This window comes from Lysinibacillus antri (assembly GCF_003977595.1).
Classification (GTDB): Bacteria; Bacillota; Bacilli; order Bacillales_A; family Planococcaceae; genus Ureibacillus; species Ureibacillus antri.
In genome coordinates this window covers 1-57671 of sequence record NZ_RYYR01000024.1, presented here as the reverse complement: position 1 = coordinate 57671, position 57671 = coordinate 1, and the positions used below count along the sequence as shown (strand labels likewise).

Annotated in this window: 55 protein-coding genes, 2 pseudogenes and 1 riboswitch (1 of these 58 running past the window's edge); of the genes and pseudogenes, 17 read left to right on the top strand and 40 right to left on the bottom strand. The window is 35.8% G+C overall.

Annotation, left to right across the window (positions count from 1 at the left end; all coding sequences use genetic code 11):
* The 3 genes from EK386_RS15095 to EK386_RS15085 form a co-directional block, all read right to left on the bottom strand.
* Nucleotides 1–126 carry the 5' portion of an NADPH-dependent FMN reductase gene (locus tag EK386_RS15095; protein ID WP_126660015.1) on the bottom strand. Its footprint begins 468 nt before the window's first position, so 126 of the gene's 594 nt are visible here — the first part of the coding sequence; the start codon lies at nucleotides 124–126; its stop codon lies off the left edge, out of view.
* Nucleotides 127–248: 122 nt separating this feature from the next.
* A complete protein-coding gene (locus tag EK386_RS15090) occupies nucleotides 249–776 on the bottom strand; it encodes a YceI family protein (protein ID WP_126660014.1) in 528 nt (175 codons plus the stop codon).
* A gap of 224 nt (nucleotides 777–1000) precedes the next feature.
* Nucleotides 1001–2005: a M23 family metallopeptidase gene (locus EK386_RS15085; RefSeq protein WP_370512000.1), complete on the bottom strand. Its 1005-nt coding sequence runs from the start codon at nucleotides 2003–2005 to the stop codon at nucleotides 1001–1003.
* A 166-nt stretch (nucleotides 2006–2171) separates the two neighbouring features.
* On the opposite strand from EK386_RS15085, the gene EK386_RS15080 reads away from it, so the two are divergent.
* From EK386_RS15080 to EK386_RS15070, 3 genes are all read left to right on the top strand, one after another.
* On the top strand, nucleotides 2172–2486 hold the full coding sequence (locus EK386_RS15080) for a thioredoxin family protein (protein ID WP_126660013.1): 315 nt from the start codon (nucleotides 2172–2174) through the stop codon (nucleotides 2484–2486).
* 249 nt (nucleotides 2487–2735) lie between these two features.
* Complete coding sequence (locus EK386_RS15075) at nucleotides 2736–3845, top strand: helix-turn-helix domain-containing protein (RefSeq protein ID WP_158674446.1); 1110 nt, start codon at nucleotides 2736–2738, stop codon at nucleotides 3843–3845.
* 13 nt (nucleotides 3846–3858) lie between these two features.
* Nucleotides 3859–5142, top strand: coding sequence for an alpha/beta hydrolase (locus EK386_RS15070; protein WP_126660011.1), 1284 nt, complete (start codon nucleotides 3859–3861; stop codon nucleotides 5140–5142).
* Between the two features lie 295 nt (nucleotides 5143–5437).
* Here the strand turns inward: EK386_RS15070 and EK386_RS15065 are convergent, their stop codons facing one another.
* From EK386_RS15065 to EK386_RS15055, 3 genes are all read right to left on the bottom strand, one after another.
* The gene (locus tag EK386_RS15065) at nucleotides 5438–6448 is read right to left on the bottom strand and encodes a hypothetical protein (RefSeq protein WP_126660010.1); all 1011 of its coding nucleotides are present in this window, start codon (nucleotides 6446–6448) and stop codon (nucleotides 5438–5440) included.
* Nucleotides 6449–6650: 202 nt separating this feature from the next.
* On the bottom strand, nucleotides 6651–6995 hold the full coding sequence (locus EK386_RS15060; protein ID WP_126660009.1) for a GIY-YIG nuclease family protein: 345 nt from the start codon (nucleotides 6993–6995) through the stop codon (nucleotides 6651–6653).
* A 17-nt stretch (nucleotides 6996–7012) separates the two neighbouring features.
* Nucleotides 7013–7768 (bottom strand): DUF2087 domain-containing protein, encoded by a 756-nt coding sequence (locus tag EK386_RS15055; RefSeq protein ID WP_126660008.1) that lies wholly within the window; start codon nucleotides 7766–7768, stop codon nucleotides 7013–7015.
* Nucleotides 7769–8017: 249 nt separating this feature from the next.
* Here EK386_RS15055 and EK386_RS15050 point away from each other — a divergent pair, with 249 nt between their 5' ends.
* Complete coding sequence (locus EK386_RS15050; RefSeq protein WP_246027689.1) at nucleotides 8018–8635, top strand: DUF1643 domain-containing protein; 618 nt, start codon at nucleotides 8018–8020, stop codon at nucleotides 8633–8635.
* A 254-nt stretch (nucleotides 8636–8889) separates the two neighbouring features.
* Here the strand turns inward: EK386_RS15050 and EK386_RS15045 are convergent, their stop codons facing one another.
* The 5 genes from EK386_RS15045 to EK386_RS15025 all read right to left on the bottom strand — a co-directional run bounded on the left by EK386_RS15045 (nucleotide 8890) and on the right by EK386_RS15025 (nucleotide 14491).
* Nucleotides 8890–9897, bottom strand: coding sequence for an NAD(P)/FAD-dependent oxidoreductase (locus tag EK386_RS15045; RefSeq protein WP_158674445.1), 1008 nt, complete (start codon nucleotides 9895–9897; stop codon nucleotides 8890–8892).
* 12 nt (nucleotides 9898–9909) lie between these two features.
* Nucleotides 9910–11391, bottom strand: a complete 1482-nt coding sequence (locus tag EK386_RS15040) for a phytoene desaturase family protein (RefSeq protein WP_126660005.1) — start codon at nucleotides 11389–11391, stop codon at nucleotides 9910–9912.
* 102 nt (nucleotides 11392–11493) lie between these two features.
* Complete coding sequence (locus EK386_RS15035; protein WP_126660004.1) at nucleotides 11494–12792, bottom strand: sensor domain-containing diguanylate cyclase; 1299 nt, start codon at nucleotides 12790–12792, stop codon at nucleotides 11494–11496.
* A gap of 264 nt (nucleotides 12793–13056) precedes the next feature.
* Complete coding sequence (locus EK386_RS15030; protein WP_126660003.1) at nucleotides 13057–13590, bottom strand: DUF2179 domain-containing protein; 534 nt, start codon at nucleotides 13588–13590, stop codon at nucleotides 13057–13059.
* A gap of 169 nt (nucleotides 13591–13759) precedes the next feature.
* Nucleotides 13760–14491: a hypothetical protein gene (locus EK386_RS15025; protein ID WP_143965250.1), complete on the bottom strand. Its 732-nt coding sequence runs from the start codon at nucleotides 14489–14491 to the stop codon at nucleotides 13760–13762.
* Between the two features lie 143 nt (nucleotides 14492–14634).
* On the opposite strand from EK386_RS15025, the gene EK386_RS15020 reads away from it, so the two are divergent.
* Nucleotides 14635–15045, top strand: coding sequence for a pyrimidine dimer DNA glycosylase/endonuclease V (locus EK386_RS15020; protein ID WP_126660001.1), 411 nt, complete (start codon nucleotides 14635–14637; stop codon nucleotides 15043–15045).
* A gap of 37 nt (nucleotides 15046–15082) precedes the next feature.
* Here the strand turns inward: EK386_RS15020 and EK386_RS15015 are convergent, their stop codons facing one another.
* Both EK386_RS15015 and EK386_RS15010 read right to left on the bottom strand, forming a co-directional pair.
* On the bottom strand, nucleotides 15083–15568 hold the full coding sequence (locus tag EK386_RS15015) for a DinB family protein (RefSeq protein ID WP_126660000.1): 486 nt from the start codon (nucleotides 15566–15568) through the stop codon (nucleotides 15083–15085).
* A gap of 143 nt (nucleotides 15569–15711) precedes the next feature.
* Nucleotides 15712–16146 (bottom strand): hypothetical protein, encoded by a 435-nt coding sequence (locus EK386_RS15010; RefSeq protein ID WP_126659999.1) that lies wholly within the window; start codon nucleotides 16144–16146, stop codon nucleotides 15712–15714.
* Nucleotides 16147–16510: 364 nt separating this feature from the next.
* On the opposite strand from EK386_RS15010, the gene EK386_RS15005 reads away from it, so the two are divergent.
* From EK386_RS15005 to EK386_RS14990, 4 genes are all read left to right on the top strand, one after another.
* Complete coding sequence (locus EK386_RS15005) at nucleotides 16511–17212, top strand: hypothetical protein (RefSeq protein WP_126659998.1); 702 nt, start codon at nucleotides 16511–16513, stop codon at nucleotides 17210–17212.
* A 264-nt stretch (nucleotides 17213–17476) separates the two neighbouring features.
* Nucleotides 17477–17659 (top strand): hypothetical protein, encoded by a 183-nt coding sequence (locus EK386_RS15000; RefSeq protein ID WP_126659997.1) that lies wholly within the window; start codon nucleotides 17477–17479, stop codon nucleotides 17657–17659.
* 237 nt (nucleotides 17660–17896) lie between these two features.
* Entirely contained in the window at nucleotides 17897–18199 is a 303-nt protein-coding gene (locus EK386_RS14995; RefSeq protein ID WP_126659996.1) for a DUF4212 domain-containing protein, read from the top strand.
* A gap of 36 nt (nucleotides 18200–18235) precedes the next feature.
* Complete coding sequence (locus tag EK386_RS14990; protein WP_126659995.1) at nucleotides 18236–19888, top strand: sodium:solute symporter family protein; 1653 nt, start codon at nucleotides 18236–18238, stop codon at nucleotides 19886–19888.
* Nucleotides 19889–20051: 163 nt separating this feature from the next.
* On the opposite strand, the gene EK386_RS14985 is transcribed toward EK386_RS14990, so the two are convergent.
* On the bottom strand, nucleotides 20052–21689 hold the full coding sequence (locus tag EK386_RS14985) for an S-layer homology domain-containing protein (protein WP_158674444.1): 1638 nt from the start codon (nucleotides 21687–21689) through the stop codon (nucleotides 20052–20054).
* 412 nt (nucleotides 21690–22101) lie between these two features.
* On the opposite strand from EK386_RS14985, the gene EK386_RS14975 reads away from it, so the two are divergent.
* Together EK386_RS14975 and EK386_RS14970 are read left to right on the top strand one after the other, a co-directional pair.
* Entirely contained in the window at nucleotides 22102–22890 is a 789-nt protein-coding gene (locus EK386_RS14975) for a serine/threonine-protein kinase (protein WP_126659992.1), read from the top strand.
* A gap of 91 nt (nucleotides 22891–22981) precedes the next feature.
* On the top strand, nucleotides 22982–23395 hold the full coding sequence (locus EK386_RS14970; RefSeq protein ID WP_126659991.1) for a YugN family protein: 414 nt from the start codon (nucleotides 22982–22984) through the stop codon (nucleotides 23393–23395).
* A 55-nt stretch (nucleotides 23396–23450) separates the two neighbouring features.
* On the opposite strand, the gene EK386_RS14965 is transcribed toward EK386_RS14970, so the two are convergent.
* The 4 genes and pseudogenes from EK386_RS14965 to EK386_RS14950 all read right to left on the bottom strand — a co-directional run bounded on the left by EK386_RS14965 (nucleotide 23451) and on the right by EK386_RS14950 (nucleotide 29377).
* A complete protein-coding gene (locus EK386_RS14965) occupies nucleotides 23451–25763 on the bottom strand; it encodes an EAL domain-containing protein (RefSeq protein ID WP_158674443.1) in 2313 nt (770 codons plus the stop codon).
* A 230-nt stretch (nucleotides 25764–25993) separates the two neighbouring features.
* Nucleotides 25994–26197: pseudogene (locus EK386_RS14960) on the bottom strand (multidrug ABC transporter permease); the annotation flags it as partial.
* A gap of 190 nt (nucleotides 26198–26387) precedes the next feature.
* Nucleotides 26388–28100 (bottom strand): ABC transporter ATP-binding protein, encoded by a 1713-nt coding sequence (locus EK386_RS14955; protein ID WP_126659989.1) that lies wholly within the window; start codon nucleotides 28098–28100, stop codon nucleotides 26388–26390.
* A gap of 167 nt (nucleotides 28101–28267) precedes the next feature.
* Complete coding sequence (locus EK386_RS14950; protein ID WP_158674442.1) at nucleotides 28268–29377, bottom strand: iron-containing alcohol dehydrogenase; 1110 nt, start codon at nucleotides 29375–29377, stop codon at nucleotides 28268–28270.
* Between the two features lie 129 nt (nucleotides 29378–29506).
* Nucleotides 29507–29622, top strand: a riboswitch (TPP riboswitch).
* A gap of 166 nt (nucleotides 29623–29788) precedes the next feature.
* On the opposite strand from EK386_RS14950, the gene thiC reads away from it, so the two are divergent.
* On the top strand, nucleotides 29789–31534 hold the full coding sequence (gene thiC, locus EK386_RS14945; RefSeq protein WP_439331240.1) for a phosphomethylpyrimidine synthase ThiC: 1746 nt from the start codon (nucleotides 29789–29791) through the stop codon (nucleotides 31532–31534).
* Nucleotides 31535–31573: 39 nt separating this feature from the next.
* On the opposite strand, the gene EK386_RS14940 is transcribed toward thiC, so the two are convergent.
* The 11 genes from EK386_RS14940 to EK386_RS14890 form a co-directional block, all read right to left on the bottom strand.
* Nucleotides 31574–32512: a type II secretion system F family protein gene (locus EK386_RS14940; RefSeq protein WP_126659986.1), complete on the bottom strand. Its 939-nt coding sequence runs from the start codon at nucleotides 32510–32512 to the stop codon at nucleotides 31574–31576.
* Nucleotides 32513–32514: 2 nt separating this feature from the next.
* Nucleotides 32515–33486 carry a type II secretion system F family protein gene (locus EK386_RS14935; protein ID WP_126659985.1) on the bottom strand — a complete coding sequence of 324 codons (972 nt, stop codon included), beginning with the start codon at nucleotides 33484–33486 and terminating at the stop codon, nucleotides 32515–32517.
* A gap of 5 nt (nucleotides 33487–33491) precedes the next feature.
* Nucleotides 33492–34820: a TadA family conjugal transfer-associated ATPase gene (locus EK386_RS14930; protein WP_439331239.1), complete on the bottom strand. Its 1329-nt coding sequence runs from the start codon at nucleotides 34818–34820 to the stop codon at nucleotides 33492–33494.
* Nucleotides 34821–34844: 24 nt separating this feature from the next.
* Nucleotides 34845–35990 carry a CpaE/TadZ family protein gene (locus EK386_RS14925; RefSeq protein ID WP_126659983.1) on the bottom strand — a complete coding sequence of 382 codons (1146 nt, stop codon included), beginning with the start codon at nucleotides 35988–35990 and terminating at the stop codon, nucleotides 34845–34847.
* A complete protein-coding gene (gene cpaB / locus EK386_RS14920; protein WP_158674441.1) occupies nucleotides 35987–36562 on the bottom strand; it encodes a Flp pilus assembly protein CpaB in 576 nt (191 codons plus the stop codon). The genes EK386_RS14925 and cpaB overlap by 4 nt, the downstream gene beginning before the upstream one ends.
* A 24-nt stretch (nucleotides 36563–36586) precedes the next feature.
* Complete coding sequence (locus EK386_RS14915) at nucleotides 36587–37570, bottom strand: pilus assembly protein TadG-related protein (protein WP_126659981.1); 984 nt, start codon at nucleotides 37568–37570, stop codon at nucleotides 36587–36589.
* A complete protein-coding gene (locus tag EK386_RS14910; RefSeq protein WP_218939074.1) occupies nucleotides 37571–37945 on the bottom strand; it encodes a TadE/TadG family type IV pilus assembly protein in 375 nt (124 codons plus the stop codon).
* Nucleotide 37946: 1 nt separating this feature from the next.
* Nucleotides 37947–38453 (bottom strand): A24 family peptidase, encoded by a 507-nt coding sequence (locus tag EK386_RS14905; protein WP_126659980.1) that lies wholly within the window; start codon nucleotides 38451–38453, stop codon nucleotides 37947–37949.
* A 59-nt stretch (nucleotides 38454–38512) separates the two neighbouring features.
* Nucleotides 38513–38677 (bottom strand): Flp family type IVb pilin, encoded by a 165-nt coding sequence (locus EK386_RS14900; protein WP_126659979.1) that lies wholly within the window; start codon nucleotides 38675–38677, stop codon nucleotides 38513–38515.
* Nucleotides 38678–38769: 92 nt separating this feature from the next.
* Entirely contained in the window at nucleotides 38770–38934 is a 165-nt protein-coding gene (locus EK386_RS14895) for a Flp family type IVb pilin (protein WP_126659978.1), read from the bottom strand.
* A gap of 340 nt (nucleotides 38935–39274) precedes the next feature.
* Nucleotides 39275–39829 carry a recombinase family protein gene (locus tag EK386_RS14890; protein WP_126659977.1) on the bottom strand — a complete coding sequence of 185 codons (555 nt, stop codon included), beginning with the start codon at nucleotides 39827–39829 and terminating at the stop codon, nucleotides 39275–39277.
* Nucleotides 39830–39950: 121 nt separating this feature from the next.
* Here EK386_RS14890 and EK386_RS14885 point away from each other — a divergent pair, with 121 nt between their 5' ends.
* Together EK386_RS14885 and EK386_RS14880 are read left to right on the top strand one after the other, a co-directional pair.
* Nucleotides 39951–41384, top strand: a complete 1434-nt coding sequence (locus tag EK386_RS14885; RefSeq protein WP_126659976.1) for a SulP family inorganic anion transporter — start codon at nucleotides 39951–39953, stop codon at nucleotides 41382–41384.
* A 12-nt stretch (nucleotides 41385–41396) separates the two neighbouring features.
* Nucleotides 41397–41816 (top strand): universal stress protein, encoded by a 420-nt coding sequence (locus tag EK386_RS14880; RefSeq protein WP_126659975.1) that lies wholly within the window; start codon nucleotides 41397–41399, stop codon nucleotides 41814–41816.
* A gap of 46 nt (nucleotides 41817–41862) precedes the next feature.
* On the opposite strand, the gene EK386_RS14875 is transcribed toward EK386_RS14880, so the two are convergent.
* The 6 genes and pseudogenes from EK386_RS14875 to EK386_RS14850 form a co-directional block, all read right to left on the bottom strand.
* Entirely contained in the window at nucleotides 41863–42879 is a 1017-nt protein-coding gene (locus tag EK386_RS14875; protein WP_126659974.1) for a S66 family peptidase, read from the bottom strand.
* A gap of 159 nt (nucleotides 42880–43038) precedes the next feature.
* Nucleotides 43039–43431: a hypothetical protein gene (locus EK386_RS14870; RefSeq protein WP_126659973.1), complete on the bottom strand. Its 393-nt coding sequence runs from the start codon at nucleotides 43429–43431 to the stop codon at nucleotides 43039–43041.
* A gap of 67 nt (nucleotides 43432–43498) precedes the next feature.
* Nucleotides 43499–44221: a YybI family spore inner coat protein gene (locus tag EK386_RS14865; RefSeq protein ID WP_126659972.1), complete on the bottom strand. Its 723-nt coding sequence runs from the start codon at nucleotides 44219–44221 to the stop codon at nucleotides 43499–43501.
* 109 nt (nucleotides 44222–44330) lie between these two features.
* Nucleotides 44331–45371, bottom strand: coding sequence for a YkvI family membrane protein (locus EK386_RS14860; RefSeq protein ID WP_126659971.1), 1041 nt, complete (start codon nucleotides 45369–45371; stop codon nucleotides 44331–44333).
* Nucleotides 45372–46013: 642 nt separating this feature from the next.
* Nucleotides 46014–47120 carry an o-succinylbenzoate synthase gene (gene menC, locus EK386_RS14855; RefSeq protein WP_126659970.1) on the bottom strand — a complete coding sequence of 369 codons (1107 nt, stop codon included), beginning with the start codon at nucleotides 47118–47120 and terminating at the stop codon, nucleotides 46014–46016.
* A 205-nt stretch (nucleotides 47121–47325) separates the two neighbouring features.
* A pseudogene (locus EK386_RS14850) lies at nucleotides 47326–47526 on the bottom strand (SDR family oxidoreductase); the annotation flags it as partial.
* Between the two features lie 177 nt (nucleotides 47527–47703).
* Between EK386_RS14850 and EK386_RS14845 the strand changes: the two are divergent.
* On the top strand, nucleotides 47704–48906 hold the full coding sequence (locus EK386_RS14845; RefSeq protein ID WP_126659969.1) for a YbfB/YjiJ family MFS transporter: 1203 nt from the start codon (nucleotides 47704–47706) through the stop codon (nucleotides 48904–48906).
* A 137-nt stretch (nucleotides 48907–49043) separates the two neighbouring features.
* On the top strand, nucleotides 49044–50222 hold the full coding sequence (locus EK386_RS14840) for an MFS transporter (RefSeq protein WP_126659968.1): 1179 nt from the start codon (nucleotides 49044–49046) through the stop codon (nucleotides 50220–50222).
* A gap of 47 nt (nucleotides 50223–50269) precedes the next feature.
* Here the strand turns inward: EK386_RS14840 and EK386_RS14835 are convergent, their stop codons facing one another.
* Nucleotides 50270–50815, bottom strand: a complete 546-nt coding sequence (locus EK386_RS14835; protein WP_126659967.1) for a hypothetical protein — start codon at nucleotides 50813–50815, stop codon at nucleotides 50270–50272.
* Between the two features lie 313 nt (nucleotides 50816–51128).
* Between EK386_RS14835 and EK386_RS14830 the strand changes: the two genes are divergently transcribed.
* The gene (locus EK386_RS14830) at nucleotides 51129–52091 is read left to right on the top strand and encodes an aldolase catalytic domain-containing protein (RefSeq protein ID WP_126659966.1); all 963 of its coding nucleotides are present in this window, start codon (nucleotides 51129–51131) and stop codon (nucleotides 52089–52091) included.
* Between the two features lie 58 nt (nucleotides 52092–52149).
* Here the strand turns inward: EK386_RS14830 and EK386_RS14825 are convergent, their stop codons facing one another.
* The 4 genes from EK386_RS14825 to EK386_RS14810 are packed head-to-tail and all read right to left on the bottom strand — an operon-like array spanning nucleotide 52150 to nucleotide 57180.
* Nucleotides 52150–55026: an ATP-binding protein gene (locus tag EK386_RS14825; RefSeq protein ID WP_126659965.1), complete on the bottom strand. Its 2877-nt coding sequence runs from the start codon at nucleotides 55024–55026 to the stop codon at nucleotides 52150–52152.
* A complete protein-coding gene (locus EK386_RS14820; RefSeq protein ID WP_126659964.1) occupies nucleotides 55016–55384 on the bottom strand; it encodes a response regulator transcription factor in 369 nt (122 codons plus the stop codon). Before EK386_RS14820 ends, EK386_RS14825 begins: the two co-directional genes overlap by 11 nt.
* Nucleotides 55381–55560: a hypothetical protein gene (locus tag EK386_RS14815; RefSeq protein WP_126659963.1), complete on the bottom strand. Its 180-nt coding sequence runs from the start codon at nucleotides 55558–55560 to the stop codon at nucleotides 55381–55383. The genes EK386_RS14820 and EK386_RS14815 overlap by 4 nt, the downstream gene beginning before the upstream one ends.
* Nucleotides 55561–57180 (bottom strand): GGDEF domain-containing response regulator, encoded by a 1620-nt coding sequence (locus EK386_RS14810; protein ID WP_246027687.1) that lies wholly within the window; start codon nucleotides 57178–57180, stop codon nucleotides 55561–55563. It abuts the gene before it with no gap.
* Nucleotides 57181–57671 lie beyond the last annotated feature (491 nt).

The window sequence follows — 57671 nt, the reverse complement described above, 5'->3', positions numbered from 1 at the left end:
CCAAGCCCCTACTTGAGGACTTACTCTGCCCTCACGAGTTGATCCTAAAATAATTCCTATATTTAAATTTGTCATTGTTTGTTCCTCCTTTTGAGTTGTTCCAAATAAATTATTTAAAAATCCCATTGAGTACGTTCCTCTCTTATTCGAATTATTTAATTTTCGACGCCCAAATATCTCGAATTCGAGGTATTTAGTAAAAAAATTTGGGGTGATTGTACATATTAAAAATCACCCTCTCCACAACTTTAAGCTTGTGGATTAACTTCTAATTCAACTTTAATTTTGATATCTTTCCCAACTAATACGCCACCTGTTTCAAGTGCTGCGTTCCAAGTTAAGCCAAATTCTTCACGGTTGATTTTTGCTTCTGCTTCAAATCCGTAAACCTCTACACCCCATGGATTTGTTCCTTTACCACCATATTCAACGTCAAACGTTACTGGTTTAGTTACTTCTTTAATTGTTAAGTCGCCCGTTACTTTATAATCGTCGCCTGATTTTGTAATGCTTGTTGATTTGAAAGTAATTACTGGGAATTTCTCTGCATCGAAGAAGTCACCAGATTTTAAGTGATTATCACGATCTGCTGATTTTGTATTAATACTTGCCACATCAAATGAGAAAGCGATTTGTGCTGTTGTTAAATCTGTTAAATCAGCCGCTTCTACCTCTGCAGTATAACTATCAAAATGACCTTTTACCTTTGAAACCATCATGTGTTTTACTTCAAATCCAACGTTTGAATGTGATTGATCTACTGTCCATTTAGCCATATTAAAATTCCTCCTAAGTGTTATTATCTCGAATTTGAGACATTATTTTAAAAAAATTTAGTAGCTTTAACTACCAATTTATTAATTCTTAATTTTGTTTCGAATTAATTTATCTTTAATTCGAGATAAATGTATCATGAATTCAATTCATCGTCAACTCCTTTTTACAAAAAACCCTATCCTCGCGAAAAAAGTTGCTCCTGCTTTGAGGAACAACTTAATCGTTACTTTTTCAATTGTCTTGTGTACTTCTCCCATTGCACTAAAGAAGGATACGGATCAAACGCCCATTCTGTACGACCGTTGAATTTATACATTCCATAATGGAGATGGGGTGGAAATTTACCGGATGTGCCTTCTTTTCCGTAACCTGTACTTCCAACACCACCAAGAAGTGTACCTGGTTCAACGACATCGCCTACTTTTAAGTCTTTATTAAAATAGGCTAAATGCGCGAAGTAATGATAGGTGTTATGGTTATCACGAATGCCAACGCGCCAACCACCGAATTCGTTCCACCCCATTATCTCTACAACACCGTAAGAAGTAGAGACTACTGGTGTACTATAGCCAGCAAAAACATCTGTTCCTTCATGAATACGTCTTCCGCCCCAGCCACGATTGGCACCCCAAGTTCCTCTATAGCTATAGTTATAGCCTCGTACAGGAACTGGGAAAACATGTGTATCTAGATCATTTGTATTAAAATGTTTAAATAGTTTTGATATCGTTAAGATTTGATTAACTACCTTTTCACTTTGGTAGTAGTCCCATAAAGCGATTTTAAAGTCTTCTTCGCTTGGGCCATACTGACTAAGATAACTTGTCATCGTGAAAATAATATCTTCATCATCGTCAGGACTCGCCACGCCATCACCATTGCCATCAAGCCCTACCCCTCCAAAATACTTTATAGAAAAGGGTGATGTATCATCGAGAATTGGATTTGTTGCTCCTGCCCAATATTCTCTAGAGAACTGAATGGCAACGGTGCTGTCACGTTTTGGAATATCTTTACGTACATCCTGTATATTTCGTTCATATTGATCGATTGCCGCTAAATAATGCCAAGGAACCAAATAATCCTGATATTTCATATAGAGAGTCATTCGCTGTTGCATAATTTCTTCTCTAGATGGCTGCTGCTCCTGGTTAGCTCGAACAAAATCAGGTGAGATAGAACTACAAATCATCATTAGAATGAACAGCGGAATCAATTGTCGGACCAAAAATAAACCTCCTTTCAAACAATAGAATGTCCGAAAAATTTTAATCCATGACTTGAAATAATTTGATTCGTTAAAGGGAAATTTATGATTTGTAGAACAATTTCCAAGTTAACTTATTAGGGATTATGGTACTATAAGGGAAATATAATTTTGGAGGTATTTTATAATGGAAAACTTACAATCCATCGAACAATTCGAACAATTAAAAGCTCAAGGTCAAACAATCTTTATGTTTTCAGCAGACTGGTGTGGAGATTGTCGTTTCATTGATCCTGTTATGCCATCAATTGAAGAAAAATATACAAATTATCGTTTTGTAAAAGTAGATCGTGATGAATTCATTGATTTATGTGTGCAACTAGATGTTTTTGGTATTCCAAGTTTTCTTGTATTTAGAGACGGCGAGGAAATCGGTCGTTTTGTAAGCAAAGATCGTAAAACGAAAGAAGAAATTGAAACATTTATTGATGGATTAAAATAACAGACATGAAATAAGGTTTTGCGGGTAATATAAATTTACAATATCTTTTACGATATTAACATTAGCCCAACACCCTCATCTCACACATTCAATAAAAAACAACATCCCCAACGCATTAGGCGAAGGGGATTTTTTGCGTGTTCAAACTAAAATTTACTTATAGTTGAATTAATCAACCATTGTTAACTTACATTCGTTCGTTTTTCTTATGTACTTCCCATATACTGGACATAGAAAGGGATGAGTTACATGACAAGTTTTCAGTTTGCAAGTCGGATTAGTTCACTACGAAAAGAAGCAGGTATTACACAAGAACAGGTCGCTCAATATGTTGGTGTATCAAAAGCAGCTGTTTCAAAATGGGAAACTGGACTTAGTTACCCTGATATAACGCTATTACCGAAGCTTGCGACGTTTTTTAATTTATCAATTGATTCACTTCTGGGTTATGAACCTCAGATGACCGAGGAAAATATACGAAAATTGTATAACCAACTAGCACAAAAATTCAGCACAAGTCCATTCTCTGAAGTACAAGAAGAGATAGAAGATTATGTAAAGGAGTATTATTCCTGTTTTCCATTACTATTAGAAATCGCAGTGCTTTACTTGAACTACCATACTCAATCCGAACAACCGGGAGAACTATTAAATCGCGTCCTTGAATTATGCGAACGAGTAAGAAGCCATGCACAGGATTATAAATATGTCTATAAAGCTGAAGTGGTAGAATCAACCGCGCTCTTAATGATGGGGGAAGCTGAAAAGGTATTAGAGCTACTTGGGGATGATGTGGAAGTACAATTTGGCACAGATAATATCATTGCAACGGCTCATACAATGCTAGCCCGACCTGAAAAAGCACGTGAAACTCTTCAGATTAGTATTTATCAGCATGTCATGGGATTACTCGCCAGCGCTACAGATTCCCTAATGCTAGAAGTAGATAACAGCGAGCATTATGACGAAACGGTAAAACGGATGGAAATTCTGATTAATCACTTTAACATTGAAAAAATAAATGTAAATTGTGCTCTCGTTTTTTATATCAAAGCAGCTTACGGCTATATGATGCAGCAACGACCTGACGATGCGATGCAAATGCTGAAACACTATGGCCGTTTATGTAGTAGCCTGACTTTCCCTATTTATTTAAAGGGTGATTCTTATTTTGATTTACTAGAAAACTGGATGAAGAAAGAGTTGGCAATTGCTGAATTTACTCCTCGAGATGAAGCCTCGATTAAAAAGGATATTTTAGCAGGAGTAATGGATCAACCTTTACTAGCCCCACTTCATGATCGTCCAGATTTTAAAGCATTGATTTTAAATCTTAAACATCAATTGAATTTATCATAAGGAGTTTTTTTGTATGAAAAGATGGTTAGTCATTTGTTTGACGGCAATCGCCTTATTAGCTGGTTGCTCAAGTACACAAGAAAATAATTCTAAAAAACAGGAGGAACAAACAGTGAACACACAATTTTTAGGTGAATGGACTGGTACAATTGAAGTTCCACAATCACCACTAGTAATTAATATTTCCCTTGAAGAAGCAAAAGGAACATTTTCAGTACCAATCCAAGGGCTTAAGAACTTCCCAATCGAAACACTCCGCTATAACGGCGATACTGTTGATATTACGGTGAATGTACAAGGACAAAAAATGGTTATTAAAGGCACATTAGCTGATGGAAAAATCGAGGGGACATTTACACAAAGTGGCGCAACCTTCCCTGTTACATTTATTCCTAACGATGGAAGTGATGCAGAAGAAGTAACATATAAAGAAGTTTCTATTCCAGTTAAGGACGGAGAGTTAAAAGTTGCTCTACAACCTGCTGCAAATGGGGAACCTTCGCCAGTTGCCATTATTATTGCTGGAAGTGGTCCGACTGATAAAAATGGAAATTCAACTTTAGGGTTAAGCAATAATAGTTTAAAAATGTTAGCCGAACAATTAGCAGAAAACAACATTGCCACAATCCGATATGATAAACGCGGTCTAGGTGATAATACGGCATTAGTAAAAAATCCTACTGATGTGACAATCGATACTTTTGCGAATGATGTAGCGAGCATTATTGCATACGTAAAGGCGCAACCATCTTTTACGTCTGTACATGTGATTGGTCATAGTGAAGGTGCATTACTGGGAACATTAGCTGCCCAAGATGAAGCAGTAGATACACTAACATTAATTGCAGGTACTGGCCGCGCAATAGATGAAGTACTAATTGAACAACTAAGTGCTCAAGTATCCCCTGCACTGTTGGAAGAGAGTAAAGAAATTATTAGCAAAATTAAAAATGGTGAAATTGTTGAGGAAATATCGAATGATCTACAAATGATGTTTGCCGTGCCAAATCAGCCTTACCTAGCTTCTTGGATTAAATACAATCCAACTGAAGAACTGAAACAATTAAACAACCCTACGCTTATTATTCAAGGAACAACAGATTTACAAACAAATGAAAAGGATGCAGAAACTCTTGGTACTGCTGCAACAGAACTTGTGTATATCGAAGGCATGAATCACGTACTAAAAGAGGCTCCACAAGACCGTGCAGCGAACTTTGCTACTTATAGTGACCCATCATTACCATTACACGAAGAGCTTTTACCACTAATTGAAAAATTTATTAAAAATAAATAATCAACGACAATAAAATTATATACAAGCAAAAACTCCCCATTGCAATTTGCTGTAGGGAGTTTTATTTTCCAAGAATAATCCATCAAATTTTGAGAATATCCGCAACCGTCCATTATTCTTGCTAGATTTGCGAATATGTTAAAATTACATAGAGAAAATATTTGCAAGGTACTCCCTTCTTTCTTAAACCAAAACACATCCCACAACACCTCATAATTGAAGTGCCACCAATGACCCATCACTTATATCTCAAATTTTGGAGATTTCAACCTGTGGAATCTCCTTTTTTCTATTATTAAAGCTCCACGCTTCTCACTAGCCATGTTGCCATACGAGCGATTATATCCGTTCGCAATTGTACCAGTTCATCATACTGATAAAAAAATTGAAGCTTTTCTTCTACTACCGTGTCACTTGTTGGAGTTTGAGTTAATACAAAATGGGCAAAAGACTCCGAGAAATCTTCTTCAGGAGAAACCTTTGCATAATCCGATACGAAATATTCGTCTAGCTCACCATTGCCCGGTGTATGCCAAAACTGTATATAAAAATCTGTAATATAGGCGTCTTTATAGAAACACCCTGAATCTTGTAAATAGATCCCTTCACACCCTTCTTCATCCGCCCAATAATCTAGTTGCGATTGGTTTAAAGATAAAAAATGGGCGTATTCATGTAAATACGTGACCAATGTTTCCGATGCCAACTCAATATTTTTATTGTTCATTGCAAGCGTCCAACTTTCATCGTGTGCATCATGAAGTGACACGTATGCTAATGTATCGCCACTTTCAAAAACTTCAAATCGATTAATTTCTTTTCGATTTTCTTCTGGTATAAGCCAGCTAAAGCTAAACCACAAATCCGCGTGGTATTCCATTTCTTCTTCTGATATATCATCATTTGTATAGATTACTTCTTCATCCAGATCAACATCATATGTATTCAGTACGGTGATTCCTTCTTCACCTGTTGCAACAGATTCTTCGATTACCAGTGACCCATACTCTCGCTCCAATTCCACTAGAACTTCATTTCCCCATTCAATACAAGAATCGATATCAATACAATCAATCAGCAAAGTACATGTTTCCTCTTCCGCAATAAAAACCTCATTACTATAGCATCCATTATCTAGAAGTTTAATTTCTTCATTTGCAGCTACAATTTCAGGCTCGACATTTACAAGAACAACTTCTTCTGGTGCCACTGTTTCTTCCACTTCAACGGCTATTTCTTCCTCCCATTCCTCACAACCAACCAGTAAAACACATAGAGCAACGAACAGCAAGCGGAGTATTGTCAAAAGGTCGTACACTCCTTCCTACATCTAATGTCTCTATATATTACTAGCCGATTGAATGCATCATGATTGAGATAAAAAATAATTTGTCATTTACTTACGCCCATTTTCCCAAAAGTTTTTTAAAAAAATTGGGAGGGGCTTAGGTCAATTGATATAAGGACAAACACAAAAACGCCTTTGATAAATCAAGGCGCTACGCAAATCAGTTATATCCTCGCTCTCCAAAAGGTTGGAGTTGATCAAGCCATTTTTGTTCTAGGTTTTTTAAGGACTCCTTTTCATTAAAATAAGGATCGCTTTCATCCTTTTTTAACGCCTCTAACACTTCGATCGTAAATGCATCTTTACCAAATTCATTCCACTCAGCCTGCAATTGTTTATTAAAATGCGTATTATTATTGAGAGTAAATTTAACCCCATTAATCGTTTTTAAATTACGTGTACTTTCAACCAATACCTTTCCATTGGTATTGTTTTTAATTTGATAGATTCCTGCAATGACTTCTATTTCTTGATACTGTTGTTTCAACTCTTTTTTTCTATCCATCTTGCAACACTCTCTTTCTATTTTTTTACCCAATAGGCACTTCCATCAGCTTTCCGGTCGAGCAGTCCATATTCAATTAAGTAACGTCTAATTAACACATAGTCTTCATAAATTCCCTTTAATACTTCATTTAGTTCTTTCTCTGTATAATTAACATTTCCCTTGAGTCGTGCTGCAATCGCACGCAACACGACAACGCGTTGTTTTTCTTTTGGTGGGAATTTATTTAATGATCCTGTTAATCCGTCAGTAAAATACTTTTCCAATATTTTTTCCTGCTCTTCCGTTGTCACGGCATAGCGATCATCCACCATTGTCGCATGTTTATGTGGTGCAACAAAAGCTGGCGCATATTGATCTTTTTCCTTTAGTAACTCCATAATGGCAAGCGTTGTTTTCGCCTGTCTCTCCTTCTCTTTTAAAACAAAACGATGATGACGAATCGTTGAGCTACTACCAATTCCCATATCTTCTTGTACTTCTTTATCACTTTTCCCTTCATAAAAATGGCGAAGTAACATTGTTTGATGTTCGGTTAAGCCTGTTAATTTTTTATCTAGACCAAGCAAATAGTCGAATACGGAGCCGTGTGTTTGTTCAATATGTAAACGGATATAACGTTTTGCCTCATAATAAACATCGTCTTTTGGATAAATAACTCCCTTTTCAACATGCTCTCCACATAACAGGCATGTATATTGATTTTTATCCTCTACATAGCCGCGCTTCATTTCATCTAATGATGCATTCCAAAATGATTCTAATTGGTTCATGTGTTGACAACTCCTTATTACAAACAACTTATTTAATCGTTTTAAAATATACAAACATATAATTATTTAGTTTGTTCATTTAACTAACAATTTATCAAAACGTTTATTTTTTGTCAATAAAGCTTAACGCAAATCTCCTTACGACAAAAAAGTTTAAATATATAAAAATACCGAACGACTATTTTCCCTTTGTAAAGAATATTATGAAGAACACTACATTTTACATGGGGGTAAAGCTATTTGGTAAATGTGAAAGCGATTGCAACATTTCAACAAATTGGTAACGAAATTTATCGTACAAATACGTACATTCAGTTTGGAACTTCTAGTCAATCCCTCGGTGCCGCAGTTATGTTGAATCCTGGTTCTGCCGAGTTAAAGGGAGAAGCAAGACGGAAGCTTTTTCAAACTGGAGCACATACAGATGAAGTAAATCTTGATCGCACTATGAAACAGCTTGTGAAATTTATGCAAAGAACACACACTAAACTAAACGGCAGATTTTACATCTACAACTTGTTGTATGTACGGAACACGATTGGAAAAGAAGCGATTGCCTTATTTGAATCATTAAAATCTACAGGTAACTACCCAACGATCACGCGACCTTCTTTAAGTGAAATTCAACGTCATCCTTGGATTTTAATTGGATGGGGCGTAGAACGAGGTAAAAATTCTGGGTATTATGAGTTAGAAAAAAAGAAGTGGTTAGAGTTAATTGAGGAAAGTGGCATACCCTACTTTGGTGTATTATCTAAAGATAATGAATATTATCATCCTAGCCCAAAAGGTCCTACAAACTCAGAACGGATTGAACAGCTAGTACATGCATATCAAACAGAAATTAAATCCAGTATTCAACCATAATTTAATATGGCCATTGCTGTTTTTGAATATATTCGCGGCTTACAGTAGTAGGCCGCGTTTTCTATTTAACTTTCTACGCGAACAATCCGGATGAAACACCATGATCTAGTAGTTCGTGGTCCTCTACACACAAATCATGATGGAACCATACAAATGAACACTTTATAAAACATCCTATCCTTGGCGATATACCAAGTATGTACAAACGTTATACATTATCTGTACAATAAGCGTTTGTTTTTTTTGAAACTACCTTACAAAACGCATTTTTCTTTGGATAAGTAATCAGCAGTATATATACCTGATAAAGCAGCATTTTCAATCTTTGAAGCAACGTCTCCTTTTATACTTGAAAATGCATCGCCACAAATAACAAACGGATGATGCGGATTAACATCTAAGTACGGTGCTTTAATTAAGTTATATGCTTGTGCATAACGCCAACGCTTAACTTGATAAGGAATATCCCACTCTGTTCTATCCGCAAATACTACTTGTAAGTGAGGCATAATTTCTTTCAAAATCTCTGTATCGCTCTTTTCAAAATGTGTTATGGACCATTGGGGATCCAGATGGACAGTAACTGAACTTTCTTGACTAATCCCTTTTTGTCGATTATCTGCAATCCAAGCAATTACACCAGGAACCGGTTCATAAAGATACTCATTTTGTAATGCAAAATCATCTTTCATTGACAATAGCAGTGTGAGGCAATTCGTATAAGAAACGTCTGCTAGCTGTTGGAAGTCCTCCTGATCAATCTCATATTGACTACGCTGAAGAATTTGAAGAACTTGCGGTGTGGGGCAAGTCATTATGATAGATTTCGCTCGGATCGACCGACTTGTATTATTCATTAAATCTCTCATTGTCACAACATAGTCTCCATTTTCTTGAACAGCTACCGTTTCTGCCAAAAGATTGTACTCTACTTTATGAGAGTGAGCTAAATGTTTAGCTAATTGATTCATTCCGTTTACAGAGGCATAACGTGGATGCTCTTTTGAAAACCAAGGAAAGACCCAGCCTTGCTCCACCCATTTTTGAACTTTTTCCTTAAAAATATTACTACGCACCGTAAAAAACTGCGCTCCATGATCAAACTTCCCTTGCTCAATCCTCCTCGTAGCCAATCGACCTCCAGGGCTACGACTTTTATCAATGAGCAATACTGTTTTGTCACTATTTTCTTTTAGTTTTTCCGCTGCCATTAACCCACTTATTCCTGCTCCAACAATTAAAATATCTACCTCTTGCAACATCATCCACTCCCCTTATTTCTTATTATTTATTATGATTCTTGCGGCATGATACCCACTTAATCCTGCAGATAATGTACCTGGACCAGGGAATGATTGTTCTCCTACCAAGTACAGATTTGGGTGTGAGGACCTTACACTTTTAGGCTTTAAAATTGCATTTGTTATAGTTAGAGGAAAACCACCGACCCCTGCTTTTCCAACATAACGTTGATAGGTCAACGGAGTGCCCGCTATTGCATATTGAAGGTATTCCCTCACAGCTACCACTTCTTCAATTTCAGTTAAAATTGCGTTTGTTAATTGCCTCTTTTTTTCTTCATACACATCTTTCGAATAGGAAAGCCATACTTGATTGTGTATATGTACGGAACAAGTCATTGTTATTTCATCTTCAATGATTTCGCCTTTTTGGTTGTTTGTCTGTTGAAACGTAATATAGATTGGGCCATCAATAGCTTGCTTAATCTCTTCCCCGGCAGAATCCGTTGCAATTTGAAATGCAAAAGGGAGGACCATTTCGTTTAATTCCTTTTGCCAAACACTTTTATGTAAAACGGCATCAATTCGAAATGCCCCCCACAAAGATTGGTTGTGATCGGCATGACTTGTACCAGGTCCAAAAGAGACGCCTGTATTATTAATAACGAAATCATAGAAGGAGGAATGCTTTTTACTCGTTATATGCCAGTCCTTGCTATTATTATCGTAACGAAGACTGCTCACAGGTGAGGATAGATAGATTTCACCACCACACTCGCGAATTTTATCAGCTAACACCTGGCTTAGCTGCCCTATACCATTTTTCACATGAAAGCTTCCTCTTCTATAAATTGTTAAGGCAAGACTAGAAGGTAATAATGCCGCCTCCGTTATATCCGTTTGAGCTGCATCTAGCAGTTGTGCATTTAAAAAACTTCTTAATGGAACATAGGAAGCCAACTCATGCTTACGTAGCAAATCTTCTACCGTCCAACTAGCATAGCGCCCTAAACGCAGTAGTGAGAGTGGATGGGTAATTAAGTATTGCGGCATTTTACCAAGATCAGTAAAGTGACGAATTGGCAAGGAGACACCCGACGCAGTTACGCTATGTACGCTTTCACCTAGGAAGGTCAGCTCGTCCCAAAATTGTTGAACTTCTTTACTCTTTTCTGGAAAAGCTAACTGTAATTCCTCATTCCAGCGCTTTGTATCTTGATAAATAGAAATTTTTCGATCCTTTAAAATTACATCCATTGGGTGATCGAGGTTTTCGATTTCTAATTCAATTTGCAATTGTGCTAAAAGGTTTTGTAGCAAACCATGTTCCTCTAATCCAAATGCCAGTGTTGCACCGGTTGGAAAGCGACGTCCTTTTCGATGATACCAGCCAGCAGAACCCCCTACAGTCGTTGCTTTTTCAAATACACTTACTTGATAGCCATTAACAGCTAAAAAAGCTCCTGCCATTAAACCACCAATCCCAGCTCCCAAAATACCCACTGTTTTGCCCACGCTTTTTCCACCCTTCTTTCACATACTTCGTTTTAATAATTTTTAGTTACTTTTCTAGGATGCTAGCAAATTTTAGGTCTCTCTAAACGGAATGATATATTTTCAATCGACTTGGCATTTAACTTTAAATGTGACGATTTGATTGCGCCCATTATTTTTCGCTTCATATAACGCTTGATCCGCATTGGCAATAAGCTCCATCATGTCGGTATTCTTATTTGGTATCATCGTGGCCACACCGCAACTAACAGACACGATATCTTCCACTAGTGAATAAGCATGCGGAATGCCCTTCTGCTTAATGGTAGAGCACATTCTTTTAGCTAGTTCTAGAGCAGCTTGGGCATCGTATTGCGGTAAAATCACAGCAAATTCTTCCCCACCGTAGCGGGCAGTAAGACAAACCTTTTCATTAAAACTTTCTTCAATTATGTGCGCAATTTGTATTAAGCATTGATCTCCTTGCTGATGACCGTAGTAGTCATTATAAGTTTTAAAGTGATCAATATCGATTAGAATTAAGGAAATGGGCTCTTGTATATCTGTCAACATAAACCATTTTTCTTCTAGATACTTATCAAATTTTCGTCGGTTCGCAATCCCTGTCAAAGGATCCTCCATTGACAGCTGAGCTAACTGTTTCTCTCTATTTTTACTTTCTGTAATATCCGTAAAGATCGCTACATAGTTTGTAATTTCTCCATCATCACCATGTACTTCACTAATATTTAAAAACTCAGGGTAGATTTCGCCATTTTTTCGTTTATTCCAAATTTCCCCTTCCCACTGCCCCCACTCCTTTATGTCACGCCAAAGTTTTTGGTAAAATTGGGTGCCCTGTTTGCCGGAACTAAGAATGTTTGGTTTTTTCCCTATTGCTTCCTCAATGGAGTAACCAGTAATTTTGGTAAATGCTGCATTGGCAAGTAGGATATTTGAATTTTGATCGGTGATAATGACTCCCTGAAGTGTATTATTAAATACTTTTTCATATAAAATTCTTGCATCTTGCTCTTTCTTTCGAGCAGTGACATCCTTTTGAATACCGATAAAATACTCTAGCTGATTATTCTCATCAAAAATGGGTGTAATTTGTAGTTCATTCCAAAATAACTCTCCGTTTTTACGATAATTTAATAGTTCAATTTCACATGGTTGTTGCTCACGAATCGCTCTACTAATTAATTCAACATCTTCCGGCTTGGTTCTTTGGCCCTGCAGAAATCGACAATTGTGACCAATAACTTCCTCAGCACAATAACCTGTAATATCTTCAAAGCCTTTATTTACATATATTAGCGGGTTCCCTGGTAAACGTGGATTACTAATCACAACGCCAACTCCGGTCTGATTAATTGCTTTAATTAATAACGATACATCCCTATCTAATTTATTTATCATTTATTATTTCACCCACTAGCATTTTAGTTATAGAGAAATAAATAATTACTTAAAAAAATTACATTTAAATAATGATGGTTTGTTTATTGACGGTGATTCTAAATATTCCACTATACGTTTATATTATCTTTTTTAAAAAGTTTATACAAAGATTATACAAAATTCTAATTAAAAACAATCAAAAGTAGCTATTTGAGCGAACATCGTACAAATTTATACGAAAATAAAAGCTAGGAAGGTTTTTTGTTCCCTCCTAGCTTTAAATTATTTCAACTTATCTCTAGCATGTTTACGCATTCGATCCACCAAAAATCCACCTTTAAAAGACTTTGGTTCATAGGAAATCATAAATGCTTTTGGCTCAATTGATTCTACTAATGCAAATAACTCTTTTTCACGATTACGCTTTGCTAAAATCTCATATTTATAGCGTTCACTATCTCGACCTTCGCCAACATAGGTTGTCACGGCAAAACTGTTTGAACGCAAACTATCAATCAACTCTTGATTTTTGTTCTGTGTATTAATCGTTACGTAAACATAGCCAATCGCCAATTTATTTTCAATTTTTGTTCCAAGAAACATCCCTAGTCCAAATCCCACAGCATATACAATCATAGCAAGCAAACTTTGATCTCCATTAAATACTAAGGATAGCCCAAATACATAAATGAGCATTTCCAATATCCCGAATATCGCAGCAAATAGCGTTAAGTTCTTAACTAAAAAGATTGTTCGTAATGTTAATAATGGAACGTACACTAGCTGAAGTATTAAAATCAATAAAATATTTGTCATACTCTCGCCTCTCATCTTATTGTTGTTATACTATTTTTTACCCTGAAATAGGAAATGTACTCATCATAACTTACATAGAACATGAAAAACAAGTATTTAGAAAAGGGAAGCACGCCCGCTTAGCTCTGAAAACATATAAAAAAGGACATGCACAATACGCACTGTCCCTCTATGCACTCGTAACCCATCGATCCTTTACCGTCATAATCGCTTCATCAATATAACCTTTAATTTCTATAAAATAATGGCTTTCCTTTATTTCAAATAAATCACCCTTGACGATACTCAAAAAGGTTAGCAACTTATGTTCATCCATCTTGGCATGATTGTAGTTATCCATTAAATCCTCTAATAATTCTGTGGAAAGTTTATCTAAAAAGCTTTGTGCCCATAAACGTTTATGTGATAGTATTTTTAAAGCTTCATCCTTCCCAAGAATCGTTGTTAAAACGAAAGCTATACCATAAAGTTTTTGTTTTTTGCCAATTCGCTCTAACAGAAGCTTATCCGTATGTTTGTTCTTCTGAAGATGATCTTTTGCATATTGCAAGTAAATATAAAACACTTCATAGGTTGGTAAACTTTTTGCTTCTCCTTTTCCTACAAAGTACGAAAATGTATTTTTATAACGATACAACGCATGGACTAGCTTCAAATTTCCATAACTAGCCTTTTTCTGAATCTGTTTAATAATCTTATCCGAATTCACTTCAACCATTGCCTTATCACCTACAACATCTTGTGTTTCCGACTCTATAAATAGCAAAACATCATTTACATAAGGTAAAATAAAGTGTTCATGAATTTTTTTATATTGGGTTACTTTTTCTTTACTTATCAAAAAGAAATGCGTCAAAATATATGTAATTAACGTAATGATTAATAGGCTAATAAAAGTCATATTCATATGCATCCATTCCCCACTTTTTTAAAATTTAGTAGACTCATAAATAGTATTTAATTTATATATTCATTTTCTACTTAATTTATAACTAACTTTTCTACAGTACCAAATCTACTATAAAGTTAAGGACGGTTTTTCATTTGAGACTTTGGCATATCGATACCATTCCATTCCTCCCTAGAGGTCAACTACTAGCACAATGGCGAGAATTAAATAGCATTTTTAAAAAAGAGGATCAACATATTTTAATTAATTATATTTATGAATATGAAAAAGTAGATTTACTACTTTATACAAATGAAGTTTTAAACGAGATGAAAAAGCGTGGATTCAAAATTAAAACATTCGACAAGTTACAAGCTTATTTTGAGGGAATTGAATTGCCAGAAAAACCATATAAACCTTTTACTAAGCATCATAATGACGAGTATTTAGAAATTTGTTATTTTAATTTAAAAGAAAAATATATCCGTGGTCAAAAGGATTATGATGACAACCTTTTTCATCAATTGAATCTATTTTATCAAGTGAAAATTCAAAGCAAATCTTAATAGAGCCATTAGTTTTATTTCCTAATGACTCTATTTGCTATTTCAACAACTCTTTGATCTCTTCAATTTGACTAAGGTGTCTTTGTTCATGAAAGCCCACAAATGAAATCCATTGCACTAAAGACAATTCACCAAACACTGGATGATGCATCGCTTTTTTAGCTAATACTTCTTCATTCACTGAATCTAAAAGAGTAAGTAAGGATTTCCTTGATTGAGATAGCTTATTTTTTAATTGTTCAATGGTTTGAAAATTATTTGTTGGAACAAGAGATTGTGGAGCTTGTACTTTAATTGAGCGATCGACTGTACGGTGGATAGGTCTTAATTTTACGATTTTGTCTTCCCCCTCTTTTAACTTCTTTTGGATGCCATCCACAACTAATTGTTCCATTAAATATAGATGTTCTAGAACTTGTACAATCGACCAGACGCCTTCTTCTAGCACCTGATTTAACTGATCATCTGTTAACCCATTCACACTTTCCCAAATGGCTTCACGAATCTTACTATTATTCTCCATCTAGACACCCCTACTGATCATCTATTGTTCTTTTTTTATCCCCATTCTGAATACTATGAAAAAGATTATGAAATTAGAACATAAAAACAAAATCAAATTAAAAAAGAGAGAACTATGACAGCTCCCTCTTGTTCCATCTTCAATTAATAACAGTTGAAGAACAGAATATGGTTACGATTAATGGAATCGTAAACCCAACCTCTTCTTCCTCTCCATCGGAATCCAATAATTTGATTTCCTGTTACAAACATGGGGTAGAACCAAAAGCTATTCCCATTTGTCATCCATATAAATGTATTACGGAACATACAACGTCTAATTCCTCTTACGCCACCTTGACGAGAAAATTCTTGTTGCTGGAATGTAGACATTTGTGGTGTAAAATTCGGTGGGGGAGAAGTTGGTGGTTGCATTTGTCCTCCAAATCCCCCTCCGCCACCTGGAAAACCAGGTACTCCTGATGGTCCACCGCCTGGAAAACCAGGGAATTGCCCCTGCCCTCCTCCAGGGTAACCAGGTCTTTGTCTTCTTCGGCGTGGGGATTCATCGAAAAAATTATCATTATTAAACGGGTTCACTTCATCATCCTCCTTTCAAACTAAACTACCTTCAATTTATGTCAAAAAGGAGTGCCCACGCAGGTTGTTTATCCCTATTAAACTATATATTTATAAAGAGATTAAAATTAAGAATAAAAGTATGGTTAGTATGTCTAGTTCAAAAATGACCTCTATACTTATTAAAGTAGATACTATTCTAAAAACAATCGTTATATAAATTACCACCCATAGACTTTCCAGGTGAATCCCTTCTCATATAGAAAATCCACCTGTAAGACGAATATTATTTTAAATTATGAATATCTTTTAACGACCGTTCATTTTCCCTTGCCAAATTTCATCCCTCCTTGATTGACCTAACAACTTAGAAGGAGCTGAATTCTTGCTTCAATTTGTTATACCGAAAGAAAAATATAGTCTCTGTCTCGTTAATCCTGGTAAAAAAGATGTTCAAGAGGTGTATCTTAAATATGGTGGCCACGCGGTAGATGGTACTATTTTTTACGACTTTGAGCCTATTCAAATGCAACTTGAACTTCTTTATGGTGAAAGTTATGCAATTTTAGAAGATTACCATGCGTGGGATTTAGATACAACTTTCTTTTATGAAGTTCTTTATGTATCCGAAGATGGAATTATTCTAAAAAAATTCTTTCGAAAAAATTTAGATAATGTAAGCGTTGCAGAGTCACACCCTCTATTTACAACCTCTATTTGGGAAGTTGAAGAAACTGCAAGCGAATATATTAATGCAGAAGATATTGTTCAAATTGTGACGAATGATATTTATGCATCAAAAGTACCTACTAAAAATAGTACTTACCGTTACTTACTAAATCGTAGTGATCTTTTTAAACAATTTTTTACTGACTTATATGAAGAAATAGATAGCTTTTATCATGGAGATCATCGCTATTCGAAACTAAAATTAGATTTTCGCTCTTTTTTATACACACAATATGGCCTACAATTAGAGTCTTCAGAGGAATCCGAAATTATCCTTTCTAATTGTGTAGCGATTATGCGAAAACTCCATCTGTCCCAAACTCAAATGGCGGAATATTTTATGGAGTATATTTTATAGGCGAGATTTACACACCTTTTCACATAAGTGGAAAGGCTTTTTATTTTCTCTATACCTTTTCTGTTCCCTATTCCTCATAGGTCTATATAAAAAAAGTCCCATTGCAAAAGAATATGATACGTTTTTTCCTGCAATAGAACGTAAAATACCTATTAATTTTTTCCTGTTCTCTAGAAACTTTTATCGAAAAATCGATAATATTGTGAAGATTTTACTCATAAGTTTTTAAAAAAATAAATAAAATGTCTACAGGTAAAGGAGGTAATGGACATACTCTATATCTTTTTTTTAATCACTGTTAGTTGCTTAATCATTGCATTATGGAAAAAACGTTTTGCTTTATTAATAGTACCCATCATTGTCATCGCCCTTTATATGGTAGTAGAAGTTATTCTCGTTCCAGCTCCACTATTAGATACCGTAAAGTTTATCTTCAGTCTACAATAACCACACCTTCCTACTTTTGATTTACCACTTCTGTAATAGACCTTTGATTTGTGAAATTTTCCAAACGGTTGATGCCATATTTAAAAAGTTACCACGTTTGATATAAATGTTTTCTTTGTCTTGTAATCGAGGCAAAGCAACATATAAAACTTTTTTAAAGGGGGAAATGTACAAGGAACGTTCTTAAACATCCTGTAGATTGGTAGACTGGGGAAATTTTTAAACAGGGGTGATATGGTGAGAAAAATCGAAAAAAGTGTAGCAGATGGTTACTTCCGTGAGAAAACCACTTATATGGTTATTTATTTTATCATCTGGGCGATTGTTTCGTATGGTGTGGTGCTATTTGCCGAGCCACTTAGCGATGTTTATTTTAACGGGTTCCCATTACACTACTTCATGGGCGCACAAGGAGCATTAGCAACCTTTATCATTTTACTTTTTGTCAATGCAATTGTTGGGGACAAAATTGATAAAAAGTATGGAATCGATGAAAAGAGAAACGAAGAAATTGGCAGCAAATCGACTACCGATCATTAAGGGGATCTATTCTGACTTAGAAGAGGGGGATGATTATTGGATTCACAATTTATAGTGTCAATGGCAATCATTTTAGCGACATTTGCCTTGTATATCTTTATCGCTGTTTATAATAAAGCGAAAGAAACTTCAGATTTCTATGTTGCAGGCCGTGGTGTACCAGCGATCTATAACGGGATGGCCATTGGTGCCGACTGGATGAGTGCTGCTTCCTTCATCGGTATGGCCGGAACAATTATGATGCTTGGCTACGATGGGCTAGCATATATCATGGGCTGGACGGGTGGTTATCTACTATTAACCTTCTTACTTGCACCACAATTAAGGAAATCTGGAAGTTATACCGTTCCTGAGTTTATTGGAGATCGCTTCAAAAGTAATACAGCACTTATCATTGCGGCCCTTTGTACAATGATTATAAGTTTCACATACTCAATTGGTCAGTTATCTGGTTCAGGGGTAGTAATTGGTCGTCTATTCGAAATTGATGCAAAACTTGGCACAATGATTGGTGTAGTTTTAATTGCTATCTATGCCGCATTCGGTGGAATGAAAGGGATTACATGGACTCAAGTTGCGCAATATATTGTGTTAATCATTGCTTACCTAGTACCTGTTATCTTCATGTCACTCCAAATTACAGGTAACCCACTTCCTTGGTTATCTTATGGAGACATTGTAGGAAAATTAGGTGAGCTAGATCGAGAGCTTGGTTTAACAGAATACTTTGCACCTTTTGAAAAAGGAACTAAATGGCAATTCTTAGCGTTAATGTTTACCTTAATGGCTGGTACAGCGGGGCTACCACACGTTATTGCCCGCTTCTATACGGTTAAAACTATGAAAGCAGCTCGTTGGTCAGGTGCTTGGGCGCTATTATTCATCGGGTTATTATACTTCTCTGCACCTGCTTATGCTGCATTCTCACGTTTTATCCTAATGACTCAAGTAGCTGGAAGTAAAATTGCTGCGCTTCCTGCATGGACAAAATCTTGGGTTGATACAGGGAAACTACAAATAGCAGATACAAGCGGTGACGGCATTTTACAATGGAATGAATTAATTATTGCCAACGATATCGTTGTAATGGCAACACCAGAAATTGCAAACTTAGGTGTCTTCGTAATTGGTTTAGTAGCAGCTGGAGCTATGGCGGCTGCATTATCAACTGCTGGTGGTTTATTAATTGCCATTTCATCTGCCTTTGCTCATGATATTTATTACCGTGTATTAAAACCAACAGCTTCTGATAGACAACGCTTAGCAGTTGGACGTATTACAATTATTGTTGCTACACTATTAGCAGGAATCGTAGCACTTAACCCACCTGGTGCGATTACACAAATTGTTGCTTGGGCATTTGCTTTAGCAACTGGTACCTTCTTCCCTGCATTAGTTCTTGGGGTTTGGTGGAAACGTTCAAACGCTCAAGGGGTAATTGCCGGCTTACTTGTTGGTTTAGCCGTTACATTAGCCTATATCTTTGCAGCTAAATATGGTGGCTTTACAATACTAGGTATAATCGATACTGGTGCAGGTGTGTTTGGTGCGATTGCAGCATTTGCTACGAACATCATCGTTTCCCTTTCAACAAAAGCACCATCACAAGAAATTCAGGATGCTGTAACGAACCTTCGCTACCCTGAACAAATGACTTACAAAAACGGCGAAGTTTATATGGAGGATTAATTAGAAAAGCGAAAGGCGCTCGCCCAGCTCCGAAAGAAACTGGAGACTTCCGAGGAGCTAGCGCCTGTAGCTAGACACTGGTCAAACTCCAAAAATTTAAACTTCCTTATCTTAAAAATAAGGCCTTGTAGAATGATTGAAATCTACAAGGCCTTAATCTGTATTATTTACTTTCTGTATTTAATGCTTGTTGTTCCATTTCCATTAACTTTTCAAACGGAATCACATTATCACCAGATGGAATACCTATAGGGAATTTAATTTGCTCATTTACTTTTGATTTTGATTGATCAAAGAATAACTTAAGACCAAGCGTTTCGCCTTCCATTGTCATTGTAATATCAACGTTCACTACATCGTACCCAATATAGTTATCTTGTGTAATGACAATATGCTCATCAAATTGATTAATCGTTAAAAATTTATTAATCTCAGAGACTACTTCATCTAAATTAAATTCTTCACTTGAGAATAAATCTTTCGTTAACGCAATATCCTCTGGCGTAAATCCTAATGCTTTCACGTATTCTGGGTTTTGTGCAATTAATTCGAACATTTGAGGTAGTAGTTCATTAAATACTACATTTACGAATGGTTTTAATGTTTCGTTCGTTACCTCAAATTTAATTACTTTATCCCCTTCTACACCTGTTGGTACCACAACAGAATCTAAAGCTACTTCTTTATAAAAATCATTACCAAGTAAATCTACAAATAGATTAATAATATCCATACCAAGTTTTGTTTGTAAATTCATATCTAGCGCACTGCTAGGTTGTCCTGCCATTTGTGTAAGCTGTTGAAGATTTAGTTCAATAAACTTACCTTGAAATTCTTGTGGTAAAGGTAACAGTGGAGAATTCGGTAATTTCACCCATATTTTATCTTCTGTCATAACCATTGGAATCGTAAAGGTTGTTTGAACATCACCTTTAATTGTTACGTCAATATTTGCTTCAAAATGCATAGGGTCTTTTTGATATGCACCTGAAATTTCAACATTGATATCTTTTAACATATCAAATAATGCTTTATCTTCTGGTGTTGTTACAGCAGACTCTGGGAAAAGAATACCTAAATTCATTTTTCCATTGAATTCATATGAAGATAAATTTTGCTCATTTGCATACACTTCTTTTAAAAGATCTGCAACTGATTCTGATTCATTTTCTGTCTCTGTTTCAGGTTCAGTTGTATTTTGTTCTTTCAAATTTAATGCTCGATCTAAGAATGCAATAAATTCCGCACGAGTTGTTGGTTTTTCTGGCTTAAATGCTCCATTTGTATAACCTAAAGCGATTTTATTCGCGTATAGTGCATCAATTGTATTGTAAGCACTATGGTTTTTTGGAACATCTTTAAATAATGATGTACCATTTCCTTTTAAATCAAATGATTTTGTTAAAATTGTTGCTAATTGAACGCGTGTAATTGGTTGTTTTGGTTCGAACTTGCCATCAACACCAATCATAATGCCGGCATTTGTAACTGTAGCGATCGCTTTATACGCGTTATCGCTTTCTTTAATATCACTATAATTTACAGGCTTCACATTCGTTGTATCTAATTTTAAAGCACGCGAAATAATAATGGCTGCCTGTTCACGTGTCACAGTGTTGCCTGGACGGAATGTTTCATCCTCGTACCCGCTTATAATGCCTGCTTCAACGAATTCATTGATGATATCTGATGCCCAATATGTATCACGAACATCTTTAAACGCAGCATCTACTTTTGGAACTGATAGAGCAAAGATTAGTAGAAATGCAACTAATGATGGAAATAATTTTGCTAATTTCATATGTGAACCTCCTATTAAAATATTAAACCTCATTAATTGTAACATATATTTTTCCTAAATATCTAAATACTTCCTACTAAATTAGAATATAATTCCATTTACTTATAGGGAGAATAATAACTTAGATGAAATTTTGTAAGGGGATGAAACTTCTATTCTTTCAAATCGTATAATAATTATCTTTAACTTTTAACTTTTTATTACTTATTTAGAAAGGGCGGATTGTTATGTTTGATAAGTTATTTAAAGCGTTATTCGGAGGAGGCCGTCGTTACTCAAGTAGCCGAAGAAAGTATTCCCATAAGCAAAATTATTATGGACACAAGCATTATAAAAGAGGATATAAACGCAGTTCCGGCATGTTCAGTTCTAAAAGCTTTTTTAGCTCAGGTAGTTTCTTTGGAAGTTAAGCATGCTTAGTTTACTGGCAGAAACAAAATATCATAAACACGTTAAGGCATTTTTAGAAAATAACACGGACTATCGCTATATTGAAGAACTGGGTGTCGGTTCTTATGGTGTAGCCTATTTAATAGAACATTCAGGGTCACACAAAAAATATGTCTTGAAACGTATGAAAGCGAAACACCGTTCAAAAGAAAAGCTTCGTCAAAAATTCAATTTAGAAATTCAACTTTTAAAAGAGATTGGGTTGCTGAATACGCCTTCTGTCATCTCGCAAGGTGAAATAGAAAATATTCCTTTTTACATTATGGATTTTATCGAGGGTCAAACTTTCGAACAGGCGATTTTTCGAGACGGCAATACATTTTCACTAGACCAATCATTATCCATCACAAAACAACTCCTTGAATATGTGGTGATTCTTCATAATAAAGGGATTGTACATCGTGATTTGCGTATACCGAATATACTCTTTAAAGATGATCAACTTTACATTATTGATTTTGGCTTAGCTTCCTATATAGATAAGAACATTCAATCAGAAGTTATTGATAACCCGAAAAGAGCGCAAAATCATATCAGTGATTTATATTTCATAGGGCACTTTCTACTTTTTCTACTTTATTCCACTTATACACCTACCATAAAGAAAGAACGAAGCTGGCAACAAGAATTACAATTACCAGAACCAGTTGTACACTATATAGAGCGATTATTACTTTTAGGTGAGCCATTTTCTAGTGCAGAAGAAGCCCTCTCCTTAATGCCTCTCGAATACGCAAGCAGCACCCGCTAATTTTGTTGTGGTGCTTTTTTCTTTATTTACGTATTACTAACAACTCTTTTTGTCTAAACTAAAAATAAAAACATTGGAGAGAGCGAGTAACATGTTAAAATTAGAAACAAATATTGAAGGTAAACATGCACAATTTGGCGTAATACGTGATCAAATTAAAGAGTCCGGCTTTACTTTAGGCAGTTATTGGGATTATGATAAAGGCTTTTTTGACAATATCCTGTCAAAAGATGATGCGGAGAGTATTTATTTACGAATGCCTTTTAAAGTCATTGATGGTCAGCTTGATTCGTACAATGCACATATTAGCTTCGAAACACCGTATGTAATTAAACATATTGTACACCTCGGTTTAGAACACGATGGAAGTTCCCTAGCAGATGCTACTGGTTTTAGTCAATTCCAAACCCCTATTGATAAAGATGGACCAATCGAGGATCAAGTTCGATGGATTAGAGCTGGTGAAGAAGTTATTGCGAATAACGTGCTGCCCTATTTAAACTAACTTGTTAAAAGCCCTGAAACGTATGAGTTTATCACTTACACGTTTTAGGGCTTTTTTAATTTTCGCTATTAAAATATTGATTCACTTGTTCGTAGACAAATTCTGTATTGGGGATTACTTCATTTTTAATTTTTAATGTGGTCATTCGATTAATTAATTTGGCTAATTTATCTTCTAAATTTCGATTCAAATTAAAGCTAACACCATACGAATAGACATTTGGATGAACGTCTTCAATCCATCTTAAGGCGCCATAAGCTTCAATGACTTCATTTAAAATTTTAAATTGAAATTTAAATTTCATGTTGGAATTCACAGGTAACTTCAAATTCGATAAGACCTTAACCCCTCCGAGACCAATGTTCGCCACTAGTATTGGTGTCGATCCTACGTTTACTACTTGATTATTTACTTCTGCAATCGTCATTCTTCCTCGAACGTGGAACGGTAATTCAAATCGATAAAATTTCCGATTTTCCCTTAGACCCGTTTTTCTTTTTGCTCTATACTGGGGTTTTAAATAGCCTACTTGAATGATTTTTTCATACTGACTTTGAGGAACAGGCTGTGAAAATAAGAAACCTTGAATAATATCACATTCATTTTGCCTTAAGAACTCTAATTGTTCTACTTCCTCTACCCCTTCAGCGACAATTTGCATTCCGAGTCGTTTCCCTAAAAACAGAATGGATGCAATCACAGCTTTATCTGATTCACTTTGAGCAGCAATATTTTGAATAAATGTCTTATCAATCTTAATGGTGTCTGGTTTAATTTTTCTAAGTAAATCTAGTGATGAATAGCCCGTTCCAAAATCATCGACTGATACTTTCACACCAATATTTTTTAATTCTTTTAAAATTGATAAAACATTTTGATCTGTTTTTAATAAGGAGCTTTCTGTAATCTCTAGTTCTACGTATTTGGGCTCGACCTCATATTTTTTTAGTTGTTCCTCAACATATTGAACTAACCCTTTTTTCATAAAACGGATCGGCGAAATATTGATCGAAACAGGATAAAGTCGATATCCGCTCATTTTCCATTCATTTAATAATGCGCATACCTTTTCAATTTCCCAATCGATTATTGTATTCACCATATGATTTTCTTCAGCAAGTGGGATAAATTCTGCAGGTGAAATATCACCCCATTGTGGATGGTGCCAACGTATTAAAACTTCTGCTCCTACTAAAAATCCCTTTTGAGGCTCAATTTGTGGTTGGAAATATAACTCAAACTCTTCGTTTAAAATCGCATTGCGCATATCTCGGTCGAGTACATACTTTTTATATGAAGGAATATCTTTAGAGTGTGAATAAGGCTGATACGTATTTTTCCCTTGGCGCTTTGCCTGATATAATGCAGTATGAGCGTTTTCAAGTAAAGTTTGGCGATCTTGTCCCTCTTCTGGATAAAAGGTAATACCTATACTTGTGGACAAATGTAAAAGATAATCTTGTATTGTAAATGGTTGTTCAATCGTTTTGTTTACTTCTTCTGCGAAATGATAAATTGCATTTTCACTTTGGAAATTTTTGATGACCATAATAAAATCATTGCCATTTAATCGGGCTAGGTATCCATCTTCCGGGGTTAACATCGAAAATCGTTGAGCTATTAGTTTTAATGCCTCGTCTCCGATTGCATAGCCTAGTGAATTGTTAATAACATTAAAACGGTCAATGTCTAAATAAAATACCGCAAATGGTTCTTCTTGTCGGCAAAGGAAGTCTAACTTTTCAAACAAACTTTTTTGGTTCGGTAAGTTCGTAAGCGCATCGTACTCTTCTAAATAATTTAGTTTTTCCTCTATTTTCATTTCATGCGTGATGTCCGTGACGATTCCAAAAATTTGATTGACTTCTTTTTCCGAATTAATACGTGGCACAATTTGTTCTAGTAACCATTTTGTTTTGCCATCACCACTCTGAATACGGTAAATCATTTGTACGGTTTTACCCTTCGATACTAACTCAAGACTTTCTTTCACTTCTTTTTGATGGAGTGGATGGATCATTCGTTGCCAAACGGTTGCATCTTCATAAAACTTCCCTAAAGGAATTTGGAAAAGTTCTTCCAAACCTTTTGAAGCATAGACAAATTTTCCGTTAACGGAATCTCTCATCCAAATGCCTGAAGACAAATTATCAAATATATATTGCAAGTTATTGATATTATCTTCTAAGGAAAGTTCCCTATCATTTATTTGTGTTTCTTTCACTAGCGCTTTATTTGTTGATGTACTAGCTTCACTTTTCTTTAATAAGAGTGGGTTTATTTGAGGATTTTCTTGAATTGTAGATTCCTCTATCCCTTTATTAAATAGCCGTTTAAAAATGCTGGATTTTCCTTTTCCTGGTTCCATTTTCTCCACTTCTTCCTTCATTTTTTCCTGATTCGAAATAAGTAGTTATTTGAATAATAGTATAAATGTCTTTAGATTAGAATAGGAGAATGGGACCAAAGCGGAAATTCCTTACATACCTCCCATGTCTTAGGAATAGAAAAAGCTAAAGAATCGTTGAACGACGCCTTTAGCTTTGTCTTCTAATTTAAATGTACTTATATAAACTTCCATACACTTAGCTTTCGTTTTTATGTTAATTGTTGTTCTGCATATTTGCGGTAAAGTGCATGATTTTGAATTAATGCTTCATGCGTTCCAATCCCTGTGATTTTGCCCTTTTCAATAAAAATAATCTTATTTGCGTCCACAATTGTTGATAATCGATGGGCAATCACAAAGGTTGTACGTCCTTCCATTAATCGAGATAATGCTTGTTGAACGATACTTTCGGAATAAAGTGAAACTTCAATCCGTGGGGGTTTTCTTCATCCCCCACGGATTGTTAGTTGAACCAATCGGGCTTTTACGGGCAGTTGATCTCCCACCTATCCTTTTTGTTTTACTTAAGTCTTGAGGTGGGGGTCTTTACTGCCCGTTAATGCGGGATAAAGGGGACGCCACTTTCTGGACATCCCCTCTACCTTAACTATATTGGTGCTGATGTAACCTTGCAAATATGCCGTTTTCTTCAATTAATTTGTTATATGAGCCGTCTTCTTCTATTCCGTTTGGTGTTACGACAATCACGCGATCAGCATCTTTAATTGTTGCCAGTCGGTGTGCAATGACAAGCGTTGTCCGGTTTTCAGCAAGTTCGGCTAAAGATTCTTGAATAATCTTTTCTGTTTCTGTATCAAGAGCAGATGTCGCCTCATCCAAAATTAATATTGGAGGGTTTTTTAAGAACATCCGCGCAATGGCTAGTCGTTGTTTTTGTCCTCCAGAAAGCTTCAGACCACGTTCACCAATTTGCGTATTTAGTCCGTCCGTTAAACTATTAACAAACTCCTCTAAATGTGCTTTTTTCAATGCATAGATTATTTCATCTTCTGTAGCATCTCGTTTTCCATAGGCAATATTTTCGCGGATTGTGCCTGTAAATAAGAAGACATCTTGCTGAACGATTCCAATTTGCTCACGTAAAGAACGCTTTGTCATATCTCGTACATCGATACCGTCTATTTTAATGGAGCCACTATTTACATCATAAAAGCGCGGAATCAATGAACAAATGGTTGTTTTCCCTGCTCCAGAAGGCCCTACAAAAGCGGTCATCTCCCCTGCATTTAACTCAAAGGAGATATTCTGTAAGATCGCTTTATCTTTTTCATAATTAAAGCTCACATTTTCAAAGGCGATATCTCCGTGTAAATGTGGAACATCCACTGCCCCTTCTTTATCTTGTACTTCTGGTTGCTCATCTAACATCTCTTGGAAACGTTTAAAGCCGGCCATTCCTTTTGGATATAACTCCAGTAAGGCGCTAATTTTATCAATTGGCTTAATTAACACATTGGTATACAGGACAAAACTAACAAGCTCTCCATATGAAAGTTTTCCATTAAAACTTAACCAAGCGCCCATCACAAGAACTACTAATGTTAATAGACGTGTCATTATATAAATACCCGAATGCGTCCCAGCCATTACTTTATATGCGTACAGTTTTGCGGTTTTAAATAAGCCATTTTGTACACGAAAACGTTCGATTTCAAAGGTTTCATTGGTAAAGGACTGCACGACTCGAATTCCTGCAACGCTATCTTCAACCCGTCCGTTTACATCAGCAATTTTACCGTACATTTCTTTCCATGCTGCATTCATTCTTTTATTGCTATACGTAACAATCCAAATTAAAAATGGTACAACGATTAATGCCACAAGTGCTAATGTAGAGTTCACATTAAACATAATGGCAAAGGCACCGATAAAAGTCATCACAGCAATAAAGAAATCTTCCGGTCCATGGTGCGCAAATTCGCCAATATCAAACAAATCATTGGTAATGCGACTCATTAAATGCCCCGTTTTATTGTTATCAAAAAAGCGAAATGACTGCTTTTGAAGATGATTGAACAAATCTTGACGCATATCGGTTTCAATATTAATTCCTAGCTTATGCCCTAAATAGTTTACGATGAAGTCTAAAATAGTACTCAATACATAAACAAGTAACAAAAGAATACTAACTTTTACAATCGTATCCCACTCGTTTGTTGGGAGTAATTTGTCAATAAACCATTGGACCGCGATTGGAAAGGCTAATTCAAGAATGGCCACAATAATCGCACTGGTAAAATCGATAATAAACAATCGTTTATGCGGTTTATAGTAAGAGAAAAACTTAGAAAGCATACATATCCCCTTTTCCTTTCGACTTTCGAAGTATTTTACTATTTTACCTTAAAGGGGATTCAATTGTTAGTGTTTTGTATTTTCAGGTTTACTAGTTTTACAAGATACTAAGTGTCTCAGTATTGTGGGCACTTGTCTCAATTTGTGATTACTTACAAGCCCTAAAATTACTTTGCTCGCTTTGATAAGAAAACTTCACGAATCATGTCCTCATCAACAGGTGCAATATTGTTTTTCATATTCGCAGCTCCAAAAGAATGTTCAACGATGATCTCTAATTCTTCAAGCGGAATACTAAGTTCGTCTAATGTTGTACGTAAAGCTAAGACTTTTTTCAATTTATTTAATGCCACTACTAACTCATCCACATTTTCAAACCCTATTTTCTGAACTTGTAACTCTAACAACGGTTTATGTTGCACATTTATTTTAAACCAAGCATCTAACGTAAACGCACAAGCTTCTGCATGAGGTACACCATAGCGAGCTGTTAATATATATGAACAAGCATGTGACGCAGTTGTACCCGTTTGAGAGAAGGCTAGTCCTGCTAAAACTGCTGCTAATGCGAGTCTATCCTTCGCTTCTGTATTACCCTCAACTGCACTTTCTAGATTTTCAAAAGCGAGTTTTGCCGCTTCGATTGCAAAATGCTCCGTTAATGGGCTAGACTTCACACTTCCTAAAGAATCTAGAGAGTGGGCAATGATATCAATCCCTGAAATCGCCGTAACATGTTTCGGACAACTATAGGTAAGCGATGGGTCCACTATTGCTAGTTTTGGATATAAAAGAGGTGAAGTAAATGCCCTTTTAATATCTTTTTCCTTCCAACTGATTACAGTAGTACCAGTCACTTCACTACTCGCCCCGCTTACAGTAGGAATGGCAATCAGTGGTAAAGCTTCAGTAATTTCTTTTCCCTCAATTAATTCCATAGCGGTACATTCTCCTGCAACAACTGCACATACTGCCTTAGCACAATCGATCACACTGCCCCCACCAATTGCAATAATGTAATCGACTTCGAATTCTCTCGCTTTTTGTGCACACATCTCTACATTTTGAATCGTTGGATTTGGTTCAATATTGCTTACAATACCCGCAATTTTCCCCTTGCATTTTAATACGAGTTCTTCTGCTACACCACTTTTAACAATTGAGTTTGTTGCAATCAAAAGTGCTCGTTGCACCCCTTGTTGTTCTAAATAGACATCAATATTATCTAGCTCACCTTGTCCAAAGATGATTTCTGTTGGATGTTGATAACGCCACATACATAGCCCCCCTATCAAGTACATAAATCTATAACTAGATTAACATTCCTCTTGTAGGTAATTCTACTTATTCTTACAATTTCACTTCTTACTTCCATATAATTCATGTATACTGATTAAAAAAATAATAGAAATAACTAGGGGTGCCCAATAGCTTGGGCTGAGAAAGAAACGCGCTTTAAGTTTCTTGACTCTTTGGACCTGATCTGGATCATACCAGCGTGGGGAAGTTAAATATACATAAGCTTTTTAAACTTCTGCATTTAAAGCCGGGTCCTTCCTTTTTTAGGGTCCGGCTTTTTTATGTACTTGTTTTCTTGCCTACTTGTCTTGCTCTAGATTTCGTCCTTATTTCTAAAGGAGAGAATCAAAGTGTCAAAACCTTCATTAAATGAAAAAAGCATTTCCATTATGTCTAGTTTTTCAGGGAGTAAAAAAGTCTATGTAAGTGGTTCAAGACCCGATATACAAGTTCCAATGCGAGAAATTTCACTAAGCCCTACTTCTGGGACTTTTGGTGATGAAGAAAATCCACCTGTACGTGTATACGATACGAGTGGACCCTATACAGATTGTCATTTTACAGCTGATATTTCAAAGGGTTTGCCTGCTATTCGAAGTAACTGGATTGTTGAACGTGGCGATGTTGAAACGTATGAAGGGCGAGCAATTAAACCGGAAGATAACGGCTATAAAGATATGAATGACCCTCGTGCCAATCAAAAAATTTTCCCTGGATTAAAACGCAAACCATTACGTGCAAAACAAGGGAAAAATGTAACTCAACTGCACTATGCAAAACAAGGTATTATTACGCCAGAGATGGAGTTTATCGCGATTAGAGAAAATATGGACCCTGAATTTGTACGCAATGAAGTAGCAAATGGTCGAGCAATCATTCCATCAAATATTAATCATCCTGAAACGGAACCAATGATTATCGGACGCCATTTCCATGTCAAAATTAATGCGAATATTGGAAATTCAGCAGTTTCTTCGTCAATTGAGGAAGAAGTTGAAAAAATGACTTGGGCTACACGTTGGGGCGCTGATACCATTATGGACCTTTCAACAGGGAAAAATATTCACACAACTCGGGAGTGGATTATTCGTAATTCCGCGGTTCCAGTTGGTACAGTTCCAATTTATCAAGCGCTTGAAAAAGTAAATGGTATTGCAGAAAACTTAACATGGGAAGTGTTCCGGGACACTTTAATCGAACAAGCTGAGCAAGGTGTCGACTACTTCACAATCCATGCCGGTGTGCTATTACGCTATATTCCTTTAACAGCGAAGCGTCTAACAGGTATTGTATCTCGCGGTGGATCCATTATGGCGCAGTGGTGCTTACATCATCATAAAGAAAATTTCCTTTACACACATTTTGAGGAAATCTGTGAAATTATGAAAGCTTATGATGTTGCCTTTTCTTTAGGAGATGGCTTACGTCCTGGATCGATTCGCGATGCAAACGATGAAGCCCAATTTGCAGAGCTAGAGACTTTGGGCGAATTAACACAAATCGCATGGAAACATGATGTCCAAGTGATGGTTGAAGGACCGGGACATGTACCAATGCATTTAATTAAAGAAAATATGGATAAACAACTTGAATTGTGTAAAGAGGCACCGTTCTATACGCTAGGACCTCTTACTACGGATATCGCTCCTGGATATGATCATATTACTTCTGCAATTGGCGCAGCAATGATTGGTTGGTATGGTACGGCGATGCTTTGCTATGTAACACCAAAAGAACATTTAGGTTTACCAAATAAAAATGACGTTCGCGAAGGTGTTATTACGTATAAAATAGCAGCACACGCCGCCGATTTAGCAAAAGGACATCCTGGAGCACAAATACGCGACGATGCTTTATCAAAAGCTCGTTTTGAGTTCCGCTGGCGAGATCAGTTTAATTTATCTTTAGATCCCGAACGTGCGATAGAATATCATGATGAAACATTGCCAGCTGAAGGAGCAAAAACTGCCCACTTCTGTTCAATGTGCGGGCCAAAGTTTTGTAGTATGAGAATCTCCCAAGATATTCGTAACTACGCAAAGGAGAATAAATTGGAAACGGCTGAAGCTATTGAACAAGGAATGCAACAAAAAGCAGAGGAGTTCAAAAAATCTGGTAGTAGTATCTATCAATAAATTAATGCATTTTAAAAGACTTGGCGATTGCCAAGTCTTTTAAAACAACCCATTTACTAAAAAGTCTACTGCTAACGGACCTAAGATTACGATAAATAATGACGGGAAAATGAAAAACACCATTGGGAAGAGCATCTTTACAGGTGCCTTCATTCCTTTTTCGCGAATTTTTTCACGTTGGTGCTCCCGAATACGTTGAGTTAAAGATCGCATTAAATTACCCATACCGATACCTAGCTCACTAGCTTGAATAATTGACGTAATAATACTTTGGAAGTGATCTGATGGAACACGGTTTCGGAGGGCAAAAAATGCTTCTCTTCTTGATTTCCCCAATTTCATATCTTCTAATGTGACTAAAAATTCCTCGGATATTGGACCTTTAGTTTGCCTACATACATTTGAAATAGCCTGTTCTAACCCCATTCCTGCCTCAATTGATAATGTTACCATATCAAAAAAATCTGACATATTTTTCTCTATTAAGCGAATGCGTTTCTTCTTTTTATAATCAAGATAAAAACTTGGAACGATGAAGGCAATTCCTCCAAGAGCTGTCGCTACTATTAGAGATGAAAAGATATTAAATGTAAATAGGAAAATAAAAAAGATAGAACTTAGAAATACATAGATTCCGAGACTAATTTGTGCAACTCGAAAGTCAACTGCTGTTAATTGAAATGGACGACCCGCATCCCGCACTCTTTTTTCGAGCTCTTTCATCGTACCTTTCGACATCGTTTTGATTACTTTTTTTCGAATATAAATCCAAGAAGGTCCGAGCACTCGACTAAAAAAATTATCGATTTGTTTACCTTTTATATTTTGCCTATTCGTTTTTTTAGTATCGAAAGAACCAAATTGACCTGTGATGCGACGCTCAATTAAAATCTCTTTACGAAATACAGTTAGTAAAATACCTGCTGTTATTAAGATTAAAAATACTAAGCAGTTTAATAAAAAGAGGAACATTACCATACCTACACCTCTATTCGGACAATAATACGAACTACTAACCACCCAACTAGTAGAAATAGACTTCCAAAACCTAATAGTAGCCAGCCAAGTAGTTCTTCTAAAAGAATCGTAAAGTAATCAGGATTTACAAAATAAAAATAGATTCCTAGAGCAATTGGAAGTAATGTAATGATAACTCCTGAAATTCGTCCCTCTGCAGTTAGTGTTTTAATTTCTTCTTTTATTCTCACTCGGCCACGAACCGTTTCCTGCATGGTTTCAAGTAATTCCGCTAAATTCCCACCTGATTTACGTTGAATTAATAACGCACTAACAACCATTTCAAGTGTTTTATCTGGTAATCGATCAACTAAATTTTCAAAAGCTTTTTCTAATGGGACCCCGTAGGAAACATCTTGAACAGTACGCTCAAATTCAGGACCTATTGGATCAGGCATTTCCTTCCCAATCAGTTGCATGGCCTGCATAAAGCTAAAACCTGCTCTTAGTGAATTTGCCATGATACCAAGTGCTTCTGCTAATTGATTTACACAACGAATAAGACGTTTTTTTCTACGATAGTTCAAGTAAAAAATAGGTATCCAAAAGCCAATAAGTATTGCAATAATACTAATGATAAAGTGATACCCTAAGAGCAAGGTAATTAAAAAGAGAAATAGAGACGAAGCGATTCGAATAACATAAAAATCTTCTGGTTTTAATAGTAGCCCTGCCTCTTGAATATGTTTCTTCAGTTTTTTATTTATAGGAAGGTTTTTAAAATTTTCACCAACTAACGTGATAATTGATGGTGTTCTATACTTCTTTAGTCGCTCTTCTTTACTTGAACTCTCATTTATTGAATCAGGTATAAATGTATTGAGCCTTAATGCTATGAGATTTAGCCTTTTTTGATTTAACATGAACAAACCTACTAATGCAAAAATGACTGTAAAGACTAAAAATATTGAGAATAAGATTGTAAACTTCTCCATATTTATCACTCCCCTTTAAACCATGACGTTGAAAATTTAAAACCATGGCGTTCAAGGGTTTCTGTGCAAACTGGACGAATACCTGTAGAAACGAATTCCCCATGTACTTTTCCATCCACGGATATTCCAGTCTCACGAAATACAAATAAATCTTGGAGAATAATGGTATCCCCTTCCATGCCGATCACTTCGGTAATATGAGTAATTTTTCTACTACCATCTTTCATTCTTGATTGTTGAATAATTAAATCAAGTGCACCTGCTATTTGTTCCCTTATAGCACGTACAGGTAGATCCATCCCAGCCATTAAGACCATTGTTTCTAAGCGAGCCAACATATCCCTAGGTGAATTTGCATGCCCCGTTCCCAAACTACCATCATGACCCGTATTCATTGCTTGTAGCATATCAAGCGCCTCTGCACTACGAACCTCACCGACAATAATTCGATCCGGTCTCATCCGTAATGAGTTCCGTACTAAATCTCGTATTTTTATTTCACCCTGCCCTTCAATATTTGAAGGTCGGGCTTCTAAGCTAACAACATGTTCTTGGTGTAACTTAAGTTCGGCTGCATCTTCTATCGTAATAATTCGCTCATCATTTGGAATAAAAGATGAAAGTACATTGAGTGATGTTGTTTTCCCTGAACCTGTTCCACCACTAATAAAGATGTTGAGCTTTGCTTTCACGCAGATTTCCATAAACTTTGCCATTTCCTCGCTCAATGTGTCAAAACTAATTAAATCCGTAATCGTATATGGATTTTGGGAGAATTTCCGAATTGTTATTGTGGGTCCATTTAACACGAGCGGTGGAATAATGGCGTTTACCCTTGATCCATCCGGTAAACGTGCATCCACCAACGGATTACTTTCGTCAATTCTTCTTCCTAACGGTGAAACAATTCGCTCAATCACTTTCAAAACATGATTATCATCATGAAAAGTAACGTCACTTTTATAAATCTTCCCTTTTCTCTCAAAATAAACATCTTCCGGTCCATTCACCATAACTTCTGTAATTTGAGGATCCGCTAGTAATCTAGTAATTGGCCCATACCCATATAGCTCATTTTTGACTGCCTGGATGAGTTCATTTTTTTCTTCAAATGTTAAGTATTCTTTTTCAATTTCAAAAAAGTTTTCTGCTAATTCTTTTAGTCGATCTTCATTTTTATCTTGATCAGGATTATTTTTAATTTCTTCTACAATGTAATTATGCAATTGTATTTCTAACTTTTTATTTCGATTTGTTTTTCGATAATCACTTTCTCTCACTATCGAAGGAATGGATGGACTTTCTTTCCCTTTCAATCGTTTAGATAACGGCAAACGATTTTCCTCCATTCATATTTATTACCTAGGTTGTAATTGTTTTTTACTAGCTTTTTGTACTTGGTTACCACTTAAATTACTAGCAAGCTTTAAAATAGATTTGGAGAATGAGCTTTTAGGATTTGTAATGGTAAGTGGTTTCCCTTCGTTAATAGAAGTGGTAATGTGTTTTTCTTTATTTGGGATGCGAGCAAAAACGGGGAGTTCTAAAATTTTTTCTACCGTTCCAGGTTGTATGCCTCTTACTTTATACTCACGGTTAAGGATTACCTTTACTTTCTCCTTTAAAGAAAGAGCCTCAAGCGTTTCAATATAAATCTTATTATTTTTTAACGTTGCGATATCCATAAACGTCATGAGTAAAATATCATTGGACTTTTCGAGGGAGGTTAATGTATGTTCCGTTAAATAAGGAGGGGTATCTATTAAGATATAATCGTAAGTTTCCTTACATTGTTTTATTAATTCGTGGATATGTTCATCTAAAATTGCCTCTGAGAATTCTGGTCGAATCGGTGCAGGTAGTATATCTACTCCAGAGCTATGCTTGCTCATAAATTTACTAAGGTCTTTCATGGGGGCATCATACTCTTCTTTTACCCATTCATAAATCGTCTTTTTTGGCTTTATGTCATAATATAATGACACATCACCGAATTGTAAGTTTAAATCTAATACGGCAACTTGATAATTCTGCTTTGCAAGGACCGTAGCAAGGTTCACAATAAGTGTTGTTTTCCCTACACCACCTTTTGTACTACAAGCTGTAATAATTCGACCATTTTTTCGATTTTGACTCCCCTTTATTTGGAAGGCCTTTTCTACTCTATTTATCACTTCCACTATTTTTCCTTCATTAGAAGAAGTAGAGAGAATATCCTTTGCACCACAACGGAGTGCTTTCATTACATTAAGATCTACTTCTTCCCCAGCCAAGATAATAAAGGCTTGCGGATGTAAAATTGAAAGACTTTCACAATATTGATAGTTTTCTTCGCCTTCATTGATGTCAATTATAATTGCAGCATTCGGATTCAGAGTGAGAAGTCTATGAATCTCTTCTTTATCCTCTTGAAAAATGAGAGAATATCCTCCATTCGTCATACACTTTTTAATGTTTATGAAGTTATCTGTGTTCCTTGTATGGCATAACCATTGAATTATCATGGCTTAAACACCCCTTTGTGAAGCTCATCTTCGTGAATATGAGTCGTTTCTGTTTCAATCGATGAATCCCCTTCACTTCGTAACGTTAAATAAATTTGATTTTCATCTCTAATAGCAAACCCCAAAAGTAAACCTTCTCTTGGCGTTACTTCGAGAGTAACAGTTTCATATCTCTTTGCTTCCTCAGGCAAATCTGCAGAGTGACCAATGGCTAACACTTTAATATTTTGTAATAACAGAGCAGCGGAATCATGTTGACCTGCAGTGTATTTAAATTCTTCTTCTGAAGGATTTAATACCGCCACTACATCTACTAAAGAACCAGGTTTAATGAATCCTGATACCCCCTGTACCACCGAAACTTGAAGTGACATCGCTCGTTTCCCCTCAGTGATTGGAATCAATGTATTTTCAGTAACTACTCGTTCTTCCTCTACTATAGGTTCTTCCTCAACAATTTCTTCTACAGGGGGTGGATCCTGTTTATTCTTTGAGAGAATCGAAAAGTATAAAATACCCGTCGCAATTAATCCAAAAATAAGAGCTGAAATCCAAATCTTTTTTGTATTCACGCTCATCCTCCACTTTCTAGGCTTTTACTCTACTAATTTATAGCCGTACGCACCGTAATTGGGTTGGGTTGGGGAACTGTCGCCGGAAGCTGTAAATTCCATAAACCTGCCAATAATTTCTTTCCCACCATCACCCGTACCTAAGAGGAAAAATTTTGCGAAACCTTCAATTTTAACCTTAAAAACCTTATTATTTTTTTCTTCGTAAATTGAGTAAATTGGAACTGTCACTATTTGTGCACATTCAACTGGTGGCGGGTTCGTTAAAAAGGTTGTAGCATTATATGTGTATATCTCCTTACAAGAATTCACACGTTCTTCTACTGCCCTTTTATTTGGTTGTTTCATAGTACCTTCTTTTATTTCTAGAATATCACCTTTCGAAACAGTTACTGTTGCTCCCTTTTCTAAATCATTTTCATAATCAGTTGCACCGTTACCTGAAATGATTAAAGCCCCCGTATTTCCTGAACCTAAATTACTCCCGTTACATTCTTCCCCCAAATTTTTACCAGATGGAGTTTCTTGTTTTAAGGTAATTTCAGTACAGTTTTTCCATACTTTATAATCAGCAATATCTACCCCTATAGGTACAACTCCTGTTCCAGACGTTAGTGGATTCAATTTTACTTTTGCAGTAGCAGTTATTGGTATTTCCGTAATACCAAATATTTTTCCAAATGTGTGCTCTACAATTGATGATGTTGTTACTCGAATCCACATTTTATCACTGGCAAATTCAACTACTGAATTTGTCTGTGGCACACCATTTTGTTCTGCTACCTCTTTTGCAAACCTTTCTGCTTCAGTTGAATCAAGTGGAAGCTCTTGTGCCCCCGCTAGTGCTCCAGCATCTGCTGCTTTTTGTAACATACTTTTCTCTGAATATAATCGACCGCCATCAATAGCGAGGGCGGTAAATCCAATTAATGCAACCATTGCGGCTGCCACTAAAATTAAAACATTTCCTTGTTCTCCTTCTAAATACCGAGTTAACCACTTATTCATTCACTCAATCCTCATTTTTGTAGTATCAGATAACGTTAAGCCGGTCGGAAAGAATGGTTGGATTATTGGAGTTAAAAAGGTAATTTGGTAATCAATTTTTACTGTAGCCAAGGATCCGCTTACTTTGTTAGGGTCACTATATGATACCGTCACATCACTTGCTGAAATTAAACTTCCACTTTTATCAACTGCTATTGTTACAACATCACTAAATTTCCCTAAACTTGCTGTTCTAGCTGCTTCTCGACCTGCATGATCAATTGTCAAGTAAACATGAAATACTCTTCCAAAGTCAATGATTCCACATAAAAGTAAAATCAATATTGGTAATACTAAAGCCAATTCAACCATTGCATTCCCTTTTTGGGATTTCACATCAGAATCCTCCCCATATGTAAGCTAGTAATGTTCCACTTACAATGGCTATACCATATGGAAAAGAGAATTTACTTTTCCCTTCAGTGGTTGCATGCATTTCTTTTGCATTTCCCCGGAAAACTGCAAACGTTATAAACATATGGGTCGCCATTTGTTTTATTCCCATTCTTCGTAAAAGAATAATTCCAGAAATGCAACCTCCTATAACGGCTGTAAAAAAAAAAGCGTACAAAACAAAAGTAGATCCCATTAATGCACCAATCGCAGCCATTAGCTTTACATCTCCTGCTCCCATTCCCCCTAACATAAAAGGAATAAGCAACAAGATTAAACCAAGTATGAAACCGCTAAAGCTGAACCATAGACCTTCTAATCCAGACTGAGCAGTAAAATAAATGAGCCCGAACAAAATAGCTGGTATCGTAACGACATTTAATATTCTTCTACTATAAATATCAGTAATTAAGCAAATTAATAAAACGGATAACAATACAATCTCTACCAAGGAAATTTCCTCCTTATAGGAAATTTTGAGAAAGCCTCGCTCATTAGCGAGGCTTTCAATTACTTTTTAATGTCTTTTGCAAGACCATCGAATAGCGTATGAACAGCTGTACCTAATGTTTTTGCACCAACCATTGCAACCACTGCTATTAAAGCTACTATTAAACCATACTCAACCATTGTTGCGCCTTCTTCTTCAATTACCAATCTTTTTAATGTCTCCATACCATTTCCCCCTATTAATAAACTTTTATATCCATTCACAACATTTAAATGTAAGTTCTCTAATCCAAAAAACACCTTTCTAATATCAAGTACTACTTTTTAATATCCCCTGCAAGACCATTGAATAGCGTATGAACAGCTGTACCTAGTGTTTTTGCACCAACCATTGCAACTACCGCTATTAAAGCTACTATTAAGCCATACTCAACCATCGTTGCTCCTTCTTCTTCCATCACCAATCTTTTTAATTGTTCCATACTAAATTCCTCCCAATAATAAATTTTTGTGTTCCAGTGCTATGTAGAATCAAAGATAATTTCAAAAAGTATCCAAGCACTGGTAACACTCACACCTTAACTTATGGGTATTTAGGTCAAATTATTACTAAAAGTAGTTACTTTTTTATTATTTAAATTTCAATATTTTGTAAATTAAATAAATCCTTAGTAATTAAAAACACTATATATAACATGAAAACCCGTAATTTCAAAGGTTCATCAAAAATTTTCCCGAAACTTTTTACCCATGCAAAAAAGACCGAAGAGAAACTCGAATTCCCTCGAGTTTGTCCTCAGTCCTTTTATCAAATATTTATCATTATTTTTCGTCTTCTAAAGCTTCTAAATATCTATACAGTGTTGATTTACTTATACCCGTCTCATTCTTAATATCATGTAGTGTATATTTTCCAGAGTGATACATGGCAATAGCCTTTTTTATATTGTCATCAGATTTTTTCGGTCGACCAATTGTTTTTCCTTGTTCCTTTGCTTGTGCGATGCCTAAAGTAGTGGACTGCTTCACGATGTCGGACTGGAAACTTAAGAAGGCGCTGACCATCTCTGTTAATGAAAACGGTAAAGCTCCGTTCGTCTCTACCTGCTCTTGTTGGAACTGTATGGTCACTTCATCTTTTTCACATAATTTTAGTAATTCATGTAGGTGACTGGTCGTATCTGCTAAAGCGAACATGCGTTGGACCACAATGACATCGCCTTTTTGCAATTGCATTAACAGCGATTCCAACTCGATTCGCTTTTTTGGCGCGCCATGCGTTTCTTTAAAAATTTGATCACAATAAGGCTTTAATTTACTTAACTGTTTTTCGCAATGTTCATCATTATATAAAGGTCTTACATATCCATAAATCATTTTAATCGCTCCTTAGAGTATTCCCAAAAATGTTCCTTTTTAGGAATTAAGGTGTTATGATAGTCAAAGAAATTTTTTCGATCTTTGTTATTGGCAAAATCGATATGTAAAGGAGAGTACCATGCAAAGTTTAAAACAACAATGGTTTGGCAACGTGCGTGGCGATATATTATCCGGTATTGTCGTGGCACTCGCTCTCATTCCAGAAGCAATTGCCTTTTCCATTATCGCCGGTGTTGATCCCATGGTCGGTTTATATGCATCATTTACGATGGCTGTCATCATTGCGTTTGCTGGCGGACGTCCTGGGATGATCTCCGCTGCAACTGGCGCAATGGCACTCGTCATGGTTCCGCTTGTAAGAGAGTATGGCTTGCAATATTTATTTGCAGCGACCCTTCTCACTGGGGTGATTCAAATCATTTTTGGCTATTTAAAAATCGCTAAGCTGATGAAGTTTATTCCAAATGCCGTGATGATTGGCTTTGTTAATTCACTTGCGATATTAATTTTTATGGCACAAGTACCGCATTTTATCGGTATTTCTACGATGACATATGTATTTGTTGGGGTTACGTTAATCCTTGTCTATACATTACCACGATTTATTAAAGTGATACCAGCACCACTTATTGCAATCATTTTATTAACAATCGTAGCCATTTTTAGTGGGGTAGACTTAAGAACAATTGGCGATTTAGGAACGATTACACAAACGTTACCATCCTTTATCATTCCAGACGTTCCATTTAACTTAGAAACATTACAAATTATTTTCCCATTCTCCTTATCATTAGCCATTGTTGGTTTAGTTGAATCTTTATTAACTGCACAAATTGTGGATGACATGACGGGAACCGAAAGTAATAAAAATCAAGAAGCACGTGGTCAAGGGATCGCTAATATTGTTACTGGTTTCTTCGGTGGTATGGCAGGTTGTGCAATGATTGGACAATCTGTGATTAATGTAAAATCAGGTGGACGTGGACGACTATCAACTCTGATTGCGGGCCTCTTTTTAATGTTTTTAATTCTTGTCCTTGGAGAATTGGTCGTTAAAATTCCAATGCCTGTATTAGTTGGCATAATGATTATGGTCTGTATCGGCACTTTTGATTGGACTTCATTTAAATATTTGGCGAAAGCACCTCGTACGGATGCAATCGTCATGCTTACAACTGTCATTATCGTTGTTTGGACACACGATTTATCTAAAGGTGTGATCGCAGGTGTTGTATTAAGTGCCATCTTCTTTGTTGTTAAAATTTCAATCTTGAAAATTCAACAAGATGGAAGTCGCTATATTGTAAATGGGCAACTATTCTTTGCCTCAACAGATTCTTTTGTCGATTATTTCAAATACAATGATATTACGAGTAAAAGTATTCAAATCGACTTTTCTAACAGTCGTATATGGGATGATTCCGGTGTAGGTGCCTTGGTAAAAGTAGAGGATTTATTGAGAGAAAAAGGAATACAAGTGGATGTCATCGAATTAGATGCTCCAAGTAAGAAAATCATTTCGAAATTACAAGGAATGTCGTCATCTCACTAAAGGGGGAATACCATGTATAAACGGATTTTATTAGCTGCAGATGGCTCTGAAAATGCTGTGCGAGCAGCCAAAGAAGCGATCAAAATTGCTTCATGTGATAGTGAAACAGTTATTGAAGTCGTGTTTGTTGCCGACTTTGAAAAGTCAAAATCTGACGTATTGCATTCAACTTCAAGTGAAGCATTGAATCTTGAACGTCGGAAAAAAATCTCGAAAATTGAACAATTATTAAAGGATTCAAAAGTTAATTATAAAGTGAACATTTTACACGGTGCACCCGGACCAGAAATTGTGAAATATGCCAATGAGCAACAAGTAAATTTAGTCGTGATCGGTAGTCGTGGATTAAACGGTTTACAAGAGATGGTTTTAGGTAGTGTCAGTCATAAAGTCATGAAACGTGTAAATTGCCCTGCTTTAATTGTAAAATAAACTATAATACCCGCGGATGCAAAAGAGACATTCGCGGGTTTCTCATTTATATGAACTTTTGTAAAACCATACTTCCATTATTGTTAGACACCCTTACTTCTGCATAAGCACCATTAACAAAAGTTAACTGAGGTGGCATATGTCCGCAGTCAATATCATAGGCAATAGGAAGGTTTAGTTCTTCTGCCAGTTCCATATAAACATCTAATATGTGATAATCCCCCACTGGCTCATTGGCTGCACTTCTTCCAAACAGAATGCCACTACAATGATCAAACCATCCAGCCAGTTTCATTTGAACCAGTGATCTTTGCAAGTCTGTTACATTCATTTGGCAGTTTTCAAAATACCAAATAATCGGCTCACTTTGAATGTATTGCTTTTGAAATTGCCGTACATCCCCATAAGGCGTACCAACCAAATGGCGAATCACATCCACACATCCACCTAATAGCCGTCCCCTTATATACATAGGTGTATTCGATATGGTTTTCCACTTAGTCTGTTCTGTCAGATGAAATACGCAATCTGTTTCATATTGATGTTGCCACTCCGCTTGGTACTTTTCAGATGGGTATTGGACAATTTCCTCCCCTGCTTTTGTGTGCAATACTTTTTCCCACACGGCCGTAGTAGGATCCGAAAATTCACCACGCAAGTCTACAAGGTTTGTCCCATGGGCAGTCGCAATCCCCGTTTTTAACGTAAGTGCTAACAATAGTACACTGGTATCAGAGTACCCAATCATCCATTTTGGCTTTAACTTTTCGAAATCTACATACTCTAAAATTTCAATCAATAATTCCCCTCCCCAAGGTGGAAAAATTAATTGAATGGTTTCATCTGCTAGCATTGCATTTAACTCACTAGCTCGAATTTTTGCTGGTGCTGATTTCGCCTTATACTGTGTCCAACAAGTATTACCCACTTCCACAAGATAGCCATTTGACTTCAATCGATATATTGCACGTTCTAGGAGTGAATGCTCATCAAAATGTAATCCAGCTGAGGGAGCCGTTACACCAACTTTTACTGGCTTATGTAAACTCGGATATATAATCATTCATTTCCCCATTTCCATTAAATCTATTATTACTAACATATTAGATCACACAGCCATTTAGGATTGTAGAGAAAAAAATACTTATTAGTTTTTGATGAATATAAAAAATAAACCGACTTCACTTTAATGAAATCGGTTTATTAAGGGAAAATAAATTAATTATTGGTTTTTATCAGTACCATTGTCTTGTGCTGAATTAATATTATGATCTGTCATAGCACCATCGCCAGTGTTGTTTGTACCACCTGTTCCTGTTGTTCCTGTTCCAGCACTACCAGTACCGCTACCATTCATTGTGCCACTATTCATTGTACCGCCTGTTCCTGTACCATTATTCGTGCCATTTGTAGTGCCATTATTATTAGTACCCATACCATTGTTTACATCATCCGTTGCATTATTACGATCATTCATATTTGTATCGTCTAAACCTTCATCAATTACATCTCGGTCAATTACATCATTTTCAACTGCACGTTCGTCATTTACACCACAACCCGCTAAAGCGCCTGCTAGTAAAAATGCAGCTGGAATCGCATATAATTTTTTCATTCAATAACCTCCTTCATTAGTGTGATATTAGCTTGCGTCGTTTTTTGGAGGTTATACCGAGTTTTTATTACATATCCTCACCATAAATAGCAACTGTTTGACGGACAATGGTGAATTGGTTGTTATTCCAATTGAGTAAGTTTTCTACATACCCTAAACCATCTGCATGAAAACGACCTGCAATTTGTTGTAACACCTGTAAGTCATACTTTCCATTCCGCGCAATATCGATTGGATATAAAGCACTTGGCGGATCAACCCATCCTTCAATCGGTTGTTTTAAATTGCCGTTTGAATCGTAAATTTCATTTAAATATTCCTGCCCTTTGTATTGAAGATCTAACGTATATTTTTTATGAGGATTTTCACTTATAACATGTGCTTTATAACCATTTGTATACACTACTTGATACGGATGTTGCTCACTAAACTGTATAGAATCAAAAATTTTTACCATTCTACCTTGTATACTGGAGTAAATATAGCCAATTAATATCCCACCACTTCCTCCAGTATCAAATACGACAAACACATCATTTATACCGTTTCCAGTAAAGTCTCCTAACCAAATTGTTGGATTGTATCCCTGATTTTCAGGAAAGGCAAATGTTTCGATACGATTTGTTCGTCCATATTTAATATGGAGGGAAATATTTACCCAATACGGGCTAGTTGGATCTTGCTTATTGGCAGTTAGGTATATCCAATCTGGAAATCCATCCCCTGTCACATCTCCCACTTTACTCGTTACAATAAGTGGCATAATTGGTCTCCAATGATAATTGTTCATAGCCCTCTCCTTATTTAACCCATTATTTTTTTGTTTATCTTTAATTAATGTCTTCTTTTAGGAAATGTGTCTAAAAACTTAAAAAACCCCACAAATTTGAGGGGTTCCGTTACCGCTTATTGAGCCAAGATAAAATAATAACAAAAATAAGTGCAAAGCCTAAATAGCCCATTAAGGAATACACTTTGCCAACTAAAGTTGTAAATCCTACAAAACTGGCCATAAAACCAATGGCACCAACTAAAATAACGGCCGGTTTATAAATCTCCTCTTTGGGTGAAACAAAACGAATAATAAATGAATACAAAAGTCCAACTGCCGTACTATAAATCATAGCTAGTAATGTGATGGCCATTAATATTCCTACAATCGGGTGTAAATTAATCGCAATTTCAAGAATTGGCATGTCCGTACCCGAAACGATATCCATTTTGGCAAACATCGCAATATTGATGAGTAAAATTAATACACCCAGGATGACACCGCCGATGATGCCGCCCATACCCGCTGATTTCCGACTACTCGCCGTACTACCAATAACCGTTAACATGGCTACACTTGTGGCGAGATTATACGAAACATAAAGAAATGCACCTATCAGCCAATTCGGAGCAGCCGTTCTTTGGTGTTGGGCTAACATACTTTGTTCAGTTAAAGATAAATCCATCGTGTATATAGAATAAATGGCGATAATGAGTATAATACCGAGTAAATAAGGTGTAGCAACAGCAATGACATTAATAATACTTTTTACATTTAACATCAATGTGGCAACGGTTAAAATGGCCATAACTAAACTGCCGATAAATGGGTCAATCCCAAATACCTGTTTAAAAGTTGATGCTGAGCCAGCAAACATCGCAACCGTTACTGCAAATAAGAAGAACGTAATTAAAATATCTAAGATTGTCCCAAATTTACGTCCTGCAATATGATAAACCACTTCTTTATGGGAGGTCGTCTGCAATTCATAGCCGAGCTGTGCAACATTCATCCCTAAGAACGCAAAGCCAATTGCCGCTACAAACGCTCCCAAAATACCATACAAACCGAAACCTGTGAAAAATTGCATAATTTCTTGGCCGGAAGCAAATCCTCCTCCAACAACTAAGCCAACAAATGCACCGCCAATTTGAAAACTCTTTTTCACCCATTCCCTCATTTCGCAAAAGTTAGAAAAAATAATACAAGCTCTTTCTATATGCATATGATTCTTTTTTCTATTCATACACCAAAAAACCGAATGAATATTTGCCAAAGTTCGCTAAGAAAAGTAGAAGTGGCTCGCCTAATTTACGAAAAAAAAGCGTTATTCCAAATGAACAACGCTCCCTAAATATAAAGTAAATAACCTTCTTTTATTTTTTCTCTCTTTTAAAAATAAGTTGCAATGCTATAGCTTGCCCGCTAAAAGGACCTACCTCAATTTTAACGAATTTGTAATCGTACATTGGACTCTCTCCCAAGTTATTTTAATGATCCTTGCTACCGCATGTTGACCATCGTTATATCCGGTAAAACAGACATTTGCATCGTTTGGATTTGTGGACGTGGAGGCATTTTCGGCTCAATAAATAGCGTAGAGTAATATGCTTCCGCAATCGTAATAATGTAGACTAAAAAGAAAACTTTTTTCAGTCAATGATACAAAGTAAAATTCTTTCTCCTTCTTGCAAAATAGTTACGTAAAACTTTCCTTCATTGCAATTCTAATAATTTATATACGAAGTACCTTTTAATTAGTTTCAAATTTCCATAAAAAATCCGGAGTGCTAATACCCCGGAAATTCTACTATCTATACACTCTACTTGAAACCGTATAACGATTAATGGCTTCAAGATTTGGTTTATATCCGATTCCTACTTGTTGTGGGACCGTGATATAACCATTTTCCACCACAACTTCTGGTTCAATAATATCTTGCTCCCAATAATGACTTGAGCCCGCCGTATCACCTGGCATCACAAAGTTGGATAGTGTAGTTAAAGCAATATTGTGTGCTCGTCCAATACCCGATTCAAGCATGCCACCACACCAAACTGGGATACCGTGTTCTTCGCAATAATCGTGAATTCTCTTCGCCTCGGATATGCCTCCCACACGACCAATCTTAATGTTAATGACTCCACAAGCACCTAACTCAATGGCTTTGCGTGTATCTTCTAAAGAGTGAATACTTTCATCCAAGCAAACCGGTGTCTTCAATTGTTTTTGTAATGCAGCATGGTCAATAATATCGTCATAGGCTAATGGTTGCTCAATCATCGTTAAGTTAAATTCATCTAATTGCTTAAGTAATTCGATGTCTTCTAGCGTATAAGCAGAATTTGCATCAGCCATCATCGGTACATCTGGGAAATGTTCACGTAGCGTACGCATCACATTGATATCCCAGCCTGGTTTAATTTTTACTTTTATTCGCTTATACCCGTCCTTAATGGCCTTTTCAACAACTGCCACCTGTTGCTCCATAGTAGGTTGAATTCCTATGCTGATTCCTACTTCAATTTTTTCTTTTGTCCCACCTAGCACTTCCATAAGTGATTGATTTTGAGTTTGCGCATAGATATCCCAAATCGCGCCTTCTATAGTGGATTTGGCCATACAATTTTTTCGAATCCCTTGAAAACTTTCGGACACTTCATCCGGATGCAAAATTTCTTTATTTAAGATGATCGGAATTAAAAAATCCTCTAATATATACCATGTAGATTTCATTGTTTCCTCGTTATACCAAGGCGCCTCAAACGCTACCGACTCTCCCCATCCTATACGACCACTTTCATCTTTTGCTTCTAATAGCAAAAATTCTTTGTCTTGGATTGTACCGAAGCTTGTAGTGAATGGGTGTTTTAAACGCATTTTTAAATGGCGAATGGTTACTTCTGTAATTTTCATTGTGCTCCTCCTAATAAAATCTCCTTTTTAACGAATACATAATGATGAACTTCTTTTCCTTTTTCCAGTTCTGGGATTGTTCGAATTTCTCTAATTTTCAAGTAGATCACTATTTTCAATAATTATAACAAGATTTACTCACTAGCAAAAAAAGAAAAAACCCATCGTTAGCACGCATCTAGCTAATAATGGGTTATTGAATATACTAATATTTATATGCTTGTCCACCATCAATTGGAATGACCGCTGCATTAATAAAGTCGGCATGGTTTGACAGTAAAAATGCAACTAGGTAACCAACTTCTTCAGGTTTACCAAAACGTTTCATTGGATTTGGTTCGACAAATTGTTTTCCTACCGCTTCCTAGTTTACAGGGTCAATTTGTTTTAATGAACCTTCTACCATTATGTTTAGAAATCATGGACACACCATTATTCATGAACTCCGTGTACTTCATCCTATAGATAGATGTTCCAATCTTTATCTAACACTCTTGATTCCAAATTTTAGAATGTTACAATAATAGTACAGTTTTAAAAAATTCGGAAATTTTTCGGAAACTTAAAATAAAGGGGTTGTAATATGTCACGTCAACACATAGGGGTACTTTTTGGTGGAGTGTTGCTTTTAGTCGTTGCGATGGGGATTAGCCGATTTGCATTTACGCCTATTTTACCGTTTATGCGAATCGATGAAGGACTGTCCTTTGAAGCAGGCGGTTATTTAGCATCAAGTAATTATATTGGCTATTTCGTTGGGGCGCTGGGTGCAGGATTTATTTATAGAAATAAGAAAAATGTTTTACTATTAAATGTTTTGTTAAACGTGGCCTCTATTATTTTAATGGGCCTTACAAACACGTTTTGGCTATGGATCATTTTACGTTTTATCGCAGGAGCTACAGGTGGCTATATTTTCGTATTAACATCTAGTATTGTTATGGACTATTTAGCTTCCCACTATCTTACTAGATTTTCAGGCTTTCTGTTTACAGGGATCGGTTTAGGTATTGCGATTTCTGGATTACTAGTGCCTTTTATAGAAGTATCTTATCAGTGGGAAGGGACGTGGCTCGGGTTAGGTTTGTTATCTGCCCTCTTTTTCGTTACAACGGTACTGCTGTGGAGAAAAGTTACAATTAAAGATGCAGAAAAAGTACCAAAATCGAAAGACACAAAATTTCTTCAAGGTTTGATGCCATGGCTCATTTTAGCTTATGGGCTTGAGGGGCTAGGTTATATTATTACAGGTACGTTTTTAGTGGACATTATTTACAATATTGAAAGTTTAAGAGAATATGCAGGTTATAGCTGGGTCGTTACAGGGTTGGCAGCGGCTATTGCTTCACCATTATGGAGCAAAATGATATCGAAGTTCGCTACGGTAAAAGTACTCATTATTGCTTACATATTACAGGTAATCGGGATTATACTACCTGTTCTTTTCCAAACTGCATGGAGTGTACTATTATCTGCCTTTTTATTCGGCTTTACATTTGTTGGAATTGTTTCGCTATCAACAGGTTATGCACGAGAGCTATTTCCAAAACAAAGTGGCGCCGTTGTATCTGCATTAACAACGGTTTATGCAATCGGTCAAATTATTGGTCCAATTTTAGCAAGTGGTTTCGAGTCCTATTTTAATAGTTTCAAAGCACCATTAACATTGGCATGCGTCGTCGTTACATTAGCGCTCTCGGTTCTTTTATTTGGAAAATGGTTTAGTGAACGAAAACAAGGTGCCCCTGTGCCAGATGTCTCAAACAATCCATCTTCCCTTTCCTAAACAGTTGCTCTTATGGAGTGACTGTTTTTCTTATCTTCATCACCCTTCATATACATATTCTTTTTATTTTTTGTGTTATGTTTAAGAGAGTAGTTTCACACACTATTATCTGTTTAGGAAATTGAAGGAGATTTACCGTGAAACCCCAAAATTTAAAAGTTACCTTTGCTCTTTTATTAAGTAATTTATTTATCTCTTTCGTAGGGATTGGCCTTGTTATTCCCGTGATGCCAACCATTATGAATGAAATGAATTTAAGTGGCTCTGTCATGGGATACATGGTCGCTGCCTTTGCTATTGCCCAACTAATTGTTTCTCCTATTGCAGGCAAATGGGCAGATAAATATGGTCGTAAAATTATGATTATATTGGGTCTGATTATCTTTAGCATTTCCGAGATTTTGTTTGGCTTAGGTACGATTGTTGAGGTTTTATTTATATCACGTATTCTTGGTGGAGTAAGTGGGGCCTTTATTATGCCTGCTGTTACAGCCTTTATAGCAGATATTACGACTGAAAAACAACGATCAAAAGCACTCGGATATATGTCTGCCGCGATTAATACAGGCTTTATCATTGGACCAGGAATTGGTGGTTTGTTAGCAGGATTTGGACCGCGCATTCCCTTCTTTGCAGCCGCAGTTTTAGCCGCAATTGCCGTGATTATTTCTTTTATCTTTTTAAAAGAGCCCCAGAGACAATCGATTGAGACAACTAGTGAAAAAGCCACACCGCAACTAAAACCCGGATTAGGTCGTATCTTTGCTCCCATCTATATTTTTGCCTTTTTGTTGCTATTTTTTAGTTCCTTTAGTTTGGCTTCATTTGAATCGTTATTTAGTTTATTTGTCGACCATAAGTTTCAATTTACCCCAACGGATATTGCCATATTAGTAACAGGTGGCGGATTAATCGGCGCGATAGCACAAGTTTTATTATTCGACCATCTAACAAGATACTTTGGTGAAATAAAAGTGACGTTGTTCAGTTTTATTATTTCTGCTCTTCTCGTTTTCACAATGACGATCGTTAATTCTTATTGGACTGTGATGATAACTTCTTGTATTGTCTTTGTGGGCTTTGACCTTATTCGCCCAGCTATTACATCCTACTTATCCAAGGTAGCGGAAAACGAACAAGGATTTATTGGTGGAATGAACTCCATGTTTACAAGCCTTGGGAATATATTTGGACCTGTGATTGGTGGAATATTATTTGATATTAACTTCAACTTCCCTTATTATTTCGCGACACTTATTTTATTAGTTGGAATAATCATTGGCCTGTTTTGGAAAAAACCAAACACAGCATTATAGCATGAAAAAATGACCCAAAGGATAACACAATTGGGTCATTCTTTTTATTAGAACGTAACATTTACTGGATGATCCTCTTCATAGTCCATATTATCCCATGAAAAGAAATGTAGTTGCATTTCTAAATTATTTTCAAAGGCAGGCAGTTCATACCCTTCCATTTCTGTAAATGTTAACGTAGCAGTTGCCGCTTTACCAGGAGCTACTTCTTGACTCATCGTTAAAATCGTTTCATCTACCATACGATCATCGACAGATACGCTACGTGCTTGTACTTCAATGGTATCTGATCGTTTATTTTCAACATCAAATATCACTTCTACTGTATTTCCCCATACCTCATCGTTTTTCTTAACAATCTTCACAAGTGTAGCTTTCACATTTTCATTATCTACAATCGCTTGATTAAGCTCCTGCTCATCATTCGTAGCTTCTTCTGTACTTTCTTCTGTATTTTCTTCAGTAGTCTCTACATTTCCTTTGTCTTCTGTATTATTAACTTCCCCGCCAAGGTTTTCCTCTGTTGTATCTCCACAAGCTGCTAAGGCGAAGGAAAAGAACAATAATGCTATACTAAATATAATTTTATCCATGAGTAAATTCCTTTCTGTGTTTTTAAATTATCCGGTATTATTAATATTTGTTTGATTCTAAATAATATTCCTTCTACACTCAAAGTTTTATTACATGGATAAAATTAATTAATTAACGTAAAATACAAAATATTTAGATTACTTTGTCCGACAATAACCTGTATAATAAAAACTATCTTGTAAATTTATTGGGCTTTATGGATTTAAGAACTTCTTATTTCACACGTTTTATGATGGAATTTTAATAAAATATCTATACAACATAAAATCGTTTAAAGCCATACTAACATTTTCGTACTGGAGGAATTAGACCATGAAGAATAATCATAAAATTATTGACTGTACAATCCGTGATGGAGGGTTAGTGAACAATTGGGATTTTAGCGTTGAATTTGTTCAAGACCTGTATAATGGCCTAAGTGCTGCTGGCGTCGAATATATGGAAATTGGATACAAAAACTCTCCTAAACTATTAAATGCAACGGAGCCAAATCCTTGGAGATTTCTTGATGATGACTTCCTAAAAGAAATCATTCCTGAGAAAAAATTCACGAAATTATCTGCCCTTGTTGATATTGGCCGTGTAGACCCAAATGATATTTTACCGCGTGCAGAAAGTGTTTTAGATATGATTCGCGTAGCTTGCTATATCCGCGAAGTCGATAAAGGCTTAGAACTTGTAAATATGTTCCATAACTTAGGGTATGAAACATCACTAAATATCATGGCGTTATCTAGTGTGCCAGAGCATCAGCTAATTGAAGCATTTGCCATGATTGAAAATAGTCCTGTTGATGTTGTGTATATTGTTGATTCATTTGGAAGCTTAGATCCTGACAATATCGAATACCAAATTAAAAAGTTCCAAGCGATGTTACCAAATAAGCAACTTGGGATACATACGCATAATAATTTACAATTAGCATTCGCTAATACACTAACGGCAATGAAAAATGGCGTAACTTTCCTAGACTCTTCTGTATACGGTATGGGACGAGCTGCTGGGAACTGTCATACAGAGCTATTAGTTGGATATATTCAAAAAACGACGTATGAATTAAAACCAATACTTGGGGTTATTGAAAAGCATATGTTAGCAATGCGTGAAAAGTGGGAGTGGGGCTATATTATTCCTTTCATGATTTCCGGTGTGCTAAATGAACACCCACGAGTTGCAATGGCTTACAGAAATAGCGATAAGCGTGATAACTTTGTCGATTTTTATGACATGGTTACAACACCTGAAGCTACCCTTGCAGCTACAACGAAAGCATAAAAAATGAAAGCTACTCAATAAGAAAGGCATCCGAAGAAATTTTTCGGATGCCTTTCATTTATTCTTCTTGTTTTGGAATCATAATTTGTCCTTGTTTGCCATTTTCTAAAAGTGTTTGCATAATTACTTTTGATAATTTACTTGGGCTATAAGGTTTTACTAAAAAATCTTGTGCACCTAAAGAATACCCTCGTTCTTGTTCGTCAAATGCAGAGGAAATAAAGATTGGAATTTGCTTTAATTGCTCATCCTGTTTCAATTCATTCATGATTGTCCAACCATCGATTTCGTTTTCCTCTAGTTTAATATCCAGTACTAGGGCATCAGGAGGAGATGCTTTTATATGATTTAAAGCAGCTTGTCCATTGTTAAAGCAAGAGACTTGAAAGCCACTGCTCGTTAACTCCTGAAATAATAAATCTGCTAAGCTTAAATCATCTTCAATTATGACCACATCATGGTGAATACTTAAGCTATTATCCTTATCAGGTGCAAATTGTTTGTCTTCCTTTTTAATATTAATTTTTGGAAAAGTTAGTGTAAATGTACTTCCCTCTCCGATTTGAGAGTCAACAGTAATTGTCCCATCGTGTATTTTGACAATTTCCGCTACAATGGATAACCCTAGACCCGTACCACCAATTTGACGATGATCTGTATTATCTATTCGGTAAAACTTCTCAAAAAGATGGGGAATAGATTCTTTTGGTATGCCTAACCCTTCATCCTTTACATCAATAATTAAGGAATGTTCATTTTCATAAAGATGAATATAAATATTTCCACCCTTTGGAGAGTATTTCATTGCATTACTAAGTACATTCGTAAAGATTTGTTGGATCTTTTCTTTATCACCGAGTATTCTAGTTTGCTCTGTATCTACAGATAAATGGATTTGGTGAATTAAAGTCTGTACTTGTTGGTTCTCAATTACTGTCTCCCATATTGGACGTATATCAATATACTTTTTCTCGTAGGATTGTTTACCTGATTCCATTCTTTGTATATCTAAAAAGTCGTTAATTAATGCTGATAATCGTTTCGCTTCACTATAAATAGTATTTAAATACTTAGTTTTTCTTTCAGGCTTTAATTCTTTATGGAGCAATAATTCCGTAAATCCAAGCACACTCGCTAACGGTGTACGTAGCTCATGACTAACCGTACTAACAAACTCAGACTTCATTTGATCAACTTCGAATTCCTTTGTTATATCACGATGTACAATAATTGTGCCTGCAGCTTTTCCCTCATTCACGATTTTCTTACAATACACTTGAATGACATGTGAATTTTCCTTCAATTGATAAATAAACGTACTTTTTTCATCATTACCTCTCAAAGCAGCTGAAATGGCTTCATCAAGGTTAAATATAAATTGTTTATCTTTTATTTTTTCACCTAGCTTAGAACTCCATTGAGACCACGAAAAACTAAGAACATCCTCTTCTCCTAAGCTATCAAACATTTCGTATAATTGATGGTTAACTTGTATAATGTTTCGATTTTGATCAATTAGTTGAATACCTTCTTGCACTGTATTTAAAATATCCTGGTTAATGCTTCTTGCTTCCTCTGAGCGTTCATACAATTTGATTTTATCGAGTGAAATGGCAATTTGTTTCGTGAGTGTTTCATATTCTTCAATTTCCTTATCGGTATATGGATAACCGAATCGGCTATAGACCATAATTGCTTCTACTTTTTGAGAAGTAGTAGTTAGTATAGGTAAATACAAATCATAACTATAATTGATCGCTTCGTGGTATCCCTTTTCAGATATATCCTGTTCACGCTTAATGACAAAAGCTTTCTTCGTTTCGATCAGTCTTTGGTTAAGTCCTGAATGTAGGTTACTTATAAATTGTCGAGCACCTGTTTCTGAAACACCAGAAGAAGCATATGAATTTTCATAAAGCAGTGCAATCATCCCACTATCAGAGAATGTAATTTTGCACATATTCGAGACAATACTATTTAATACTTCTTTTTTATCCAAAGAAGTAGATATTCCATTAATTAATGCACTATGATTAGTTAGCTTTTTCTCGTTTTCTAGTAAAGTTCCAAGGGTTTCTTGTAGTTGGTCTTGTCCAGCTTGTAATTCGTCTTGTTGGGCCAATAACTCTTCATTATGCGCAATTAAATCTTGTTCCTTTACTTGAAGGGTTGAAACCATTTTTTGAAACGCAATGGACAATAAACCTAACTCATCTTTCCGTTCAGGATATGTTTGAATCACCGCATCCCTACCTGCCGCAATTTCATTTGCAGCAAATGCAAATTTCGCCAATGGTTCCCCAATGTTCTTGAAAATTCTCTTAATAATCCGCTGTAGTACAAACAGGAAAATCAGAATAAATACGATAAATGCTATTTGGATGTATGTTGTGTAAACGGAGAGCTTCTTAACATTATTTTCAAGCTGTTTCCCTACTAACATGATTGAATTGAGCATGGACTCCCGAAATTTTTCTATTTGCTCATTTGAAAATTCATCTAGTTGTTGATTATCTCCATTTTCATTTCTTGCTAAATAAGAAGGTAATAAAACTGTAAAAAAATCAGCGGAGAATTCACGAATCATGTCTGTGTTTACACCATCAACCTTATAAGTTTCTAAAGGTATTTCAAGCGCAGTAGTTAATTTTTCAATCTCCTCTTCCTGACTTAATAACTTGCTTTCCATTTGAGGCGTGATTAGTTCTGAATAGGACAACATATCAATAAACGTTGTATCATATAGGTCGTTTATTTTAATAAGTAAATTACGTTCATAGACTATTTGTTCCCGTTCTTCAATATATTTATCATTTAATTCATTTTGTATATAAAATAATAGAATTGTCCCTAAAATAAAAAATGAAATACTGATTCCGAATAAATAAACAATCTGATTCGAGAAACTCTTTTTTATTTGATCGTTAAGCTTCATCTATAATTTCCTCGACCCGTTCAATTAGTTTGATCGGGCTAAATGGTTTACTCATAAAATAATCTGCACCCGCCTCTAAAATTCGGTCTTGTTCATTTTGTTGGCTTTTTGCAGATAACATCAGTATTTTTACTCGACTTCCATTTTCTGTTGAACGAATTTTCTTAATAACATCCAATCCACTAAAAATAGGCATCATATAATCTAAGATTAAGAGATCAAACTCACCAGGATTAAACAGATCTAAGGCTTCTTGTCCATCTGCTGCTTCAACCACTTCATAGCCTTCATCTTCTAATGTATCAACAACTAACATTCTTAGTACGGCTTCATCTTCGGCTAATAAGATTTTCTTCATTGTGTTTCCTCTTTCCCTTCATTTGTTGTTTTACGATAGGCAACTCTTTTTAAAATAATAGGAATGAGCGTATCCATTTTTAAAGCTTCAATGGAGTAGAGGGTATTCATTGTCGTACTCCATTTCATACTTAATAAATTTAAAGCAGTTAAGCTCCTTATCTGATCGGCCAACATTTATTTCACTCTTTTTAAAAGTCGCTTAATTCTTGCATCTAGTTCTGTCGTACTAAAGGGTTTTGTTACGTAATCATCCGCACCTAATTTTAAAGCACTTGCAATATCTTCATCTCGTTTTCTTCCTGTTAGCATAAGGACAGTAAATCGATCGGCATATTTCCCACCTTTTATCGCTTGAAGTACTTCCAAACCATCCATACCTGGCATCATACCATCCAATATGAGGAAGTGATTCTCCCCATTTTGTGCATATTCTGATTGTAGGAAAGTCGCCCCATCTTCATAAATTCCAATTTTAATATCGAGTCTTTCATCTTGGATACCTCGCAGAAGCTTTTCTAAAATCGAACGAATAATAATATCATCATCGACCACCGATATATGAAGAACTTTTTTATTATACAAATCCACACTGTTGTGAGATAGTTCAACCCTTGCCCGTCCTAAACGCTTTGCTTCATATAAAGCAACATCCGCTTCTCTCAAGGCATCTTTTAGCGATGTATCCGAGTTACTCACTGTATAAACTCCGGCAGAAAACGTTATAGAAAATTTCTTCTCATCGTGTGTAAAGACTTTTTCTGAAAACCTCGTAATCATATTGGTTACACATTTTTGTACTTCTAGATCATTTGCTCTTGGGAAGATTATAGAGAATTCCTCTCCACCCACTCGATAAACCATATCACCTTTACGTACTTCATTTTTTAGGAATTGTGCAAATTCACTTAAAACCTGATCGCCTGTTAAATGGCCATATGTATCATTTATCTTTTTAAAATAGTCCAAATCTAAAATACAAATTGTGAAGACTTGTCCCGTTCTATTTAAATCATGTAATTGTTTTGTATAGCTATCTTCCAAAAATCGTCTATTGTACACTTGTGTTAGTTCATCAATTAAAACAGATTGATCAAAAATTTTCTTGCGCTGTAAATGTCGCTCGATGCGAACTAAAAATTCATCAATTTCAATTGGCTTGGAAATGAAATCATCCGCACCATTCTGAAAAGCTTTTATTCTAGTCTCTTTATCATGATCAATACTAATCATAATATTAGGAATAAAATATTTTTCGTTATGTTGCTGAATTTCATTTAAAATTTCAAAACCATTTTTTGTTGGTAAATGGATATCGATAATTAAACAATCCGGTTGTAACTCATAATACTGCTCAACCGCTTTTTCGGGATCCACATTGGTAATGACCATTAATCCCTTTTCCTCTAATACATCCTTTAATAAAATAAGCATTGAAATATCATCATCTACAATTTGTACGAGCTGTGTATCATGGTGCCATTCTCGGTTATTTACAGTTTGCTCTTCTTCAAAATGTTCATATTCATAGGTTAATTCAATTAATTGAAATAGATAGTCTTTTAGATCCTTTTTGAGCCAATTATATTCGCTATTTTCATCTAATTCGGCAAGCAAATTACGCGCCAGTTGAGCTAATCCTTCAAGATTTAATGTTCCAGCTGTTCCTTTTAAGGAATGAAGAAATCGATAAACTTCTGTTGAAGAGATTGTTTCAACTTCCTCTGATTCAAACCAATTCGTTAATTCCTTTTTTATATTTTGAAAAAGTAGATTTTTGTACTTTTGTAAATCCACTAATAGTTCCACCTTCCCAATGCTCTTATATTATTAAAAATTATCATACAAGAGTCCATTACTTTTATCACGATACATTCTATTAAATTAATAAAGTGAAACTTCAATCCGTGGGGGTTTTCTTCATCCCCCACGGATTGTTAGTTGAATCAATCGGGCTTTTACGGGCAGTTGATCTCCCACCTATCCTTTTTGTTCTACTTAAGTCTTGAGGTGGGAGTCTTTACTGCCCGTTAATGCGGGATAAAATTATACCGTTTCACTTTACAATATCACAGAACTAAAAACTTTCCCTCTGATACACTTTTTGGTTTTTAAAACGTGCTATGTCCATCTTATTCTACATAGCTTGTGTTGACTATACTTCTTCGTTTAGTAAGTTACTTTATTTAATAAGTAAGCCCGAAATAAAAAATAACGCACCTTCCGGCACGCACGGCGAATAGCCTTCAATCCACTGCTTTTTTTGGATTGAAGGCTATTATTTTATA

Excerpts from the sequence above, each read along its gene's own strand:
- EK386_RS15090 (WP_126660014.1), bottom strand. The coding sequence starts at position 776 with ATGGCTAAATGGACAGTAGATCAATCACATTCAAACGTTGGATTTGAA.
- EK386_RS15080 (WP_126660013.1), top strand. The coding sequence starts at position 2,172 with ATGGAAAACTTACAATCCATCGAACAATTCGAACAATTAAAAGCTCAA.
- EK386_RS15075 (WP_158674446.1), top strand. The coding sequence starts at position 2,736 with ATGACAAGTTTTCAGTTTGCAAGTCGGATTAGTTCACTACGAAAAGAA.
- EK386_RS15070 (WP_126660011.1), top strand. The coding sequence starts at position 3,859 with ATGAAAAGATGGTTAGTCATTTGTTTGACGGCAATCGCCTTATTAGCT.
- EK386_RS15060 (WP_126660009.1), bottom strand. The coding sequence starts at position 6,995 with ATGGATAGAAAAAAAGAGTTGAAACAACAGTATCAAGAAATAGAAGTC.
- EK386_RS15055 (WP_126660008.1), bottom strand. The coding sequence starts at position 7,768 with ATGAACCAATTAGAATCATTTTGGAATGCATCATTAGATGAAATGAAG.
- EK386_RS15045 (WP_158674445.1), bottom strand. The coding sequence starts at position 9,897 with ATGTTGCAAGAGGTAGATATTTTAATTGTTGGAGCAGGAATAAGTGGG.
- EK386_RS15035 (WP_126660004.1), bottom strand. The coding sequence starts at position 12,792 with ATGATAAATAAATTAGATAGGGATGTATCGTTATTAATTAAAGCAATT.
- EK386_RS15030 (WP_126660003.1), bottom strand. The coding sequence starts at position 13,590 with ATGACAAATATTTTATTGATTTTAATACTTCAGCTAGTGTACGTTCCA.
- EK386_RS15025 (WP_143965250.1), bottom strand. The coding sequence starts at position 14,491 with ATGACTTTTATTAGCCTATTAATCATTACGTTAATTACATATATTTTG.
- EK386_RS15015 (WP_126660000.1), bottom strand. The coding sequence starts at position 15,568 with ATGGAGAATAATAGTAAGATTCGTGAAGCCATTTGGGAAAGTGTGAAT.
- EK386_RS15000 (WP_126659997.1), top strand. The coding sequence starts at position 17,477 with ATGGACATACTCTATATCTTTTTTTTAATCACTGTTAGTTGCTTAATC.
- EK386_RS14985 (WP_158674444.1), bottom strand. The coding sequence starts at position 21,689 with ATGAAATTAGCAAAATTATTTCCATCATTAGTTGCATTTCTACTAATC.
- EK386_RS14975 (WP_126659992.1), top strand. The coding sequence starts at position 22,102 with ATGCTTAGTTTACTGGCAGAAACAAAATATCATAAACACGTTAAGGCA.
- EK386_RS14970 (WP_126659991.1), top strand. The coding sequence starts at position 22,982 with ATGTTAAAATTAGAAACAAATATTGAAGGTAAACATGCACAATTTGGC.
- EK386_RS14965 (WP_158674443.1), bottom strand. The coding sequence starts at position 25,763 with ATGGAACCAGGAAAAGGAAAATCCAGCATTTTTAAACGGCTATTTAAT.
- EK386_RS14955 (WP_126659989.1), bottom strand. The coding sequence starts at position 28,100 with ATGCTTTCTAAGTTTTTCTCTTACTATAAACCGCATAAACGATTGTTT.
- EK386_RS14950 (WP_158674442.1), bottom strand. The coding sequence starts at position 29,377 with ATGTGGCGTTATCAACATCCAACAGAAATCATCTTTGGACAAGGTGAG.
- thiC (WP_439331240.1), top strand. The coding sequence starts at position 29,789 with ATGTCTAGTTTTTCAGGGAGTAAAAAAGTCTATGTAAGTGGTTCAAGA.
- EK386_RS14940 (WP_126659986.1), bottom strand. The coding sequence starts at position 32,512 with ATGGTAATGTTCCTCTTTTTATTAAACTGCTTAGTATTTTTAATCTTA.
- EK386_RS14935 (WP_126659985.1), bottom strand. The coding sequence starts at position 33,486 with ATGGAGAAGTTTACAATCTTATTCTCAATATTTTTAGTCTTTACAGTC.
- EK386_RS14925 (WP_126659983.1), bottom strand. The coding sequence starts at position 35,990 with ATGATAATTCAATGGTTATGCCATACAAGGAACACAGATAACTTCATA.
- EK386_RS14915 (WP_126659981.1), bottom strand. The coding sequence starts at position 37,570 with ATGAATAAGTGGTTAACTCGGTATTTAGAAGGAGAACAAGGAAATGTT.
- EK386_RS14900 (WP_126659979.1), bottom strand. The coding sequence starts at position 38,677 with ATGGAGACATTAAAAAGATTGGTAATTGAAGAAGAAGGCGCAACAATG.
- EK386_RS14895 (WP_126659978.1), bottom strand. The coding sequence starts at position 38,934 with ATGGAACAATTAAAAAGATTGGTGATGGAAGAAGAAGGAGCAACGATG.
- EK386_RS14890 (WP_126659977.1), bottom strand. The coding sequence starts at position 39,829 with ATGATTTATGGATATGTAAGACCTTTATATAATGATGAACATTGCGAA.
- EK386_RS14885 (WP_126659976.1), top strand. The coding sequence starts at position 39,951 with ATGCAAAGTTTAAAACAACAATGGTTTGGCAACGTGCGTGGCGATATA.
- EK386_RS14880 (WP_126659975.1), top strand. The coding sequence starts at position 41,397 with ATGTATAAACGGATTTTATTAGCTGCAGATGGCTCTGAAAATGCTGTG.
- EK386_RS14875 (WP_126659974.1), bottom strand. The coding sequence starts at position 42,879 with ATGATTATATATCCGAGTTTACATAAGCCAGTAAAAGTTGGTGTAACG.
- EK386_RS14870 (WP_126659973.1), bottom strand. The coding sequence starts at position 43,431 with ATGAAAAAATTATATGCGATTCCAGCTGCATTTTTACTAGCAGGCGCT.
- EK386_RS14865 (WP_126659972.1), bottom strand. The coding sequence starts at position 44,221 with ATGAACAATTATCATTGGAGACCAATTATGCCACTTATTGTAACGAGT.
- menC (WP_126659970.1), bottom strand. The coding sequence starts at position 47,120 with ATGAAAATTACAGAAGTAACCATTCGCCATTTAAAAATGCGTTTAAAA.
- EK386_RS14845 (WP_126659969.1), top strand. The coding sequence starts at position 47,704 with ATGTCACGTCAACACATAGGGGTACTTTTTGGTGGAGTGTTGCTTTTA.
- EK386_RS14835 (WP_126659967.1), bottom strand. The coding sequence starts at position 50,815 with ATGGATAAAATTATATTTAGTATAGCATTATTGTTCTTTTCCTTCGCC.
- EK386_RS14830 (WP_126659966.1), top strand. The coding sequence starts at position 51,129 with ATGAAGAATAATCATAAAATTATTGACTGTACAATCCGTGATGGAGGG.
- EK386_RS14825 (WP_126659965.1), bottom strand. The coding sequence starts at position 55,026 with ATGAAGCTTAACGATCAAATAAAAAAGAGTTTCTCGAATCAGATTGTT.
- EK386_RS14820 (WP_126659964.1), bottom strand. The coding sequence starts at position 55,384 with ATGAAGAAAATCTTATTAGCCGAAGATGAAGCCGTACTAAGAATGTTA.
- EK386_RS14815 (WP_126659963.1), bottom strand. The coding sequence starts at position 55,560 with ATGTTGGCCGATCAGATAAGGAGCTTAACTGCTTTAAATTTATTAAGT.